The sequence below is a fragment of the Arthrobacter sp. CC3 genome, assembly GCF_039907775.1.
In the GTDB taxonomy this organism is placed as follows: Bacteria; Actinomycetota; Actinomycetes; order Actinomycetales; family Micrococcaceae; genus Arthrobacter.
Genome location: NZ_JARCCY010000015.1, coordinates 1 through 57,671, shown reverse-complemented (window position 1 = coordinate 57,671; position 57,671 = coordinate 1). Strand labels below are relative to the sequence as shown.

Here is a 57,671-nt window from a genome sequence, read left to right as displayed (position 1 = left end):
GTCAGCGGCTGGCTGATCGCCGTCGTGGTTGGAACGGTACTCGGACTGCTCATTGGTTCCGTCCGGGCGCTGGACCGCTCGACGTCGATCCTGATCGATTTCGGGCGTTCGTTCCCGGTACTGGCACTGATGCCTGTGGTCATCATGCTGCTGGGAGCTACCGCCCAGATGGAGACCGTCGTCGTCGCGCTTTCCTGCCTGTGGCCGGTGCTCGTGCAGACAATCTACGGTGCCCGACGGATGGAGTCGGCAGTGGTGGACACGGTGCGGATCTTCCAGATCCCGGCAGTCCTCCGGTTCCGCCGGGTCCTGCTCCCCAGCGCCACCCCCTTCATCGCCACCGGCGTCCGGATCTCGGCCTCGATCTCCATCCTCGTTGCCGTCGGCGTTGAGGTGCTCAGCCAGGCCCCGGGAATCGGCCGGCAGATCACCCTGGCCCAGCAGGCCCAACGGTGGGATTCGGCGTTCGCGTACCTCTTTTTCGCCGGGCTGGTGGGTTGGAGCATCGCCAGCCTGCTCAACTTCGCCGAGGGCAGGATTCTCAAATGGAACAGGCAGGCCAATGACTGATACAGCCCTTCGTCCGGCACCCAAGCCGGAAACTGCGTCCCGGGCCAGGCGGCCGGACGCGGCGCGCGGGCGCAGCCGTCCCGCGCAGGTGGCCCTCAGCGTACTTCAGCGGACGTGGTTGATCGTCGTCGTGTTCGCCGTTTGGTGGATCGCGACGGCGGACAGCACCAATGTTTTTATCCCTTCCCTTGAGTCGATCATGGCCAGCCTGGGCCGGGACCTCGCCAACGGCGTGATCGCCTCCGGAGCCGCCTATAGCCTGGGGAACCTGGCCGCGGGCCTCCTGATCGCGGTGGCAGTCGGCATTGTCGGGGGACTGATCCTTGGCGAGACCAGGCGGTTGCGGGAGATCGTGGATCCGGTCATTCATTTCTTCCGGTCCGTCCCCCAGGCGGCACTGGTTCCGCTGATCATCGGTGCCTTCGGAATCGGACAGGGCCCCAAGATCTACACCATCGCCTTTGCCTGCATGTGGCCGGTGTTGCTGAATACCATCGACGGTGTCCTGGGTGTGGAACCGACCATCCGGAAGTTCTCCAAGGTCTACCGGATCCCGCGCGGTCTGCACTTCCGCAAGGTGGTGCTTCCGGCCGCGCTTCCGCAGATCGTGGCCGGCGTGCGAGTGGCTCTTCCCATCGGAATCACGGTGATGGTGGTGAGCGAACTCTTCGCCGCCAACAAGGGATTGGGCTTTTACATCCTCAATTCCTCCGCAACTTTCATGGTGCCTGAGACGTGGGCGGGTGCGCTGCTCGTCGGCGTCATCGGGTACATCCTCTCGCTCCTGTTCATCGTTCTTGAACGCAGGATCCTGAGCTGGTACTTCAAGTCAGGCGCAAAATGACCACCCCGGTCCAACAGAAAATTGAAGGAGCATCCATGGCCATTCAGGCAGCATCCGAGCAGGTGCAGGTGGCCACGAAGCCGCTGCTCCAGGTCCAAGGGCTGACGATGAGCTACGGCGTCGGTGACGCGGAGAACAAGATCCTGAAGGATCTGAACCTGGAAGTAAACGACGGCGAATTCGTCTCCATCGTCGGTCCGTCCGGCGTCGGTAAAACCACTCTTCTGAGGTGCCTCTCAGGCCTCATCCAACCCCGGAGCGGCGCCGTGAGCGTTGGGGGAGAGGTCATCGACGGGCCGCACAGGGATCTTGCCGTGGTCTTCCAGGACTACAGCCGCTCGCTCATGCCCTGGATGACCACACTGGAGAACGTGGCCTTTCCCTTGCAAGGCCGCGGGGTGGGCAAGCAGGAGCGGACCGAGACCGCGGAGAAGAACCTCGCGGCCGTAGGCCTCGCCGGGCAGGGCCACAAGTATCCGTGGGAGATGTCCGGCGGCATGCAGCAAAGGGTGGCCATCGCCCGTGCCCTGGCCTACAACGCCAAGGTCCTGCTGATGGATGAACCGTTCGCTTCCGTGGACGCGCAGACCAGGTTCGACCTCGAGGACCTGGTGATCGATCTCCAGGCGAGCCTGGGCGTCACCATCATCCTGGTCACGCACGACATCGATGAAGCGCTCTATCTGGCGGACAAGGTGATCGTCCTGGCGGAGAAGCCCGCCACCGTGGTGGACGTGATCGAGACCGGCTTCGGCGACCACCGCGATCAGGTGGAGACCAAGGCGGACCCACGCTTTGCGGAGGCGCGGGCACGCATCCTGCACCGCCTGCGGGATCACTAGGCTCGACGCGCGCTGCTGAAAAGTCCAGACGAGAAAGCCCTCCGGGTTCCTTTGCAGGATCCCGGAGGGCTTTCTGTGCGCAAGATCCGCCGCGCCTCAACTGAGGCGCCGGGTGCCTACGCCTTGGCCTTCTCGCGGCCGCTCTGGGCTGCTTCCTTCTCGATCCCGGACTTCAGGATGGCGTTCAGGGTCGTCTCGTAGTGGGTCCGGAGCAGCCGGGAGGCGACCTCGGGGTTCCGGTCCAACGCGGCGGCCAGGATGTCCCGGTGTTCTTGGGCGATGTCACGGCCCAGATGGCGGGTAGCGCGGCCTGCCCAGCGTCCGTAGAGCTGGGAGAGGTCGGACAGGGTCGACGCGAGGTCGATCAGCACGGGGACCCCGCAGGCCTCGAGCAGCTTGGCATGGAATGCCTGGTGGGCTCGATCCCACGCCTCAGTCAGTTCGCCGTCATCGCTCGCCTCGCGGTAGGGGGTCCGCTCCAGCGTGTGGTGGGCGGCGATGAGCTCGGATTCCCAGGCCAGGTCCCCGCGCTGGATCGCCAGTCCCACACCAAACTCCTCGGAAACGCAGCGCAGCTCCGTAATGTCCTTGATCTCGGCCAGTGACAGCGTGGGTACGAAGAACCCGCGGTTCGGCTTGAGGATCACCAGGCGGTCGCCCACCAAGCGCGTCAGCGCCTCGCGGATCACCGTGCTGCTGGTCTTGTAGTGCTTGGTGAGCGCAACCAGCTGCAGCTTGTCTCCGGCGGCCCAGCGGCCGGCCAGGATGTCATCCCGGAGCGAGTCCCGGATCTGCGTGCTGAGGGTCTCAGACTCGATACTTTTCGACATGTGCATTATTGTACCGGCTAGCAGATAATGTTTTCTTTATTGACTTATGCAAATTCCATCCTAAACTTGTATCAGTCGTACGGAGAGACCTGAATCACAACAGATCCCGTCATTACCTAGGAGAACCGCCGTGACCAACTCCACCACCGAAGCAGTCCAGACCCGCGAGGAGCACGTCGTCGACGACCTCTACTGGCGGGACCGGTACGAGCCCATCACGGAAGACGACGAGTTCCTGCGCGGGATTGTGGACACCTCGGACCTTCCGGCGCTGATGGTGGCGCTGGCTGCAGTAACCGGAGACTTTTCAATCCTGCGCGAGGACCTGCGTCCGCCGCAGCCGCCCGCCGAAATCGTGGGCATGCCGCATGGCGGCATGACGCCGGACCAGCAGGGCAGGGCGCGCGCCCTTGCCTTCGAGGCACTCAAGCGGGTGCGCGAGGATCACCTAACCAGTGTCGGGACCCTGACCGAGGCACAGGCCGATGACATCCTCACCTGGATTACCAACGCAGCCAACCCCGAATACCACCCCATGCTGATGCACGACATGGCCCTGGTTGAGGGCAAGAGCGGCAAACCGGCATGGGACTTCAAGGACATCGCGCTGGGTCGGGAGTTCAGCGTGGCAGTCATCGGGTCCGGGGTTTCCGGCATGGCAGCGGCCTACCGACTGAAACAGGCCGGCATTCCCTACACGGTGTTCGAGAAGGGCCACACCGTCGGCGGCACCTGGTGGAAGAACACCTACCCCGGCGTGCGCCTCGACACCCCCAACTACGCCTACAGCTTCTCCTTCGCCCAGCGCGACGACTGGCCCCAGCAGTTCTCGCAGGGTTCGGAGATTTTCGAGTACACCCGGCAGGTGGCCGAGCGCGGCGGCATCCTCGGCGAGATCGAATTCAACACCGAGGTCACCTCCGCCAGCTACGACGAAGCTTCGGGGCTGTGGAACGTCGACATCATCGACGCCGACGGCCAGCCGATCAGCCGCCAGTTCAACGCGGTGCTCTCCGCCGTCGGCCAGCTGGACCGGCCCAAGTACCCGGACGTGCCGGGGCGCATGGACTTTGCGGGCATCCAGATGCACTCGGCCGAGTGGGACAACAGCGTTGATGTGACCGGCAAGCGGGTGGCTGTCATTGGCACGGGCGCCAGTGCCTACCAGATCGTCCCAGCGATCGTGGACCAGGTCTCCGCACTCACCGTCTTTCAGCGCAGCTCACCTTGGATGCTGCCCACCCAGGGCTACTATGCGGACATGCCGGACTCGGTCCAGTGGCTGGTCCGCAAACTCCCGCACTACGGGCAGTGGCTCCGGTTCTGGCAGCACTGGCTCGGCGTCGAGGGCCGGCAGCACACCATCGTCGCGGAACCGGGCTGGGACCAGCCCGGCAGCGTGTCCGCCGTCAACGCGCAGTGGCGCCAGGGGCTTACCGACATCCTGGCCAAGCAGTACCAGGACCGCCCGGACCTGCTCGCCAAGGTCACCCCGGACTACATCGTGGGCGGCAAGCGCATGCTCCGGGACAACGGCGTCTGGGCCGAGTCGCTGAAGAAGCCGCAGTCCACCCTGGTCACCGAGGGCATTGAGCGCATGGCCCCCGAGGGCATCGTCACGACGGACGGGGTACTGCATGAGGTGGACATCACTGTCTACGCCACCGGCTTCCAGGCCTCGGAGTTCCTCGAGCCGTTGAAGATCACCGGCCTGCACGGCACGGACCTGCACGAGTACTGGGGCGGCGATGCCAAGGCGTTCGCCGGCCTGACCGTTCCGAACTTCCCCAACCTGTTCATCATCACAGGGCCCAACACCGGCCACGTGGTCAACGGCAGCCTCTACTCGATGATCGAATACGGCGTGGAATACATCCTCGAGTCGCTGCGCCTCATCATCGAAAACGACCTCAAGGCGCTGGACCTGAAGCAGGAAGTCCTCGACGAGTTCGTTGAGGGCCTGGACGCCGCCAACGCTACCAAGGCGTGGGGCCACCCCAGCGTGCACACCTGGTACAAGAACAAGTTCGGCCGGGTGTCCCAGATCTGGCCCCACCCTGTGCTCGACTTCTGGAAGATCACCCGCACCGTAAACCTCGACGACTACAACCAGCTGGCATGAGCGCCGCCGCAACTCAACCGCTGGCGGGCATCCGTATCGGAGCGGCCGTGTACAAGGCGGAGACGCACGACGGCGTGGTCAGCGTCCGCGGTGTCCGTTACGGTGAGCGGCTGGATCCCTCAGACCGTTTCTCGGCGCTGGGTGCTCCGTCACCGCTGCGGCCGCAGGGGCCCGCGACCGTGTTCCCGCAAGCCCCCGGATCCCTGGACTGGCTGCTCGGCCCCGCGTTGTCCCGCATGCCGCAGAGCGAGGATTCCTTCCTGCTGGACATCTGGGCGCCCGAAGGCGCGAAGGATCTCCCGGTGCTGGTCTTCCTGCCCGGGGGCGCCTTCATCAGCGGCGCCGGGAATGTGCGCTGGTACGACGGCGCCCGGCTCGCCCGGGAGGGCGGCGCCGTGGTGGTCACCGTGAACTACCGGCTGGGTGCGTTCGGACTGCTCGACGGCGTTGGCGGGGCCGGCGGCGCCGGCACCTCTGCGCACCCGGGTCCGCGCAACCTGGCCGCGGGGGACATCCTGCGGGCATTGTCCTGGATTCACCGGAACATTTCTGCGTTCGGCGGCGATTCCGGTGCCACCACCCTGGCGGGTCATTCGGCCGGAGCGTGGTACGCGTACGTGCTGAGCTTTGCCGAGCAGGCGCGCGGACTGTTTAACCGGACGGCCCTGTTCAGCCTGCCCTGGCAGCCTCCCTTGAACGCGTCGGAGTTCGCCGAGCGCTCCGGGCTGTTCGCCGCCGCCCTGGGTGCCGGCGATGGAGCCGGCGACACTCCGGGCGACGGCCACAGTACCGGGGAGATCCTGGCCGCTCAGGCCGCGGTGTCCAAGGCTTATGCGGGCAGGGGACTCGGCCTGATGCCGGCAGCGGACGGGGAACTGGTTCCTTCCTGGGCGATGGACTTCGAGACCGCGGCCGCAGCCATGCATGTGGACGCGCTGCTGTTGAGCAGCACCGACGATGAAGCCGCCGCGTTCCTGCACGCCCTTCCCGTCGGTGCTGTCGGCCCGGAACAGCTCGCGGGCTTCATCGGCGCGCACTTCGATGCCCCGGCTGAGGCGGCGTCCTTCATCGAGCAACGGCATCCAGGGGCGACGGACCACGCGAAGCTGGTGGAAGCCATGAGCCTGCACCAGTTCCGGCTGGCCGCCACGGAACTGGCAGGCCGGGCGGACCAGGCCGGAATCCCGGCCACGCTGCTGCGGTTCTCCGTGCGCAGCACGCTGGACGGCGCCGGCAGTCCGCACTGCTTCGACCTGCCCTTCCTCTTCGGAAACGGCCCGGACTGGCAGGATGCCCCCATGTTCGGCGGGTTCCCCGACGAGGCCTTCGACGACGTGTCGGACCGGCTGCGGCCGCTGCTGCTCGGCTTTGTTGCCGACGGCGTGGCGCGGACGCCCGAAGGCCGGCCAGTGGCCCGCTTCGATCCGAAGAACCCGGCACTGTATGCGGTGGGCGAAACCGGATGCAGCACCGCCGTCGTCGAGCCTGAACTGCTGCCGCGACGCTAGCCAGCCGCAGACGCGGGGATACTATCCAACCGACACACCAGTGGAGCCGTCCGAAAGGGGGGCTCCACTGGCGTTCGGTGCTGAGTGGGCCTCAGAAGCTGGTGATCACCGAGCGGGCCACCGACCCGCCGCGCAGCAGGTCGTAGCCTTCATTGATCTGGTCCAGGGAGATGTGCCGGGAGACCAGTTCGTCCAGCTTGAAGCGGCCTTGCAGGTAGAGCTCCGCGTACATCGGGATGTCGATCTTGAGGTTGGTGGAGCCCATGGCCACGCCGCGGATGCCCTTCTGCTTGCCCATCAGGTCGCCGAACGGCGTCACTTCCAGGCGGGTTTCGGGTTTTTGGACACCGATCAGGAACGCGGTTCCGCCGATGTCCAGCATGGCGACGGCGTCCATCGCCGTCTGCTTCAGGCCGATCACTTCGAAGGCGCAGCTGACGCCACCGCCGGTGAGGTCCTTGACTGCCTGCACGGAATCCCCGTCCCCGGCATTGACGACGTCCGTGGCGCCAAACACTTTGGCGAGGTCCAGCTTGGCCTGCTGCAGATCGATGGCGATGATCCTGCGCGCTCCGGCCAGCGCGGCGCCCTGGATGACGTTGAGGCCCACCCCGCCGCAGCCGATGACGGCAATAGTGTCTCCGGGGCGAATGCGGGCAGAATTGATGGCCGCTCCGGCGCCGGTCACCACCCCGCAGCCCAGGAGTGCCGCACGGTCGAACGGGATGTCATTGCTGACGGAGACCACAGTGTTCTCGTGGACGATCACCTGCTCGGCGAATCCACCGACGCCGATGAACTGCGTGAGTGCCTCGCCATCGCGGCTCAGCCGAGAGCCCTGGCCCGGGGTCCGCTGGGTTTCCTGCGGATGGCGGCACTGGTAGGGCCGGCCGGTCAGGCAGCCGCGGCAGTGGCCGCAGCTGTGGATCGGTGATGACACCACGTGGTCCCCTACACGGAACTCCGTGACGTCCGGGCCCACGTCGGCCACCACGCCGGCGATTTCGTGACCCAGCACAGCGGGCATGGGGAAGCCCACGTTGGTCTCGGCCACGTGCATGTCGCTGTGGCACAAGCCGCTGGCGCGGACATCAATGAGAACCTCACGGCCCATCGGCTCGGCGATGTCGATGTCCTGGACCTGGAACGGCTGTCCCACGCCGTCGAGTACTGCTGCTTTCATTCCTGTTGGTTCCTCTCGCTGGGTGAGCCGGACTCACCGGCATGGACGTGACGCGGCCCACAAATATAAATATAGTGTGTAGTGAAGTGCAAAATATATAAATTATCGATTATTTGCCGAATGACCACTCACGCTCACCGCCAGACAAGGGAGTCCCAGGATGAAAGCTGCAGTCATCAACGAAATCAACGGCCGTTTCGATGTGGAAGAGATCGTCATCGGTGAACCGGTGGGCCGAGAGGTCCTGGTGGAAGTCAAGGCTGCGGGCCTGTGCCATTCGGATCTCCTGGTTGCCTCGATCGACCGCGGCCGCCCGCTGCCCATGGTTGTTGGACATGAAATGGCCGGCATCGTGGCCGCCGTCGGACCAGATGTCCGGGACCTTGCCGTCGGGGACCACGTGGTTGGCTCCGAAGTGAAGTTCTGCGGGCACTGCGAGGAATGCCTGGCCGGCCACAGCTACCGTTGCGTCAATCCTGGCGAATTGTCCCGGCCGCGCGCCGCCGGGTCCAAGCTGAGCCGAAACAGCGGGGATGTGCACGCCTTTGGCGTCGCAGCCTTTGCCGAGTACACCATCTGCCACGACAACTCTCTGGTGCGGATCCCGAGGGAGCTGCCCTTCCCGCAGGCGGCCGTACTCAGCTGCGCGGCCATCACCGGCGTGGGGGCGGCGCTCAACACGGCCAAAGTCCGGCCCGGCGACACGGTGGCCGTCATCGGCCTGGGTGGCATCGGCCTTAATATCCTGTCCGGCGCCCGGATCGCCGGAGCCACCACCATCATCGGCGTCGACGTGCATCCGGCCAAGCTCGAACTGGCGGTCCGCTTCGGCGCCACCCACGTGGTGAACTCCCGCGAGGAGGATGCCGTACCCAAGGTTCGGGAGATCAGCGGACGCGGAGTGCACCACTCCTTCGAGGCCATCGGGCTCGGGATAACCCAAACCCAGGCCATCGAGATGACCCGCGTGGGAGGCGGCGCCTACTTCATCGGCATACCCCAGGGCGCGCCCCTGGAAGTGGACGTGCTGCGCTATCTCATCGCCTCGCAGCGGCGCATCCAGGGCGTGTACATGGGCTCCAGCAACATCCGCCGTGACATCCCGATGTACGCCGAGCTCTACCTGCAGGGCCGGCTGAACCTCGATGACCTGGTGGCGCAGGAAATTCCGCTCGAGGGGATCAATGACGCCTACCGGCTCCAGGAGTCCGGAGCGATCGCCCGCAGCGTCATCACCTCGTTCTGACGGGGGGGGCGGGGGAGTGGCGGCAAAGCCATTGCCAAGCTCACCTTTTTTATATAAAATCATTCAAAGAATGCATTTTCATCTCACAATGTTGTGGAGGTTTCACGGGTGCCACCCCTGATGCCAGCCAAGAAGGAGTTCAAAGTGACTGCACGCACCGGAGCAGAGTACAAGCGGGGCCTCGATGACGGCCGCGAAGTCTGGCTGGGATCGGAGCGCATCTCCGTCCTCGAACACCCGGCCTTCAAGGGGTCCATCGAAGGCATGGCGGGCTACTTCGACTACCAGCACAAGTACGCGGCAGACTGCCTGACCACCCACCCGGAGACGGGCGAGTCCATGAACGTGAGCCTCTCGCTGCCGAAGAATGCCGAGGATATTGCCCTCAGGCACCGTGCCTTCGACCGCCTGGCCCGCTACTCCAACGGCATGCTGGGCCGCACGCCGGACTACGTCAACGTGGTCCTGGCCGGCCATGTCTCCCGCCGGGACATCTTCGACCGCTCCGGGGATCCCGTTTACCACCAGCGGCTGGCGGCCTACCACCGCGAAGTGATCGAAAAGGACCTGGCACTGACCCACACCATCGTGCACGCTGCCATCGACAAGAGCGTCGGTGAGCTGCAGGGCATGAACGAGGAACTCACCCTCCGCGTGGTGGAGCGGACCGAACAGGGACTCATCGTCAAGGGCGCCAAGATGCTCGCCACCCTCGGCCCCATCGCCGATGAACTCTACGTCTACCCCGCAGTCCCCATCCAGAAGGGCTTCGAGGAATACGCCATCTCCTTCGCCATCCCGGTGGCCACTCCGGGCGTCGTGGCCGTCTGCCGCGACCACTACGGCGTGGACGCCGACGTGGCGGACAAGCCGTTCTCGTCGCGCTTTGACGAGCAGGACGCCGTCATCATCTTCGACGACGTACTGGTTCCCTGGGACCGCGTGTTCATCGACGGCAACCTGGACGTGTACAACGCCATTAACGCCGGTACCGCTTCCGGCAACACCCAGCAGCAGACTGCTATCCGCGCCGCCGTGAAGCTGGAGTTCGCCTACGACCTCTGCACGCAGATCGCCAAGGTGACCGGCACCGAAAACAAGCCCGACGTCGGCGCGATGCTCGGTGAGATCTACACCTACCTGCGCCTCACCCGCGCGGCCATCCATTCCGCCGAGATGCGGGCATCGGACTGGGGCGACGGCGCGTTCTTCTGCCACGACGACATCAGTGCCCTGCGTGCCATCATGCCTGGCTGGATGATCCGCATCAACGAAATCATCAAGTCCATGGGCTCGCACAACCTGCTGGCCACCCCCACCGGCGGCGCCTTCAACGATCCCCGCCTGGGCCCGCTGCTGAGGAAGTACCTGCCCGGAGCCAACGGCATTAGCGCCCAGGAACGCGCGCGAATCATGCGCACCGCCTGGGACTTCGCCGGCTCGGCACTGGGCAGCCGGATCGAGCTCTACGAACGCTTCTACCTCGGCAGCATCGGCCGCGCCCGGGCCCTGGACCACCGCAAGGCCCAGGCCGCCGGAGAGACCGGCGCCTACCAGGCGATGTTCGAGGAAATCGACGGGCTGCCCCCCACTCCATACGGCGCTGCGGCCAACGGTTCAGCACAATCGGAGAGCGAAACTCCCGCCAGTGGCCGGGTCGCCGTCGGGGCGCGGGGCTAGGTTCCGCCATGACGGCGCAGACAGCGGAGGCCGCCGGCCTCGAGAGCAGCGTGGAAAACATGACGGGCACCGTGGCCCGGCATGTCGCTGACACCGGCTTCGAGGCCTTCGACGCCGGCACGGTGAACCGGGCCAAGATCCGGATCATCGACTCGCTGGGCAACATCGCCGCAGGCCACCGCGCCCAGGGCAACGGCGCCGTTCTGGACCTCGCCCGGCGCTGGGGCGGCGCCCCGGAAGCGAGCGTGCTGGTCCACGGCGTCCGCCTGCCGGCGCACAACGCGGCCATGGTCAACGCGGTGATGATGCGGTCTTACGACTTCGAGCCGATCGGTGCGGAATACGAAGACCACACGCAGTCCGCCGCCCACATCAGCGGAACCACGGTCCCGGTGGCCCTGGCCGTCGCCGAGCAGCAGCGCTCCTCGGGGCGGGACCTGCTCACCGCGTTGATCGTGGGGGACGACCTCACCTCGCGGCTCGCCGCGGCGTCGGGCTTTGACGTCTACAGCGGCCAGGACAACACCGGCACCGTCAACGGCCTCGGAGGCACCGCCGTCGCCGCCAAGCTCATGGGGCTGGATGCGGTCCGGGTCCGGAACGCGCTGGGGATCGCGGTGAACCAGCTGTCCGGCACCGTGGCCAACATCTTCGATCAAACCCTCGCGTTCAAGCTGCCCATCGCCTTCGCCGCCCGCAACTCCATTGTGTCCGCGGAGCTGGCGCAGGCCGGGTTCACGGGGCCGGCGGATGCCATCGCGGGCCGGCACGGGTTCCTGGACATGTACTGTTCCTCGCCGGCACCGGAGAAGGTGACCCGCCGGCTCGGAGAGGCCTTCTACGCAGACTGCGTGATCAAGCCGTGGGCCTCGTGCCGGGCCAGCCACCCCTCACTGGACGCCTGCGTGCGGCTGGCCACGGAGAACCGGCTGAACCTGGACGAGATCGAGGAGATCCTCATCCACGTGACCCCGCGGACCCTGAAGGGTTTCGTGGGCCAGCCGTTCGTGATCGGCGAGTGCCCGGAGGTTTCGGGAGCCTTCAGCATCCGGTTCACAGCCGCCACCGCCCTGATGTACCGGACGGTCCGGCCGGAACACCTCACGCTGGAGCACATGCAGGATCCGCGCCTGCAACGGCTGCTGGACAAGATCCGGCTGGTTGATTCGCTGCCGCCCGCGGAATCGCTCACCGCCGAAGTGGAGCTCCGGCTCCGGGACGGTTCGGCGCTCCGGACCCGTACGGACGTGCCCAAGGGGGACATCCACGCCAGCCCGCTGAGCGAGGCAGAGATCCTGGACAAGTACTACGCCAACGCCGAGTTCGGCGGCAGGACCTCACGCAGGAATGCCGAGGAAGCGGTCCGGCTCATCCAGCGCCTTGAGGAGCTGGACAGCCTGGCGCCTCTTATCAAACTCTTCACACCCGACCTTCAGCACTAAATCCCAGGAGGATGAAATGAATACAGAACAGGTTGTACCCACTGCGGAGATCACTGTCGATCCCGCTGCTTTCCGTCACGTCGTGGGCCATTTCGCCAGCGGCGTCACGGTGATCACCACGGTTGTGGACGGTGAACTGTACGGCACGACGGCGTCTGCAGTGTCCTCGCTGTCCATGGAACCGCCCATGATGCTCGCCTGCCTCAACCGCTCCAGCTCCACGCACGACGCCGTGCTGAAAGCCGGAGTGTTCGGCATCAACATCCTGGCCGAGGACCAGAGCGACCTCGCCATGAAATTCGGTCGCAAGGGCGGGGACAAGTTCGACGGCGTCTCGGTCACCCTGTCCGCGGAGGGTGTTCCCATGCTGGACGGCGCCCTTGCCACTATCGTCTGCCGGGTTGCGGAAACGCCCACCGGGGGCACGCACACTGTGTTCCTCGGCGAGGTCACGGACGCCAAGGCAACGGCAGGGGAGCCGCTGGCATACTTCCGCGGCGCCTTCGGCCGGCTGGAACGGGTCAAGGAGCTCGCGGCCTACGACGCCGTGCGTGACTGGGTGCTGGGCCGCCGCACCCCGCTGCACCAGGCCCTGGATCCGGTGGAGATCGCGGCCCAGGCCAAGTCCGATCCCCAAAACGTCCACAATGCCCTGGTGAAGTTGACGGCCGAATCCCTGGTGACCCGGGGGGACCGGGGCGAATTCCTGCCCGCGCCCATCACGCGCCAGCTCACGGACAGTGTCTACGACGGCCGCCTCACCATCGAGCTCGGCGTGCTCGCCAGCCACTTCGATAAGTTCACGGACGAGGACATCGCGGAGCTGAGCCGCCTCACCGACGAGCTGGCACTGCTGCGCCAGGGCGGCCAGGAAGCGCTGGACACGTTCCTGAAGACCAACGCGAAATACCACAACCGCCTGGTGAGCGTGGCCGGCTCCGCCCAGCTCAGCGACGCTTTTCGCCGGCTGGGAATCGGCACGGTGTGGCGGGAGGCCCTCAACAGCGAAGAGTGGGCCCGGAAGATGGACCACAGCCACATCGTGGACCTCACGGCGGCGCTGAAGGACCACGACTACGCGCGGGCCGCGGAGGCCCTCCGCCTGCACACCTCCTTCGGCAAGCAGCTGGCCAGCGACGTGATTGAGCGCCACGGCGGCGAGGTCTAAGCAGAAGCTTTTCAAAAGTACGACGGCGGGGCCGCACCCAGGGATTCCTCTCCCGGCGGGTGCGGTCCCGCCGTCGTACTTTGTCCCCCAACTAGGTAGCAGCAGGTGTCGTTTTGTGCGCTCAAAACGACACCTGCTGCTACTTAGTTGCCCTGGCAGGCAGCAAAGGAGCGGGGAGGCTGTGTGGCCTCCCCGCTCCTTCTCCGCTTGCCAGGCTTGCGGCCCCTTGTCAGCGGACCGCCGGCAACCCTGCTTCCGTCTCCTGCAGGCGGGCCAGTTCGGGCACGTAGGCAGCCAGCGCTTCAAACGCCGCCAGCTCGGTATCCGGGGTAGTGGCTGCTGCCACGTAGCGGTCCGGCCGCACCACCAGGGTCATGCCGCTGCCTGCGACAGCCGCGAAGGCGCCGCTGGTGTCGGTGACCAGGGTCCCCTCCGTGCCCAAGTGCCCGGTGTCCACACGCCGGACCTCAAGGGGTGCGCGGCGATCGTGCGGGAAGTACAGCAGCGCCCAGCCCGTCCCGAGGACGGCGTCCAGCGGGACGGCGTCGCCGGTGGGAAGGGTGACCTGCGGCTGGGACAGGGAGCGGCCCACCAAGGCGGCCGCCCGCTTGGGAATTGTGTTCCCCGGTTCCGCCACGCAGCCGACGGTGAAGTGCGGCTGCTTGAGGAACTTCATTCCGGCGAGCCATGCCTTGGCGGTGGGAACGATGCCGGAAGCGGTGATGGCGGCGTCGCGGATGGCGGTGAGTGCGGGGTGGACGTTCATCACCACGGTGCCGATCCGGTGGGAAAGGCGCACCATGTCCACCGCGTGGGGACGCCGCTCTGCCTGGTATGTGTTCACCAGGGCATCGGTGCCGGCACCACGGACGTTCGCCGCGATCTTCCAGGCGAGGTTGGCTACGTCGCGGATGCCGGCGTTCAGGGCCTGGCCGGCGAACGGCGGCATCATGTGGGCTGCATCCCCGGCCAGGAGCACGTGACCCACTCGGTAATTCAGGGCCACGCGCTGGTGGGCTACGTAGACGGCCGCGCGGCGGATGTCCTCCGGGGCAATCGCCTGGAACGGCGCGATGAGACCCATGATGGCATCCGGAGAGGTCATCGCCGCGGCTTCCTCTCCGGGGAGAAGCATGAACTCGTAGCGGCGGCGGCCGTTGACGCCGGGGACCACCACAACGGGACGAGTCCCGTTGCAGTGGAACTCGGAGAACCGCTCCGGGTCACCCGGGGTGTTGATGATGTCCACCACGATCCATTTCTGGACCTGGGTGGAGCCTTCCATCGGGATGCCGAGCTGGGAGCGGACCGGGCTTCGTCCGCCGTCGCACGCCAGCACCCATTTGGAGCGGACAGTGTGCTTGCCGTCGTCGTCGATCAGTACCGTGTCCACGTGCTCCGGGGCGTCCGTTATGCGGAACGCTTCGGTGGTGAAGCGGACGTCGATCAGCGGACGGGCCCGGGCGGCTTCGAGGAGCAGTGATTCCATCACGGGCTGGTCGAACTGCGACTTGCCGGGCTGGCCGAGCCTCGGGCTGGCCGGGTAGACCTCCGCCAGCAGTTGCTCCTTGCGGCCGAAGTATCGGGCGCCGGTGTCCATGAGCATTTCCGGGGCCAGCCGGTCCAGGATTCCGATCTGCTGCATGACGCGCAGCGTCTCGTCGGTGACGCTGATAGCCCGCGGTTCGTCGCTGGTCCCGGCATGGCGTTCAACGAGCATCACGTTGACACCCTGGTCCGCCAGCAGGTTCGCCGCGGCGAGGCCGATAGGGCCCGCCCCGATGACCAGTACGTCGGTTTCGATGATTTTGTCCATGCCGAATAAAGTTCCGTTCCTGTGAGAGTGCAGTCAGTGGCGTCGGGAGCCTGTGGATCAGGGGACGAGCTTTACGGTGTTCTTCAGGGTGCCCAGTCCGGTGATTTCCACCTCCACCACGTCCCCTTCGGAGAGCAGGCCGGACGGTTCCATGAACAGGCCAACGCCGCCGGGGGTGCCGGTGACGATCACATCGCCGGGGGAGAGCTTGGTGAAGCCCGTGACGTAGGCGATGAGCTGCGGAATGGTGAAGTAAAGGTCGGAGACGGAGGCCTTCTGCCGGATGTCACCGTTGACTCGGGTTTCCAAGGTCAGTGCGTTGACGTCGCCCAGGTCGGCGGCCGGGACAAGGTAGGGGCCGAAGCCGCCGGTGCCGGGGAAGTTCTTGCCGGGGATCCACTGGGTGGCCGCGAGCTGCCAGTCGCGGACACTGAGGTCGTTGTAGGCGGCGTAGCCGGCAACGTAGTCGAAGGCGTCCTCTTCAGCAACGTGGAAGCCTTCCTTGCCGATCACCAGGGCCACTTCGCCTTCGTAGTCGAACTTGGTGGTGGTGGCAGGCATCTGGGCCGGCTGCAGGTGGCCCATCTGGGAGTCCGCGAAGCGGGTGAAGACCGTGGGCGCCTTTTGCTCCGTCTTGCCGGATTCCTCCTGGTGGCTGCGGTAATTCACTCCGATGCAGATGACCTTGCCCGGATCCGTGACCGCGGGGAGGAACTCGATGTCCGCTTCCGCGCGGGATGGGGCGCTACGGAATTCTTCGCCCACGGTGCCAAAGATCCCCTGCTCGACGGCGGCGCGGAGCGTGGAGGCGAGGTTGGTGCCGGTGGGGCCAAGGTCGTAGGCACGTTCGTCGGCAATAATGCCCCAGGTCGGGGAGCCGTCTGCGGATACAAAGCTTGCGTAGTTCATGATGGTGGTTCCTTTCGCGGCGGCAGCGCGCCGAGGAGGTGACGCAGTCCGTTCCTTGACGGCGGCGTTGCCGGACAGGAGGAATGTGCATCTTTTGACAAAGAATACATTATCCTGCCTTTGCGCATTATGGCTAGAGCCTTGCGGGTGGCGGCGATCGGTGGCTAAGTCTGTCGAAACCGTGCACGTCCCGGCGCTAGTCCGTGGTCGTCTTCCCGCGGCGGACGTGTCGGTGGTGCAGCTCGTAGCTGTCGAACACATCGGCGGATGTGGTTCCGGAATGGCCGAATTTGCCGCGCAGGACTTCCGCGAGACCGTCAAGGGCCGCGTGGAGCATCCGTCCGGCGAACTGCAGTTCAGGGCTCTCGCTGCGCTGGGCGTCGAATGCCAGCTCCTGGGCGTAGGCAACTGTGGCCGGAAGGGAACCGCGCAGCTCCACTTCGCGGAAGTAATAGGTTTCGTGGAACGCCAGCAGGTCTATGCTCACCGAAGCCACATTTCCGGCCATCGACTCCAGCAGCCCGGCGGCATGCTTGGGATCCAGTGACGATACGCCCGCCGGGCCTGCAGCTTCCCTGAACAGGTTCAGTTCGTGGGCGAGGGCACGACGGCGGTTCAGGGCCGGGTACGTCTGCAGGATCCAGGTGACCGTTGCTGTCAGCAAGCCGAAACCGGTGACGGCCTGGAGGGCCACAACCAGCCTGAGCAACGGATGCACTGCCACAATGTCGCCGAACCCCACGGTGGAGAGGGTGACCAGGGAGATGTAGAGGGCTTCGGCGAAGTCGGCCCGCAGGGGAACGCCGGCGCCGTAGACAAAACCCTCCGTCAGGTGGGGCAGGTAGAGCAGGGCCCAGCCGATGGCGGCCAGGCTTGCCCAGGCGCCGATGACAGCGGCCATCGCCAAGGGGGCTGCGATGAAGGAGCCCCTGCCGCGCAGTTTTCTCGAGACCAGCCAGAATCCGCGGATGATCGTCCGGCCCAGAGGGCCGGAACCGTGCGGATAAAGCAGCGTGCGGAAGACGTCGACGATCATCAGTAGAACCAGGCCGGCCCCCGAAACCGTCCAGAGCGTGTCCTCGAAGTCCATGGCCTCATCTTAGGGGCGCATGCTTCCTGAGGGGCAGCAAGCGTGCGACCATCAAAAGTGCCGGCAGCCCGTGGGCGCGTCGGCGGCCAAGGTTCCCTCGAGGAGGGGCCGGAACGACGTCAAGGGGGAGCGTTGTGGGTGGAGTAGCTCGTTCGAAGGATAGGGCCCTGCCGCGCTGGGCCAGCACCGCCGTCGTCGTCTATTTGTCGGTGACGTTTGCCGTAGTGGCAGCGGTGCTGGTTGGCAGCGGCTTGTTGCTGGACCTGGACGCCGGGTTCAAGGAGGGCCTGCTGCTCGCCCTGGTGGTGCTGACGCTGCCCGTGTCGTTCGCATATTTCGTCATCGGCACCTTTGACGCCAGCGCCGTATTGGGCCTGACCACGGTTCTCTACTATTTCGGATACTTCGTCCTTGCGCTGGTCAACGCGGGCCTCTTCCGATGGATTGTCCTGAGCGCCCGGAAGCGCAAACTGGTTCCGGCCGCCGGCGCGGCCCACACCACGCCCGACGCCATGCCCCAGTATCCGAGTGAGAAATTGCGCGGGATAACCCCGGACGTCGGGAAGCTCTGGTGGGCCGTGCCGGTGGCGGTCCTGCTAAGTCTTCCGCAGTGGATGGTGGCGGGTATTGCCTGGTGCGGGATCAGCGGTTGCAGCGGCGGAGGCTTCGGGGTGGCCACCGGGTCCGAGTGGATCGCGGTGATCCTGAGCGCAGCCAACGGCGTCATCATGGCAGTAGCCGTGTTCGCGGTGCGCTGGCTGTATCCCACCGGCAAACGTGCCCTTGTTGCCCTGGCGGCAGGGACGCTGTTTGGCCTGCTGGGCGCTGCAGTCACCCACGGGTAGCGCCTCAGCAGCTAGATGGGGTTGCCGAACTCGCGGATCGTAATTCCGGTGAAGTTGGCCGGGCCGCCGTCGGCGTAGAACGAGATGCCGGTGTCGCCGTCGGCGAAGTGCACTTGCTGCGAAATCACCGTGTGCCCGGCGTTCACGAACACTTCGACGCTCTGCGTGTCAACGAAGATGCGCAGGTGCACCGACCGTGCGTTGGCGTCGATCGGCGCGGCAGCACGCGAGTAGGGCGCGAGCGCGAAGCCGCTCTGGTCCGAGGGCGCGCGGTCCACGTACAGCTCGCCGCCATACTTGCCAACGTTCGTGTGGCGCAGGCCGTCCGGGGAGCGGCCCACCGAGACTCCGACGTTAGCAGCCGCGTCCCAGGAGATGTCGAGCTCCAGCTCGTAGGCGCGCCCGCTCCACGGCAGCACGGAGCTGCCGTTGACCGTGCGGTCGGGCAGTGTGGTGGTGGCGGTGACGTAGCCCGACAACGCTTCGACGGGCGTACTGAGCAAGCTGTACCAGCCGCCGGATTGATGCTCCAGCCGCAGTTCCCGCACGATCGAGTTCTGCCCGTTGTACCCGTCGGACGCATCGGTGGGCACATCGCGGGCCGCGTACTTCCAGTTGTTCATCCAGGCGACGGCGAGGCGCTTTGTCTCCGGCGCCTCGACCGACGGCCACGTCACGGCGGCGTACCAGTCCCAGCCCCAGTCGAGCCACTGCGGTGTGAGGTTGCCGGTGATGAACGCCGTGCCGTTCCAGGTGCCCGTCCAATACGCGAAGGTCATCGGCAGGCCCGCGCTGTAGGCATCCATGCTCGCGCCGAGCACCCAATGCCGTGTGCCGTCGCCGGCGGTCATCTCGAACAGGTCCGGGCACTCGATCCCGCCGAGGGCGTGGTTCGGGTAGTCGAAGTTGGATTTCCACTGCCAGTCCCGCAGGTTCGGCGAGGTGTAAAAGGCCGCGTAGCGCGCCCGCCCGATCACGCACACCCATTCGCTGCGTACCGCGTCCCAGTGGATCTTGGGGTCGCGGAACCACTCTGCGTTGTCGATCTCTGCGGGTGTGGTGGCTGTGCGGCCGTCCGTGTTGACGATCACCGGGTCGGGGAGCGCCGTGAAGGTGTAGCCGCCGTCGGTGGACCAGTAGAGGTACTGCTCCTGGTACTTGCGGATCCCGCCGGTGGGCTGTGTTGCGAGCGCGATCACCGCCCCCGCGCCGAAGCCGGCGGTGTTGGCGGTGTCGACGACGGCGGATCCGGACCACACCGGGAAATCGGGTTGCAGGGGCATCACCGTGCCGTGGTGGGTGAACGACACGCCATCGCTGGTGGTCGCGTGGTCCCAGCCGCCTTGGCCGTTGTTCTGCCCGGAGTGCAGGTAGTAGAGCTGGTGGGCGCCGTTGGTATAGACGGGGCGCTGCGGGTCGCACAGCCAGCCCGACGGGGGAGTCATATGAAAGACGGCCCGCAGGGATGACCGGGCGTGCGCTGCAGCGGGGACGGCGCTGCTGGCGAAAAGCGTAAGGGCTCCGATGCCTGCGCCTTGCAGGGCAGTGCGTCGTGAGATGTCGTGCGTCATCAGGTGGTTCCTCTCATCGTTGAGGGGCGCGGACTCTTGCCGGCTACGCAGACGATAGTGCGAATCGCCGATGGTGGTCAAGCGTTTAATCAAGATGGATCCGCCGCTGTCCCGGCGCGGCACGGCTTGGCGGCTACACAAAAAAGAAAGTTTGCTAAAACGCTTGATCATCAAGCACGGTTGGCGCTAGGTTCATGGTGATCAAACGCTTTAGCAGAATGGACATCAGCGCAGATGAAACGCTCAGTCTTCTTCCAGCCCACCGATGGATGGGTTGGTGACCTCATCCCCTTCGAGAAGGACGGGGAGTTCTGGCTCTTCTACCTCCACGAAGTACGCTCGGACCCGAAACCCGGCACGTCATGGAACCTCGTCACCACCAAGGACCTCACGCAGTTCGAGGACCACGGCGTCGCCCTGCCGCACGGCACCGAGGACGACCTCGACTTCAACGCCTACACGGGCAGCATCGTGGTTGATGAAACCGGCATCCACCACCTGTTCTACACCGGGCAGAACCCGCGCAACCTGGGAGCGGACGGGGCGCCCCTCCAGCTGGTCATGCACGCCACAAGCACCGACGGAATGCAGACCTGGACCAAGCATCCCGAACTCACTTTCGGCGCCCCCGACGGCTTCGAGTCCGGGGACTGGCGGGATCCCTTCGTGTTCCGGGATGAGAGCACAGGCCGGTGGCGGATGCTGCTGGCGGCCCGGCACTCCGCCGGACCGGAACGGCGCCGCGGCGTCATCGCCCAGTGCGTCTCCACCGACCTGATGACCTGGGAGTACGCCGAACCGTTCTGGGATCCGCGCCGCTACATCACGCATGAATGCCCGGACGTCTTCTCATGGGACGGCTGGTGGTACATGGTCTACTCCGAGTTTTCCGAATCGTTTACCACCCGGTACCGCATGGCCAAAAGCCCCGACGGGCCGTGGACCGTCCCGGACCTGGACAGCATCGACGGCCGGGCGTTCTACGCCTCAAAGACGGCCGAACGCGACGGCCGCCGCTTCTTCTTCGGCTGGATCGCCAGCAAGGAAGGAAATTCCGACGACGGCGCCTGGCAGTGGGCGGGCACCATGTCCGTGCTGGAAGCCCGCCAGAACCCGGACGGGACGCTCGCGTTCGGCTTCGCCGACGAACTCGTGGAGAGCTTCTGGGACGACGTCCCCGTGTCACTGACGAGCGGGCTGCCCGCGCGACTGGACGCGCCGGACGGGTACACCGCCGTCGTATCCGACGAGGAACTGCCCGGCCAGTTCTATGCCAAGGCTGTGCTGGACATCGCCCCCGGCACCACCGAATGCGGGCTGCTGCTGCGCTCCAGCCAGGACGGGGACCACTCCTACATCCTGCGCCTGGAACCGAAACGCGGCCGGCTCGTCTTCGACCGCTGGCCGCGGGCCATCACCGGAGACGCCCAATGGCACGTGTCCGGGGACGTCCCGTTCGACGTCGAACTGGAGCGCCCCTGCAAGCTCGCCCCCGGCCCCCACACCCTGGAGGTGATCGTCGACGGCGACCTGTGCGTCGCCGTCGTCGACCGGCAGGTGGCGCTCAGCACCCGGATCTACGACCTGCCCGCGGGACGGATCGGCCTTTTCGCCGGCGAAGGATCCGTCACCGTCACGGACCTTGAGATACGTAAACGCACCGACAACTGAACATCCCCACCCCAATTACTGACCCAATCAAGGGAGATTGCCGCAATGAAGAAACTAATCCGTGCTGCCGCCGTCGCAGCCGCCGCAGCCCTGGCGTTGTCAGCCTGCGGCGGCGTAGGAGCCTCCAGCGACCCGGCCAACGTCAGCCCCACCGGGGAGATCAAACCCCGCGAAATTTCGTGGCTGCTGTCACGTCCGGCCGACGGGGCAGTCATCAACATCATGAAGAAGCTCGCTGACGACTATGCCAAGGACCACCCGGGCTTCGCACTGAACCTCATCACCACCCCGGACCGGCCCTCCTACATCCAGAAGCTGGAGACCCTGGCAGCAGCCAACAAGCTGCCGGAGCTCTTCGATACGGACGCCACGCCCTTCGCCCAGCAGCTGGCAAAGCAGGGCAAAATGGTCGACGCCGAGAAACTCCTGAAATCGCTGGACATCTACGATGACTACCGCCCCGGGGCACTGGACTACCAGCGCTTTGACGACGGCTCCCTGTACATGATCCCGTTCCAGTTCGAGCTGGAGTACTTCTGGTACAACAAGGCGCTGCTGCAAAAGGCCGGCGTCACGGTACCGAAGTCCCTCGACGACATCCCGGCAATGTGCACGGCGCTGCGCAATGCGGGGATCACGCCGATCGCCATTGACGGCCAGGACCAGTGGCCGCTGGAACGCTACGTGGCCTATCAGCCGTTCCGGGCAGCCGGCCCGGAGTTCGTCCAGAAACTGAAGAAGGGCGAGGCGACATTCACCGATCCTGCCGGGCAGAAGACCGTGGAATGGATGGCCGCACTCGGCAAGGCCAAGTGCTTCCAGGACGGCTTCTCCGCCCAGGGCTACTCGGACGCGCAGAACCAGTTCACGTCCGGCCAGGCGGCCATGTACAACATCGGCACGTGGGAACTGCCAAGCCTGGCCACCGACAAACTGAACTCCGCAGTCCGGGACGACGTCGACTTCTTCACCCTGCCCACCACAGCCGGTTCGGCGACGGCGGCCAACGAATTCGTCTCCCCGTCCGGCATCGGCATGGCGGTCAACGCCAAGACCTACGATCCGCTGGTGAGCGACTTCCTGAAGTTTGCCCTGGCGAAGTACCCCGCCGAGTACGCGGCCACGGGTGCCCTCTCGCCCACCACCAATGTGCAGACCACCGTCCCTGCCAACGCCACCCCGCTGTACAAGAAGGCGCTGGAAACGGCGGACACCCTCGGGGCAAAGCAGGCCATGCCGTGGGACACCCAGCTGGACCCCACCACCAACGGCAGGCTCCAGCAGGAACTCGTGCTCCTGGTGCAGGGCAACATCACGCCGGAGCAGTTCACCAGCACCATGGACAGCACCATCAAGCAGAACGCCCCCAAGTTCTTCAAGTAAACCGCAGCGGCGGGGGACCGGAAGGTCCCCCGCCCGAAAGGCCCAGCCATGCTTCCCAACCGGTCAAGGACCTCAGTCCTGGTTTTCCTGCTTCCACCCTTGCTGCTCTACTGCGCAGCCGTGCTCTTCCCAATTCTCCAATCGTTGTTCCTCAGCTTCTTCTCCTGGAACGGCATCAGCGACATGGAGTTCATCGGGCTGGACAACTACGTCCGGATGCTCACCGCCGATGACATCTTCTGGCGCTCGTTCTTCAACGCGCTCCTCTACCTGGCCATCTGCCTGGTCCTGCAGCTCGGCGGCGCCCTGGTTGTAGCCAGCCTGCTCACGTCCCTGCGCAGGGGACGGGAGCTCATCAAGACCCTCTACCTGCTGCCCGCCGTGATCTCCACGGTGGCCATCGCGTTCCTCTTCGTGCGCATCTACTCCATCGACCCGGTGGGGCTGCTCAACCAGCTGCTGCACTGGATCGGGCTCGGCACCTTCGAACGCGCCTGGCTGTCCGACGTCAACACGGTGCTTGCCGCGGTCTCCGCTCCCGAGGGCTGGCGGTTCACCGGGCTGTACATGCTCATCATCTACGCCGCGCTGATCGCCGTGCCCAAGGAGCTGGAAGAAGCTGCCGTTCTGGACGGTGCCTCAAAGTGGACGCTTTTCACGAAGATCCGCTTCCCGTACATCAGGCCGGTGTGGATCACCACCACCATCATGGCCACCACCTACGGCCTGCGCGGCTTCGACATCCCCTACCTCATGACCAACGGCGGCCCCGGCCAGTCCTCGGAACTGCTCACCACGTACATGTACAAAACAGCGTTCACCAGCACCGACTTCGGGTACGCCAGCACCATCTCCGTGTTCATCGTGATCGAGTGCCTGGTCGCCGTCGGCCTCATCCTGTTCATGCTCAAGCGGAAGGCAGACTCTTGATCACCCAAACAGCCCCGGCTACTCCACCCACCGCCGTCGTGCCCCCCGCACCCGCCATCCCAAGGCGACGCCGGAAGCCCAGCCTGTACCGGACCCTGTCGCGGGTGCTGATCATGCTGATCGTGATCGTCCAGGTCTACCCGCTCGCCTGGCTGTTCCTGACCAGCCTGCGCACCGAGCACGACTTCGCCACCGGTGACCCGTTCGCCCTGCCCAGCTCGCTGACATGGGAGAACTACGCGCGGGCATTCGAAACCGGCGATCTCGGCAGGAACATCCTGAACAGCTTCATCGTCACCATGGGCGCCAACGTCCTGATCGTCCTGTTCGGCATGATGGCCGCCTACGCCATCCAGGTCCTTGGCTTCCGGCTGAGCAAGTTTGTCCGCGGGCTGTTCCTGATCGGAATCATCGTTCCCGTCCAGATTGCCCTGGTACCGCTGTTCATCGACTACTCAACAGTGAACCTGCTGGACACCTACCAGTCGATGATCATCCCGCTGGCCGGCTTCGCGCTGCCCATGTCCATCTACCTGTTCTCATCGTTCTTCGAATACATTCCCCGGGAAACCTACGAAGCCGCCTCCCTCGACGGCGCCGGCCCGTACCGGATCTTCGGACTGATAACGCTGCCGCTGTCGCTGAACACGGTGGTCACCGTGGTGCTGGTCAACAGCATCTTCATCTGGAACGACTTCATCTTCGCCAACACGTTCGTCCTCTCCGAGGACCTGAAAACAATCCCCCTGGGCCTGCAGAACTACATCGGCGCCATGGGCAAGGTGGACTGGACTGCCACCTTCGCTGCCGTGTGCGTCACCATCACGCCCCTGCTCCTGGTCTTCCTCGTCCTGAACAAAGCCATGATCCAGGGCCTGGAAAGCGGGGCGACGAAGGGATGACCGCCATGGCAGATGGATATACTCCTGATGGAGGACAGATGATTTCGCAGGAGAAAGACTCAGGCAACGCGGCCAGTTCCGACGTTCCTGTGAGGAAAAGCCGTGCCCAGCCGGTGACCCTCCGCGAAGTAGCTGAAGCAGCCGGTGTGTCCACTGCCACGGTGTCGCTGGTGATCAACAAAAAGAAGAACGCCCGCATTGCCGAGCAGACCCGTCAGCGCGTCAAGGACGCGATCCGGCAGCTCGGGTACCGCCCCAACGCGATGGCCAAGACGCTGGTCAGCGGCACCTCACGGTTCATCGGCCTCGTCGCAGACGGTGTGGCGACCACCCCGTTCGCGGGTCAGATCATCCACGGGGCGCAGGACGAAGCCTGGAAGCACGGCTACGCGCTGCTGATCGCCAACACCGAGGGGAACCGCGACCTGGAAACGGATGCGATCGCCATGATGCTGGAGTACAAGGTGCGCGGCATCCTGTACTCCACATGGTTCCACCGTCCCACTGTCGTGCCGGAGACGCTTCGCGAGGCGGACTTCGTCCTGGTCAACTGCTTCTCGCCGGAGCCGGGCGCTGCCCGTGCCGTGGTGCCCGACGAAGAGCAAGGCGGGAAGTCCGCGACGGAAATCCTGCTCCGCGGCGGCCACCGGCGCATCGCCTTTATCAACGCCACCACCCCCGCGCCCGCCAGGGACGGACGGCTCCAGGGCTACAAGGATGCGCTTGAGGCTGCCGGAATTCCGTTCGACCCGGAGCTGGTGCTGGAAGCCTATCCGGATCAGGAAGGCGGATACGGTGCCACCGAAGAGTTGCTCAAGCGCAACGTCGCCGCTGTGTACTGCTACAACGACCGGATGGCCATGGGACTATACGACGGCCTGCGGGAAAACGGGCTCTCCATCCCGGACGACATGGCAGTTGTGGGCTTCGACAACCAGGAAGTTATCGCGGCCCACCTTCGGCCTCCGCTGTCCACAGTGTCCCTGCCCCACTACGAACTCGGGGCGGCAGGAGTGCGCATGCTGCTGGGCCTGGACGAGGCCTCCAGCGACGCCGCGGTGAAGATCATGTGCCCCGCCGTTGAACGGGCATCCGTGGCGGTGCACTCGCCGGCTTAGTTTGCTTGGCGCCTGGTACGGCCAGAAGACAAGCACGACGGCGGCACGCGGTTGGGTGCCGCCGTCGCCTCTGGCCGCCCGCCCTAAGCCTGCCGGGCGGCCAGGACTTCCTTGATCCGGGTCAGGTAGGGCCTCATTTGGGTTTCCCACCATTGGTCGGGGTCCTCTGCAAGCACTTCGTTTGCAGGGAGTTCAATGACGGTCCCAAGAGTGAGAGTGCATCCGGTGGAGGTCGGCTCAAGGCGATAGGTCGAGCGGCTGTTCATCTCGCCCGGCGAGATGGGCCTGGTTGTTGCCCACCAAGGGCCCTCTTCACCGATGACCTCGATGACGGAAACTGAACCGTCGCGGCCGATGAAGCACTGCTGTTCCCCGACGCCAGCAGGTGTCCCCGGCACGGTGAAAGCCCGCTGTGCGTTCGAGAGCAACACGGCGCTCTCGGCCGGCCGGATCAGCGACCAAACAGTGAGGGCATCATGTTCGTAGGATTCAGAGACGTTCGCGCTGTAGGTCCTGGTGTGTCCGGCGGCGGCAGAGGCCTCCGCACTCCGGACGGACTGCACCGCCCGCTTGTGTCGGCGATTGACCACGGCGGAATGGATGAGCCGAGTCACCAACATGGCGGTTGCGGTCAGGATGATGCCGAGCCCTAGCTCCGGCCTGCCGTAGTAGCTGATCACTGAGGCAACCACGGCGATGGCCAGGTAGCCGGCAGTGAAGAGGATGGTGTGGAGGACTTTGACAAGCGTGATCACTTGGTCATTATGAACTGCGTCCGCCTTCGGCTGTGCGAGGCCGCTACCGCGCGGCGGAGTCCCGCGCCGGACCCGCCGGAGCCCCCGAACCCGCCGGACCCCAGGAACTGAGGAGGGCGAGCCCCGCGGCCGCCGCGGCGCTGAGTGCCACTGCGCCCAGCCAGAGCGAGACGGGCCAGCGGATCGCGTCCGTCACCGCGAACGCCACGAGCTGTCCCGTCCACAGGAAGGCCGCGATTCCTCCGGTGACCGCCGGCAAGCGGCTGCGCAGCCAGGTTGCCGGAAGCCGGGCCAGCAGCAGGTCAGCCACGACGGCGGCAACGGTGGCGCCCGCTGCTCCAGCAATTGAATACGTGTGGAAGCCCAGCATCGCAACGGGAAGCCACGCCGCAGCGGCCACCAGCAGGGTGACAACCCCGCGGACCGGGCGCCTCGCCGCGGACAGCGTGAACAGGAAGGGGGCAATGATCAGCGCGGTGGTCAGCAGGTAACTGGCCAGGGTGACGACCACCGGCATCTCCGACTGGACCCGCCCGGGGCTGCCGAACGGCGTCGGGACAAAGAGGGCCGTTGGCCCCGGCCGGACGAAGGCGGAGACGTAGATGAGGAAGAACGCCCCCAGCCCGGTCATCAGTACGACGGCGAACAGCGCCGCCGGGGGCAGGGCCGGGTGATCGCCGGGGCTGGCTGAATGTCCGGCCCGGGCGCTCCGGACGGCGGTGCCGAGGATGAGGAAGAGGCTGAAGCCCAGCAGCAGGTGGGTGGGGCTGACCAGGGCATCCAGCGAGACCTCGATGCCCAGGAGCTCGTGCCACAGCAGGTCCAGGCCGCCGGCGGTGGCAAAGAGGATGAGCCCCACCACAGTTCCCCGGTAGCCGGGCGGGATGGCCCGCACCAGCGGCTGCCCCGGTGTCCGGTTCCGGAAGATTACGACGGCGGTCCACGCCGCCGTCGCCAGCATCCCGGAGTAGAGGGCGGCGTGCCACGGGGTGAAGAACGTCTCCAGGCTGGGCAAGTTCAGGTGCGCCCAGCCGTCCAGGAAGACGGCCAGCACCAGCCACAGGCCCAGGAGTTCGGTGACCAGGTCGCGGGGTCCGTCGGTCCTGGTGTTGCGTGCAGTTTCGAGCATCGTCGGCCAGTTCCACGGAGCTGGTCGGTGAGGGGACGGCGCCTAAACCTGGGCTGTTCTGTCGGCCGCAGGCCGCTTCCACAGCGCGACCGCGAGGACCGCTACCCAGAGCAGGAATGCCCCGATGCTGATTCGCTCGCCGATGCCCAGCACGAGGTTAGGTCCCGGGGCCGCCATGTATGCCACCATGCCCATCACCGCGGAACCAACGAGCGACGCGATGGAGTAGGCGCGCATCCGGCCGTGGAACCCCGCAGCCACGAAACACATTGCCGCGACCATGAGGGCGAGCTGGACGTTGGTGGCGAGGATATGCATGGGAATGGAAGTATCGTCCCCCAGCGTCAGCGGGTAGAGGGCACCCATGATGTTCCACAGCCCGTACCCGATGAGCAGGCCGCCGGCGATGCGCAGGGCGCGGTCGCCGCGCACGGAGATCCAGACGCCCACCCCGAACGCGGTGAACAGCACCGTGTAGAGCCAAGTGAAGGGGAGCAGAACGTCCCGGCCGGGGGAGCCGACGGCGAAGAGTTCGCTGACCATCTGCTCGGTGCGCCGGTACCCGTCCCATCTGGACGCCGCCACCACGTCTGTGGCAACCACGTACAGCAGCGATGACAGCGCTCCTGCGGCGAGGAGGGCTTTGCGGGTCACCTCATGGGGCTGGCTTCCGTGCGTCGCGGCCCGCCTGCGCAGCGGGGGCTGGCGCTTGTCGATTGACATGTCCGGATGTCCTCAGAGTCCGCGGTCCGGCAGAGGTGCAGGGGCCCGCGGGCGTTTGCCCCAGCGCCTATCTGTCTTAAGCTTTGGCCCGGCCGCCGCAGGTTGATAGGGCCGAACGGCCTTGCCCCGCGCCCGTACCTACCGCGGCATGTCCGCGGGACTGGGATAGGCTCCCTTGGGACCTGAACAGGCATTGCTTGGGACCGGATCAACCATCAACTGTAAGGGTGGGGAATACGTTGGATCTGTTGGGCGGCCTGAGCCGCGACGAGCTCCGCAACTTTTGTTGGATTGCCGCCGCTGTTTTCGCGCTTGTGGCCGGCCTTTGGCGTTGGCGCAGGCTCCATTGGACTGCGCTTGGAGCCGTACTGCTCTTCGCGGCCCTCAACGCGGGTGCAGGGATCTACGTCCTGAACACTTTCCGTGATTCGCGCTGGTCGGCGGGGGGAGAGCCGCCATTGAGCGCCCCGTCGTTTTCCGAGACGCCCATCGTGGGGCAGTACTTTGGCCCCCTGGACTCAGCCCTGCAGGGAATGGTCGGTGGGGTGAACGACTTCCTGGCGTTCAAGCAGGCACTTCCCGTAGCCCTGGACTTCCTTGCCACGTCCGGCTGGGCCCTGCTGCTCTCGTTCCCGCTCGCCGTTCTCGCCGCGGTCATCAGTTTCGCCATGGCCAGGCGCCGATCGGCGGATTTCGAAAAATACCGTACCAAAGTTGACCTGCTCGAAGATGAGCTTGAGCAGGTCAAGCGGCAGATCTCCGCATCGGCGGTTAGCGGCCACTCGGAACTTCCCGCACAAGACGAAGCCACTTTTGCGCAACCCCGCCTTTCGGGCCGAGGGTGATCACATGTGGAGGCAGCGGCCGCTGTAGGTGGATGGCACGCTGCTACGGGCGCTCGGCACGCAATTATTGATGCCCTTAGGTTCTAACCGTCTGTAAAGGGACGAACATCTACCCTCCAGAACAGCAGAATGGCGGGGTGGTCAGCCATATCAGCTTGGACACCCCGCCATCATTGCTTAGGTTCTTACTTACTCCAGGTACTGCCGGAGCAGCTTGCGTGCGCTCCCGCTCCCGAGCCTGTGTTCTTGCCCGCGCTCTTTCCGTCAATAAGGATGTCGCAACTAACAGATGCGCTCGGGTCGCTGAAATCGCCCGAAACGCTCAAGCTGGCGATATTGAATTCCTTGGATGTTACCGATTTTTTCCAGTCAGCCGTGATTTTTTCGGATGACGAACCACCGGGAGTCCAATAGCTGATACTTGCAGGACCCGAGGTTGTGACGACATATTCAACCGTGTGCTCTGCGTTTAGTTCAGCATCGACCGCTTGTACGCCGGCACCTATTGCTGCTGTCATGACTCCGGCGATGATGAGGCTAATAATGCCAAGGACGGCGCCCGCGATTGCCATTCCTTTCTTCCTGTTCTTCAGAAAGAATGCAATGACGCCCAGCAGGATCGCGACTGGTCCCAGAAAAAAAGCTGCCATGCCGATCAGAGGAATGACGCTCAGGACTGCGGCAACAATGCCGACGACCAAGGCTGCTACACCCAGCCCGTTGCCCTGTTTCGGTTGTGGAATTCGAGCGTAACCCGTTGGTTGATACGCCTGTTGTGTCCCTGACTGACCCGTAAAAGTCGGGTTTTGGTGCTGACCGGACATGGTGTCCCCCTTCTATGCCTCAGTGAATGAACGTGAATCTGCGTAGCCAGAAATTATTCCAATACTCGGATACAGGTGCGACCTCAAGACTTCAGTTTTCTCGGCTGGAAGCTCAACGTTGAGCTTTCTGATAGTAGAATGAAAAACTGAAAGATAACTCTCTTTCTTTCCTGGAATGAAATCCTGGTACAGCCGAAGCATAACCGGATGCGCGGACAATCTGCAGGCCTTGAGTAAAACCAAGGGAATTCTTGAGCTAAAAATGCCGACGTGGGTTATATGCTCCTACTCAAAAGGCTCGTCCGCGACGGAGCGGTGGCCGGCATTGGTTGATAGGGGACAAACATGCAGCGCTATAACCCTCCGAGTAACTGGCCCTCTCCGCCGAGCGGATGGCAGCCACCTCCCGACTGGCAGCCCGATCCTAGCTGGGGCCCGGCGCCGCCGAATCATCAATTTTGGGTCGATCAGCCACTGGAGGACCCGCACCCACAGCAACGGGGAAAGGCCGTCACTATTACAGCCCTCGTCCTCGCTGGAGTTGCTCTGCTTCTCTGCTGGGTCCCTATCGTGAATAACGCAGTATTCTTCCTAGGCTTCATCGCCGTCGTTCTGGCCATCATCGCTCTGGTAATCACAGTTCGTGGGCGCTCGACGATGCGGGGAATGGCTATAGCATCGCTGGTCGTCGGCGTTTTTTCGCTTGTCGGAGTGCTTTCCACCCAAGCGCTCTATTCCTCGATGCTGGATAGTGTTTCGGATGCTGTCACCGGATCCGACGAGAACGTCTCTAAGGCTGTGGAAACGTCAGCGGCGAAGTCATCCTCCGGCTCAGACCCTGCAACGGCACCGACTGCCAGCACAGTCGCAGGCTCGGTCAGCCAACCGCTCGCTGTCGGCACGGTTGCGACTGTTGGAAAGGAATACCAGGTCGCAGTTACTTCGGTGAAATTGGACGCCAATGCGGATGTTCTGGCTGCTAATCGGTTCAATGATGCGCCAAAGGGACAATACATTCTTGTCGGCTTGACTGTTACTTACGTCGGATCCCCAGAAGGCACTCCCTGGATCGATTTGTCCGAAACCTTCGTCGGCACTGACGCCAGACAATACGACGCATCAGATTGCGATGCTGTCGTTGACCAGGGGGTTATGGATGTCCCTACGTTGGAGAACGGTGGCAGCGCCTCCTACCAGCTCTGCATGGACGTGCCGGCTGCCGCCATTGAAGGCGGCAAAATCTTCGTTGAGCAGTCCATATCATTCAACGATAAGACCCGTGTTTACTGGGCGATTCGGTAGGTCCCTGACGCGATCGGTTTGCAGCGCCAGTCGAACTTCGACAACATCGCACAGATGGCCAAAGATCCGCCAGTGACCGGATGATTGCCGACTCGGCACCGAGCGCACGGGCGCTGCAGCTGAAGTACACCTCGGGGGATCAGCATAGGTTCTGGGTGCCGTACTGGTTTGGTTGGGCGTCGGTTAGCGACCACAGCACACCTGTATCCTGACAATGCAGGTTGAATGGCTACAGTGGCCATCAACCGAGCTCGGTTCGCGGCCGGATGACGGTCCGGAATCCTGGGCCGTAGCCATCCACGTCGTGGAATCACCGCCGCAATCGTCAGTCGCCGATCGGCTCCTCTGACGCTTGGAATGGATCCTTATCACTACCGAGACGCCAGCTCCCGCAGGAATCCCGACGCCGGCCCTCAAGCCCTCAAGCAACGCTGCGGTGGTTGATCCCGCCGTCGTGACCTGGGTTGAGGCCGGTGAGAGCATGACCGCGCAGTGGCGTTCGGCGAACGGCAGGCCGGCGCCGACGCGCGTCGAAGTGGTCTCCGACTCCCTGACGGCCGATGAGGCGAACCGGATGGCATCGCAGGGGATCGCGATGCTCTGGCATGGTGACTTCCACAACGCACGGCAGATCCTCAACGCCCTGGACCGCCGGATCGGCGCCGGAAAGAGGATCGAAGCAACTCCGGCCGAGAAGTTCTACCGGCACCGCCAGTCACGCTCGCACCGTGCACGTGTTCTCGGCCTGCTGCTGATTCCGATTGATCCGGGCCCGGTGGTGCCGCTGCGCCGCGCACCGGACATCCGGCAGGCCGCCGCTGAAGCGTACGGCGATATCGGCGAACCTTCCGTAGTGTCCCTGCATGAGCTTGTCGGGGCCATTGGCGCCCACGAGTGGCGGCGGAACGGCGTCCACGTCGATGCCCTGCAGGGCCGCATCCACCCGCACTACGGCACGTTCTTCCCCACCCGGAGCGAGTATGTGGATCTTGTCGCCGCCGCAGCGCTGCCCTCTGACACGCTGGCGTTCGACGTCGGAACCGGCACCGGGGTGCTCGCTGCCGTCCTCGCGCGCCGGGGCGTCCGCCGCGTGGTGGCGACCGACAATGAACCGCGTGCAATCGCCTGTGCCGCTGCGAATTTCCGAAACCTCGGTGTCCAGGACCGTGCCGAGGCCGTCCTGACGGACATGTTCCCGCCCGGACGGGCGCCGCTGATCGTGTGCAACCCGCCCTGGATTCCGGCCACGCCACATTCCAGCCTGGACAGCGCAGTCTACGACCCCGGAAGCAGAATGCTGTTCCGCTTCCTGAACGAAGTCTCCGACCATCTTGAGCCGGGCGGGGAGGGCTGGCTGGTCCTCTCCGACCTGGCCGAGCACCTTGGCCTGCGGTCGCGTGAGGATCTGCTGGCCGCCATCGAGGCGGCCGGCCTGAAGGTGATGGAACGGCTCGACACCAAGCCAACGCATCCGAAGGCATCGGACCGGGACGATCCCCTGTTCGAGGCGCGCACGGCCGAGGTCACGTCCCTGTGGCGGCTTGCTCCCCGATAGTCAGAACCTTCCGCCGTCGGGAATCACGACGGCGGCCCGGCCGCGGCGCCCGGTCCGTCGAACAGCGCGCTGGTGCTGCTCGGGGGCACCACCACGTGGACGGCGTTGCGTTGGACGGTGAAGTCGGCGGGCGTGGTGGTGGCGATCTCGCCGTCGAGGTTCACCGGCAGCGGCGGCTCGGTGACCAGCCGAACGTGCCGGCTTGTCAGGTGGTGCACCCGGTCGTGTTCGATGAAGCTGCCGTCCTTGAGAAGCCGTGCGATGCTCACGTGCTCCCGGAGGGGGCCGGCCAGGATGGCGTAGATGTCCAGGAGATGGTCATCGATCCCTGCGGTGGGCGAGACCGTGTTGCCGCCGCCGTAGTGCCGGCCGTTGCCGACCGCCACCTGAAGCAGGTTGTCCAGTTCCATCGGCTCGTGGTCGCCCTCGGGGAATTCGAGGCGGGCCCGGAACGGCTTGTGCCGGGCATAGGCCCGAAGTGTGGCGATGCTGTACGCCAGCGGCCCGATGTACCGCTTCAGGCGGGGGCTCAGAGCCTCCGTCACAGCCACGGACAGGCCCACGGACGCGACGTTGAGGAACGGCTCGCCGTTGGCCCGGCCGAGGTCGATGTCCACCACCTTCCCTTCGGCGACGGTGGCGCATGCCTCGGCAAGGTTGTTCGGTATCTCCAGCGTGCGGGCGAAGTCGTTGGCGGTGCCGAGCGGAAGAACGCCGAGCGCAACGTTGGTACCGGCAACCCGGCCGGCGGCGTAGGACACGGTCCCGTCACCGCCGCCGACAACCACCAGGTCGTGGCCGGCCGCAAGCACCCGGTCAAGCGTCCCGGCCAGCTCGCCGCCGGACAGCACGTGGTGCACGGCGGAGATGGGCACGCCTGCTTTCCGCATCGTGTCCACGGCAAGTTCGTGTGCAGCTCCTCTGCGTGATCCGGCGTTGATGACGACGGCGGCAGAGCGGGCGTCCCGGGCAGCATTCATGAGGGCCATGTTAGGGCGCGGACCTGTGGGTTTCCTAAGGCGCCGGCGGGAGATACATCCGAGGCGCTGAGCCGTGGTCGCTCGGCCCGCGACGCCGGGGACCTTGGACTCTACCCCCGACGCCGGTATGAGCGTCCGATGGAACCACGACAGCTGGAACCGAACCCCGCACGCTCACAGGGTAAGGCGCGGCCCGGTTCGGCGAGGCAGTGAAAGGAAAGGCAGATGACCAGTACCGGTTCGTTCTTGATAGTTGTCGGTGTTGACGGTTCCGAATATTCCCGGGCTGCACTGGACTGGGCCATGGATGAGGCCCGGCAACGCAATGGCCAACTCCGCCTGGTCACAGCCTGGAATAAGCCCCCGATGGCGTGGTATCCCGCTGTCCTGGAAACGGCGGCAGGTGAGATTGCGGCCGAAGAGTCCCCGGAGCAAGTCGCACGGGCACGCCAGGGTGAGGCACTGAAGACCGCCGCAGACGGAGGCGTGGCCGCGGCTGGGGAGCTGGTAGACACTCCTTCACCTGCTTCGGCAATTCTGGACGCTGCCAAGGACGCGGATCTTATTGTCGTCGGATCCCGGGGTCATGGGGGATTTCCGGGTTTGCACCTGGGCTCGGACTCCACCCAGGTTGTCACCCACGCTCAGTGTCCTGTCCTGGTGGTTCACCGCAAGGCGTGATTCTCCTGGAGCTTGCTGCTCCGGGATGGCTGGCGGGCACCGTTAGGAACGCCGGAATCCCCGGGAAGATTGGCTCTTGCGCCTTCGGAAAACTAGGCGTAACACTGTTAATACGTTCTTCGAAAGAAGGACGGGAACGAACAACAGGGAACCTTGGAACACACTGTGGATCTGATCCACGTGGTCTGCCGATGACGAGGCAGGAAGCGCCAGAATTCCCGCAAGTTCGGGAGATGATGTTCGTCATAACGGAATCAAAACAGTCGAAGCCCCTTCAGCATTGCTGGTGGGGCTTCCCCTTTTTGCGTTCGACGGCGGCGAGGTCGAGTCGCTGTGGCGGCTTCTTCCCCGCTAGCCCGCCACCGCCGCCTTCGCCTCCTGCTTGGCCTTCATCCATTCGCTCATCCACGGGGCCCGGACGCTGGCCGTGATGCGGCAGTCGGCCACGAAAGTTCCCTTGGCGCCGGCGTCGATCCAGTCCTGGAGCGCGGACAGGTCCGCCAGTGAGCGGATGATCGCGGACTCGGCGCCGAGAGCGCGGGCGACGCCGCTGAAGTCCACCTCGGGGATCAGCATGGGCTTTTCGGTCAGGCCCTGGGAGCCGTACTGGTGGATTTCGGCTCCGTAGGCGGCATCGTTGTAGATCACGACGACGGCGCTGCTCGCCGCCCCGATCAGCGATTCGAGGTCGGACAGGCCCATCAGGAAACCGCCGTCGCCGGAGGCCAGCACCAGGGTGCGGCCGTCTTCCAGCGCACGGGCTGCCCCGACGGCGCTGGCAAGGCCCAGCCCGATGGCCTGGAAGGCGGTGCCCACCATGACCAGGTCCTGGGGCCGCGGGATGTTCCAGTACATAGGGGCCCAGCCGACGAAGTGCCCTCCGTCCTGGACCACCGTGCGGCGCTTCGGCAGCACGGCATCCAGTGCCGTGGCCAGGGAGCGCGGGTCCAGCCGGCCGTCCGGAGTCTCCGCTGAGCCTGCCTGATGGCCCGGTCCCTCGGCCAGACGCTTGCGGGCTTCCGCCCGCCACGCTTCTGCTGAAGCCTCGCCGTCCAGCATCCCCAGGATGCGCCCGGCAGCAGACTTCACGTCCGCGCTGACGAACGTATCCACCCGGGGGTGCGTCGGCTGCAGGGCGGCGTCGATCTGGATGACGGTGCTGTCCGGGCCGATCAGGTGCCCGAACCTCATGGTGAAGGGGCTCAGGCTTGCCCCGGCCACCAGGACCACATCGGCCTCACCCATGAGCCCGGCAGCGGTGTCGGTGCCGAAACCGCCGGCGACGCCCAAGTACCCCTCGCCTTTGAGGAGGTTGAGCGCCAGGGCGGTTCCGGCGGTCAGTGCGCCGAGGCGGTCGGCGAGTTCCCGGAGCTCCGGGCCGGCTCCGGCGAGGTGCGCGCCGCGGCCGGCGAGGATCAGCGGCCGCTTCGCCCCGGCGAGCAGGCGGGCTACCTGCCCAAGCCCGCTGTCGACGTCGTCAATCACCGCTGCTGCCAGCGGCGCCGGAAGCTCTTCGTCCGCAGCTTCGAGTGCCGCGAGGTCGTAGGGGATGGCAATCACGACGGCGGTGCGTTTGGTGAGTGCGTAGTCCACGGCCTGCTGTGTGATGGAGCCGGCGGCGTCGCGGGTGACGGTGAAGGTTGCCGCGCCGAGTGCTGCGGCGATGGCTGCCTGGTCCACGTCCTGGGGCCGGGCGCCGCTGCTCGGCGCGTCGCCGGTGACCAGCACGACGGGGATCTGCGCCTGGACGGCCTCCGCGAGGGCGGTGAGCGCGTTGGTGTAGCCGGGGCCGTAGGTGGTGGTGCCCGCGGCGAGGCGTCCTGACGTCCGGTAGTAGGCGTCGGCCGCGGCGATGGCTGCGCCTTCATGGCGGACGGCGGAGAAGCGGAGGCCCAGCTTTTCCGCGGCGTCCAGGAAGTAGACGTTTCCGTTGCCCATGACGCCGAAGACGTCGCTGACATAGCTGCTGAGAACCTGTGCCACGCGGCCGGAGACGGTGAGAGTAGTCATGCAGGAATCATGTGGGCTGGTTCACAGATAGGCAAGAGAGTGGAGTCTGATTGGGATATTTGGCAGGCAGATGCAGGTATGAGTGAAAATTTGCCCAGTTGGTGTGCATCACCCGTGTTTAGTGGGAGGGGCGGGTTTCCTGCTCGGAGAGCCGGCTCAGGAGGCCGTCGTAGCGGGGCGGCATGAGTTCCAGGACGGAAATGGCCGTGCTGGTCCGTTGGATTCCCTCGATTTCCAGGATCTCGTTGGTGATGCGGTAGAGGTCGGCGGTACTGCGTGCCACCACCTTGGCCATGAGGTCCGCGTCCCCGGTGGTGGCGTGCACCTCAATGACCTCCGGGATCGCGGCGAGCCCGTCCTCAACCGCACCTGTCCGGGTCTGGCTGATGGACAGCGAGAGGAAGGCCATCAGGTCGTAGCCGAGCGCGGCGGGATCCAGCCTCCGGCTGAAGGAGCGGAGGGCGCCGCTGCGCTCGAGCCGTGCCAGCCGGGCGTGGACCGTGTTCCGTGCGACGCCGAGTGTCCGTGAGAGTGCCAAGGCGCTGGCTTCCGGATCCTTGTCCAGGGCCAGGATGATCCTGCCGTCCAAGGAATCCAGGGTGCGGGGGTTCGGGATGGTCATATTTTCACCACAGTTAATAGAAGTTGAGCAGAAGTCCCAATGGCTTGAGGGTATCTTGCATTGTGGGGCGGGTCACAATCATGATCAGTCCTCATGACCCGTGATCAGATCCTGACCGCACCGGACACCGCGCTTCCCGCCCTTCGCGGCGCGGTGGCCGGACTTCCGCCCTACGTCCCGGGCCGGCGCAGCGCCGGCGTGGACATTGCAGCCCTGGCCAGCAACGAAAGCCACTACGAGCCGCTGCCCGCTGCCGCCGCTGCGGTGGCCGCAGCGGCCGGTACGATGAACCGCTACCCTGACAGTGCCGCCGTCGAGCTCCGTGAACGGCTTGCCCGCCACCTTGGCGTCACGGCCGGAGAGGTTGCCGTGGGACCCGGCAGCGTCGGCGTCCTCCAGCAGATCATCACCGGACTGTGCGACGCCGGGGATGAAGTGATTTTCGCGTGGCGCTCCTTCGAGGCCTACCCCATCCTGGTTGAGCTGGCAGGCGCCCGGCCGGTCCGCATTCCGCTGGACAGCGCTGAGGGCCACGACCTTGATGCCATGGCCGCGGCCGTCACTGACCGTACGAAGGTGATCCTGCTCTGCACCCCCAACAATCCCACCGGCGTGCCGATCAGTCACGAACGCATCGAGGCATTCCTGCAATCCGTCCGCTCCGACATCCTCGTGGTGATCGACGAGGCCTATGTGGAGTACGCCGAAGCGGGCAGCGGCCCCGATTCCCTGGCGCTCTACCGCCGGTACCCGAACGTCTGCATCCTGCGCACTTTCTCGAAGGCCTACGGGCTCGCCGGACTGCGCGTGGGCTACGCCGTGGCGTCGCCGGACATTGCCGAGGGACTGCGCCGGACCGCCCTTCCCTTCTCGGTGAGCGCGCTGGCCCAGAGGGCGGCCATCGCGTCGCTGGACGCGGGGGAGGAGATGGAAACCCGGGTGGCGGCCGTCAAGAAGGAGCGTGCCCGGATGACCGCACTGCTGGAAGTCCAGGGCTGGAAACTGCAGGCGAGCCAGGGCAACTTCCTGTGGATCCGTGCCGACGAACATCTGCTCGCGAGGCTGGTGACCGCGTTCGACGCCGCCGGCATCATGGTCCGGGCGTACCAGGGCGACGGCGTGCGGATCACCGTTGCCGACGCCGACTCCAACGACCGTGTGCTCCGGCTTTTGGAAGCCCACGCAGCCTGACAACCGACTTTCCTGTTACCCCAATCCGTTCCACCGACAACCAGAGGACTCCCCATGGAACAACAGACAAAGACGTCTGGCCGCGCACTGGGCGCGGCACTCAAACCCCGCCAGCTCACCATGATGGGGCTCGGAAGCGCCATCGGCGCGGGCCTGTTCATCGGCTCCGGCGCGGGCATCCAGGCTGCCGGCCCGGCCGTGCTGATCTCCTACCTCGTGGCCGGCACCCTCATCATCCTGGTGATGTGGGCACTGGGCGAGATGGCCGCCGCCAACCCGGACAGCGGTGCCTTCTCCGTCTACACCGCCAAGGCCTATGGGCCGGTGGCCGGTGCCACGGTGGGCTGGCTCTGGTGGCTGCAGCTCGTGGTGGTCATCGCGGCCGAAGCGCTCGGTGCGGCAGGCCTGCTGGCCACCATCTTCCCGGCCCTGCCGGTGTGGCTGATGGCCTTCGTGTTCATCGTGGTGCTCACCGCCGTGAACCTCACCAGCGTGAAGAACTTCGGCGAGTTCGAGTTCTGGTTTGCGCTCCTGAAGGTGGCGGCAATCGTCGGGTTCCTCCTGGTGGGCGCTGCGCTGCTCTTCGGCTGGCTGCCGGGCGTCCCGTCGCCGGGCCTGTCCAACTTCACCGGAGCCGGCTTCGCGCCCAGCGGCTTCGCCGGGATTGCTACTGCACTCTTCGTGGTGGCCTTCGCGTTCGGCGGCACCGAGATTGTTTCCGTGGCGGCAGCTGAGACCGCCGAGCCTGCCCGCAGCGTGAAGAAGGCGGTCCGCACGGTGCTGTGGCGCATCCTGGTCTTCTACATCGGTGCCATCTTCGTGATCGCAGCGGTGGTTCCGGTCGGTTCGGCGGGGTTGAAGAGCCCGTTCGCCGCGGTGCTGGATGCGGCCGGAATGCCCGGCGCAGCCACCGCCATCACCCTGGTGGCCGTCGCGGCACTGCTCTCGGCCCTCAACGCCAACCTCTATGGTGCGTCACGGATGGCGTACTCCCTCGCGGAGCGGGGCGAAGCACCGCGCATGCTCGCCTCGGTGTCCACTGCCCGTGTCCCGGTGGTGGCAGTCCTGGCCAGCGTCGCCTTTGGCGTTGTCACGGTTGTGCTGGAGCTGGCCTTCCCCGAAATGGTCCTTCCCGTCCTGCTCAACATCGTGGGTTCGACCTGCCTGCTGGTGTGGACGTCCGCGCTCCTCGCCCAGCTCGCGCTGCGCCTCCGCGCCGACCGCGACGGGACGGAGCTTCCCCTGCGGATGCCCGGCTTCCCATGGCTCACGGTGTTTGGTCTGGTCATCCTCGCCGCGATCTTCACGGTGGGCTTCATCGGCGAGGATTCCCGTCCCCAGCTTCTGAGCACGTTCGCGCTCGTGGCGCTTCTGGCGGTGGCGAACTGGATGCACCACCGGAACGGGAAGGTTGCGCCGGTTGTTGAGGCTTCGGATGGTGCCAAGCAGCCAGTGCTTGTCGACTGAACAGATGGGCCACCCGAAGGGCGCGTCCGGCTTTGGCCGGGCGCGCCTCTTTGCAACTAGTGCCTGGTAGCCGGACTGATTGCCACGAATTCCGGCCTGCCGTACTTCGACATACCGCGCGCGCCTGTGTCTCGTTGCGCGAGAAGCGAGGGCCTCGCATGCGTGGCCACGGCTGGCACTGGGCTCGGCGTCATGGAGACGATCAAGCGCCACAAGGTGGACTACGGAAACGCCGCCCACTTCCCGGAATTCAGCACGACACCGCGCCGTTGCCTCGGTCGGGGCTGCTACCTGTGCGACGGACGAGGTGCGCTATACATGCATCTGGCGTTCCTGGCGAGAGATAAGCGCGCTAGCGCCGATCCGAATGCCGTGGCCGTGGTGTGGAACGACTTCCGCAATGTTGGATATCTCTCCGAATGGCAGGCGACAAGCTCACGCATATCTTGAACGAAGTCGAGTCCCTCCAGGTTGCTGGTCGGGTGGACGGTTCGCGACTATGGCGGACTTGCCAGCTCCGACGGTGCTCAGGAAGGCGCTTCACGGCGTGTTTCATTAAGCAATCGAAAATCAGCACTGAGAACCACGTGTTGCGTAACTTGACAGTTGCAAAGCAGGCGTGTCACAGTTACATCTAGATGCACAACCGCATCCTAGGCAACCAGCCCTCGGGGCCAGTTGCGACTAAACGGCCACCGGCCTTTTCTAAGGAACTAAATTGACTACTGCATCAGTAACGCCCGCTGAGGCGTTCAGCACTTTTGGAACTCCGCTTCGGGGGCGTGACATTGCGCTCCTCGGAGTCTTGGACCCCTACAACGAAGCATCAGCGGCCATGACGCCAGCGGCGATGAAGAGGCTGTTTTTCATTAGCAACTTCGAAGACACCGACCCGGAGTCCCCGGCTCTCGACCGCCATGGATACCAGCGCCAACCGATGAGTGAACGGATTCCCAAAATCCGGGACTACTACCTGAAGCGCGAACCCGCCACGCGGACAACCCCCATCATCCTGTCGGTCCGCCTTAAGGGTGAATCGGCAATCGATCGCTTTCTTGAGCTCTTCGCGGCTGGCGACATTGACCGGATTCTGAGTGAGTTTGATGAGCCCGTGCTATCCGTTGTGGACGGGCAGCACCGCTACCTTGGCTTGGTCCAGGCATGGGAAAAGGATTCGTCGTTCTGCCCGTTGGTGCCGGTGAGCCTGTACTTCGGTTTGGACTTCAACCAGGAAGCGACGTTCTTTGACGTCATCAATACAGAGCAGAAAAAGCTTCCGAAAGCGCTGATCGAAATCACCAAAGCGGACGCAGTGGAGTTGGGCTTCACCACCCACGCGCAGCGCATTCGCCTCATTGCCACCATGCTCGCGCGGCATGAAGACTCAGTGTGGCATGGGCAGGTCAATCTGACGGGGGCGCGTGACCCCAACAAGCCCGTGACATTCGAGGGTCTGCGCCGCTCCTCCGCATCGATGTTTCCTAGTGAGCTGCTGGGAAGGCTTGAGGCGGCTGACAGGGATGTTGATGAAGTGGCGCGTACGTACTGGGGCCTGGTAGCCGAGGCCTGCGCTGAGGCTTGGACCGGAGAGACTCGCGTTCGCCTTAACGAAGACGGGGAAGAAATTGAATATGCCCCTAAGTACCGCATCAAAGAGCTTGTCGGTGTTGCATCGCTGGCGAAGCTTGGCAAGGACATCATCAGCAGCGCGCTGGAAGCCCCCAATTTTGAGGAGCGCATGAGGAGTCTCGTTAGCTCTCTCGGGGCAGTGGACTGGGAAAAGGTCAACCTTGAGAACAATGAGCGGAACCCGTGGATGGCGTCACAGGCTGGATTCGCTGGCCAGGCTGATCTGTACAAAACGCTTTACAGCTGGGTGTACTCACACAAGAAGCCGCAAGTCCAATAACCGTAAGTAGATCTTTAAGAGGCCAGGAGCAATGTGCTCCTGGCCTCTTTGCGTGTAGCTGCCATTTTGTCCTGCATTTCAATTTATCTCGGGCTTCCGAGGATGTGCTCTCTCTGGGCGCCCCTATCGAGTCACTACCACACTGCTCCGAACGAAGGTGTTTCCGGTCGCCGTCGTTAATCCGGCCAGCCTGTAAGCGTCATGCGCTTTCTTTGCCCAGGACGGGGAGCGTCGGTGCCTTGGTTACTGGATCACCTGGGACAGCTAGGCGCCATCTGCCGCCGTCGATCTCCGCGCCGGCTCCGAATTCCCCGGCTTCCATGGGGGCTAAACGGTGACTCACGAAGGTCCCCACTCGCGGGGACGGCAGCCCGAGTGCGGCCGCGATCGCAGGCTGAGGATGATAGGGCCCCAGAATGACGATCCCCTCGTTCCTTAGCTGTTCTCGAGCCTCACGGACCCGCTTCGAGGAGTCGATCTGCTGTGCGACCGTTTCCACGGCCGAATGTTGCACAAGCTCACCTTGTAAATGACGGAACAACATGTTGACGGCTTTCTGGCCCGAGGATTGACTTACGGCCGCCATAGCCGTCTTGGGGTGTTTAGCAAGTACGTTGGCCGGTAGGGGACAACCGTTGAATACCCATAAAATCTGGTCAATCCCAACCTGCGACAATCGGGGGCGTCCGCGGTCCATCGATGCCACTCCTCGAGAGTCAGGGCCGGGGCGAAGGATCCCAAGGCTGAACCGTGAGGTTTCCTCGTTGGCCCATATCACTAAGTAGGGCACTTCTCGTTGCTCTGGAACGGGACGGTCCAGTGTCCAGCCGTCGAGCTTCTCACTCCAGGTACAGGCAACATCGGATCCTGCGATCTCGAGCGAGGTAGTGATGCCGTCGTCGAGATTGAGCACCCGTTGAAGCCAGATCTCGATAAGTGGTCCAACGTGGGCTGATTCTGCTTTCGTTAGCTGAGTCAAATCCCAGCGTCCTGTCCGCCGACCGTCATAGGCTTGGTCGAGGGCATTTCGTATGGCACGCCCGCACCGGCCCCCCGCCGGGTCGGCCGTTTGAATTGAGTCCTTTATTTGGTGGATTTCCGGGTCCTGTACTGAACTAGGTGGAACAGCAGCAGTCCGGCGGGGACGCGCCTTCAGCGCCGGTTCCGGACGTTTGCCCGGGTCCGGAGAAGAGGGCCGGGCCCTTTGTGGCCTCCGGGATCCAGCCGCTTCTTTCGTGCTCTCTTGTTCTTCTGTGGCCCATTGCGGGTCGCTGAAAAGAGTGAACGGATCATCAAAGGCGTTAGCAGTCATCGTCCGTTACCTTACATGGATCGGAAATGCTCGGTCTGAATAAGATATATGTCGTTCAGGCGCGTGGTGCCCCGTTGTGGGTGCCCTTTCCGGGCCCCTAATCAGCGTTGTCGGAGACACTAGCGTCCTATATGAGACCCTAAGCAGCTCAACCTCCGATGTTCGCCCGGGCATCCATCAGGACTGTGCGGAAAAAGCCGGGCACGGACTCATCACCCACCAGAAGCTTACGATCCAAATATATGTTGTTGCGCTCGCAGGAGGTTTCGGAGGTAAGGCTGCATGCGTGGCAGGCCGCCAGGTTCAGGCTGTTCATACCTTGTCCTCGGCTCTCGGCGCATACGGGGTTGTTGGAGCACCGGTCTGCGTCCTCTACCGCACCCAGGAGCAGTCGGGAGAAGTACCGGGCCTCGCCCAAACGGACAAGGCCACCGAGGGTGCCCTGGGCGTCCCCACTGCTGGTGTAGATCAACAAACCGCCCTGCGGGTCCGGGCCGTCGTTCGAAGCGTAAATACGTTCGGACAGGGACGACGCGGAGTACCCGCTTTGGAACTCCAATCGGCGCATCAACAGGTGTGCCAGGGTGTGCAAAAGCACGTAGCGTGGGTGGAGATCGGAGATGACAACTCTCCGGTTCGCAAGCTTCGCCCCTCGATCAATCCAATGCCGTGTCCGCCGCTGGACTGAGGGGTCGGCCTCCCAGGTGCGCAGGGCCTCTTCGTTGAAGCGTAGGAAAATTCCTTCGCCGAACTGTTCGATGGCCGGGTACCACTTGAGGCCGTCGATACTTCCGAGATCCACACGGGTGAAGTCCTCCTGCTCGTAGCGGCGGAAACCCCGCAGGGCTCGTACCTCCCGCAGTCGACGGACCAGCCCGACGTCCGAGACCAGCCCGGCCAGGGCCGGCAGTACGCCTGGTTCTCGGGGGTAGTCGGAAGGTTGCACGTCGAAGTCCGGATTCGTCACATCCGCGTCCCCGGCCAGGACCCTGTCGAACGCCGCCCATTCTCCTGAGTGGAGGTTGCTCTGCAGATGTGAGGTGTCTGAGGCGGGGTCGGTCGTCAATAGTCGGCGGACCATGTGCTCTGGGGCTCCCGTCTGGGTTGCTATGAGCGGAATCGCAAGATCGAATAGCGGGCCCTGCTGCTGACCGAAGACGCCCTTGAACATGTCGTTCTGGAGAACGCTGTTACGCAGGGCCTGTGTAGCCGATTCCACTTCCGGGATGTCGATCGCCGAGGCTGTTTCTGCCTGGTAGACGCTGGTGGACCCGCGTTGAACGACCCGCAGTTCACTGGTGCACTCCTTGGTGGTGTCCTGCGGCTCCCACGGCTGCAGGCCCCAGCACTTGTACCCTTCCTCGGCTAAAGACGTCTCCCGACCCAGCGACCCGAGGTTCCTCGACGAGTCACAGGAGCGACATATGACTCGCAGCGAGCGCAGTCCTTCGCCTGCTCCCGGGGTGGTCCGCAGTTCCAGGTGCCCGAAGTCCCTGCACTGGTGTTGTTCGTCGTTTGAGGACTGGAAATGGGACCACCGCCGCCAATCGACGTCCTGAACGTGGCCTCCGGCTTTGCAGACGGCGATGAAGCGCATCGGGACCATCGGTCCTGAGCACCGGGAGCAGTTGTTGGTACTGGCGCCGTTCTTGTGATGGACCCGGTCGGACATCAGGGTACAGTCCTGGCAGAAACGCCATTTCGGGAAGCGTCGGTAGGGCAGGGCGAAGCTCGGGTTGCGGCTAAATTCTCCTGCGGTCGGCGGGCGACGCAGCTGTAGGACCCCCAATGCCCGTTCCAGCGGCGGGCAGGACAAGGGCTCACAAGTCTTCTCGTTCCACGTGGCTGTGTCCATGCCGATGAACGATTCGCTCTTGATGTCGACGATGGCTCCAACCCCAAACGGGTATATGGTCTCCTGCAGTCTGAGCTGACGAATCTGCGGTGTGTGGTTCTGCCCTGTCGTGGCTTTGGGACTCATGCCTTCTCCCCGATGATCTTCATGTTGATGTTCAAATCGACGCTACGCATGGAGTTCATGACCGCCCATCCTTCTCGGTCCTCGTCGAAGGCGCGCATCAGAGCTGGCTCGTCGTGTTGCGCCCGTAGGGGCTGGTACCGCAGCGTCGATACTCCGGTATCGGGGTCCGGTGAGGTGCGAATGCGCCATTGGTCGATTAACCGGTCGAGATGCTCTTCTGTGGCTTGGTACTCGTCGGGGTCCGAACGTTGCACGACCTCCAGAATTGTCTCCCGGACGTTACGCACCACGTTGGAATCGGCTCGGAAGAGTACTGCCTGGGAGTCTTCGCGCCATGAGCTCAGGTGCCTAACCATGGTCACCAAGACCGCTGCCAAGGAGCGGTGCCTAGACGCGGTGGACCATGGGGTCACACTGGTCGGTTCCACACTGCGGTAGAGCGCCTGGTGATAGCCGAGGAACGATTCGTAGTGGGAGCGATCGCGGGGGCGGGTCGCGCGGTACAGCGTTACGATGACACCCGGCACGTCGCCGCGTCCGACGCGACTGGTGGCCTGAATGTACTCCGAGGTGGTCTTGGGTTGACCGTTCATGAGCATAAGGGCCAGCCGTGGGACGTCGATACCGACCGAGAGCATGTTCGTGCAGGCGACAACGTCCACAGCGTCACCTTCGTCGACGCCGCGTCCGAGTCGTTGTAGGGCCTTGGGAAGGTCCTCGGCATCCACACGGCTGGTCAGCTCCACCATCCCGTCACCACGGATCTGACGTGTGCAACCTTCGGGTCCACGCCGGGTGGCGAGCATACTGTTTACGTCGTCGCGGATGAGGGTGACGGTCCGCCCGAGTTCGCGCAGGCTGTTGTGGTAGGCCACGGTCGTCCAGTATGCGTCGGTGCCCCTGACATCTTGGGGTCCTTGTGCGGCTCGGGCGGGTGCTTCGAGCATGGCGACCATCGCACGCACCACGGAGGTGGATTGAGTGAAGGCCTGAGGCATGAGCCCGATGTAAATCCTGCCCGGGGCCTTGGGGTCCTCTGTGGGGCGGGCGAAGTAGCTGTCTTCCTCGTTGAGCCCTGAGGGCGGGAAAAGTTGGACCTCCCGGGCCATGAGGCCCTTGACCTGGTCATCGGCGGAACGGATTGTCGCGGTGGAAGCGACGATTTTCGGGCGCCCGCCGACTTCCCCGATGATGCCCAGGACGGCAGCGTCATAGATCGCGACCGTGGTGCCGAGGGGGCCGGAGAGTAGATGCATCTCGTCCTGGAGGATAAGCGACGGCGGTTCGTTCGCCCCGGCGCCAGCGCCGAGGAGGACCCCCGCCTCCTGCTTGAAGGGGAGTCGCGCGAACTTGTCGACGGTCGCCAACAGGATGGTGGGCGGGTACTTGTAGATCCTCTCGTCGACGACCTCGACGGGAAGCCGGTCGTGGAAGCGGCAGGTTCGGTTCGGGCAGCGGAGCCAGATGTCTCCGGCCGAGTGGGCGGCCCCATAGGCCTCGGCGTTCTCGGATCTGGTCGCAGGCATCATGCGGTGCCCACACCAGGGGCATTCGGTGAGCTGGAACGGGTTGTCGGGGATTTCCTTTCGCCGGGTGGCCTCCAAGCGGTTAATCGCCTCTTTCTGCGTGCCGGGGGTGGTGGTGTTACCGACCCAAAGGCCAATGGTGAACGGCGCCATACCCTGGGCAAGTGGATCGGTCACCCTGAGGCGTTCCATGGCGCACACGAGTGTCGCGGCGCGTTGGAATTGTTGTGTCGTGAGCAGGCGCAAAGAGTAGCGGGTGATGACGGCCGTACCGCCACCCCTGATACCGTGCTCGATACGGCGCCGGAAGATCTCAAAGGCCGCCAACCCGAGGTAGGCCTCGGTCTTGCCTCCACCGGTGGGGAACCAGATCAGGTCCACGATGTCGCGGTCCGGGTGGTCGGCAACCGCGGTGCTGGTGAGGGCGACGAGGATGAACCCCAACTGGAACGGCCGCCACGTCGGTTCGCCCCGCGGTGTGTGCTCCTCAGCCCCGGTGGCTTTAGGGCGATTCGATTGAAGCATCTGCTCGTGCATGGCGGCCATGGCCAGACGGAAGGCATCCCTGGCGCTTGAGGATTCCTCGAGCAGGGTGATGCCTTCGTGCATGCGCTCAACGGCGTCGCTCTGTCGGTCGGTGATCCGACCGGCCGCCGGACGGTGGTGGTCGGGGAGCCCTTGTGCTTGGTCCTGTTGTTCCTGGGTCCAGTGTCGGTAGTCGTCGACGAAGGCCCGAAGTTCGGTTAGGACGTTTGCGGTGTCGTCCTGGATCCAGGTAAGACGGCCCAGGCGTAAGATGTCGGCGGTACTCTTCTTGGCCTCGACGGTCGGGACGGTGTAGCGCGGTAATGGGTCCAGGGACACGGAGGCGCACCCGCCGGTGTCGTCGTGATCCCAGCGCACGGAGCTGCCGTGGCCGACTGCGAAGACCTGGCGGTGTCGGTAACGTACCGCCAGTTCTTCTTGTTCTGAATCCAGTCGGAGGTCTTCGACCGACCGGTAGGGCAGGATCCGGCCCCCGACGGAGCGCACGGTCATACCGACCTGGTATAGGGCGTCCTCGGTGTGGAGTTGTCCTACTCCTTCGTCGTTCTTCGGGGCTTCGCGTGTGTTCCTGATGGCCACAGTGACCAGGGAACTGTTCTGGCCGAAGGGTCGGCATCGTACGTCTAGGGCCACCCGCCCGTCCCCGGGGCCCCCCGAGACGGTTCCTTGCTCCCAGCGGATGCCGGCGAGGTGGTGGCCGTGGCGCCGCCAGGCGGTGTGGGTGTCGGTCCTCTCCTCGGTGTAGGTGGCGTATCCCAGGTCGATGTCCACGGCGTCTCCGTCGTGGATGAACGACAGAGCGCTGGAGGAGGGCTGGTAGGCGTTCGCCATGTCAATGGAGAGTTCCTCGGTGCCGTCGGTGCCGTCCTCGGCAGTGGTTGCCTCCCCAGCGAGTTGTACCTCCTCCTCGTCCTCGGTTCCGGTGCCGATGCCGACGGGATAGAGGACTCCGACGAGGTACGTGGCGTTCGGTTTGTTCCTGAGCAGTTCCTCCGGTCCGTCGATCGGGCCGAGATAGTGCTTTTCGAGGTGCTCGACGACGCGTTGTTGGCGTCCGAGGGTTTCATGCATTGTGGGCACCGGTCTTTCCTACTTGCTGCTGGAGGTACTGGAGCGCGTTCCGTCCCATAATCTGGTAGGCGCCGGGGGAGCTGATGACGTAGAGGGAGTACCTGGGGCGGGTCATCGCGACGTAGGAGCCAGCCCTACCCCTGGTTGTGTCTAGGTCCTCGACGTCCACGACGATGACGTGTTCGCGTTCGAGTCCTTTGATGTCGGCTGCGGTGACTACCTCGTAGGACTGGTTGCCAACGGTGTAGTTGGCTGGCATTCGGCCCTCAACGGTAAGGATCGACGTTGAGGGGTCGGTGGCGGCGCTGATGATGGTGATCTTCCTCCGGGCGACACCTTTGTCCCGGAGGGCGGTCAGGCGCCCGTCCAGGAGACGTTGGGCCTCGTCAGGGGTCCGGGCCTGCACGATCGACGCATCCGGTCCTTCTCCGATGCGTGGGCTTCCGAGGTCCACGCCGAGATGGGACTGTACCGAGGTTACGACGGTGCGGGCGTTCCTGACGTTCCTGGTCAGGTCGACGATGATCGCACCGGCCTGGATCTCCTGGTATACGCCTTCGTCGAACACCCCGCTGAGGTGGGTCTGGTTGTTGGGGTCCAGGAATATCCACCACCTGCCCTCCTGCAACCCGCCGCGCAGTGACTCGGAAAGCCGGCTCATGTCCTCCAGATTCAGTAGGTCCTGGGCTTCGTCGACGACGACGACGTCGAAGACAGGGGTGTCGGGGATTGCATCGAAGGCCACCACCTGGACAGGACTGTCGTCCAGCAGCTTCGAGGCGAACTTGATGATGCCGGGTGAGCCGCAGATGAAGGCCACCGAGCTGCCGCCTGCCACCGCTCGTCGTGCTGCTTCGATCGCGACGACGGTTTTGCCCGTCCCGGCCCCGCCCAGGACCAGGACCCGTCTGTTGCGTTCGAAGGCCCGCATGGCGTCGACTTGTTCGTCCGTCATGGTGACGATGTTCTGGTCGATGAGCATCTCGGTGTCCGGGACGGTGCGCATGGCGTCGACCTCGCGGCGCAGGTGGGTCATGACCCTTGAGAGGTTCCCCATTGGTCGCAGAGCCTGGCGTCTGGGGTGCTCCGGGTCATCCGGTGGTGTGCGGGCCAAGCGGGCCAGCGCGTCTAGGCTGCCTTCCAGACCTGCCGGGGTCATCCTGTCCAATCCGATATGTTGTTGTGGGATCCATTCCGTGTCCGGGGGCAGGTTTTGGTCGGGAGTCACCACGGCGTAGGCGAACGGCCACCCGCCCTCGTCGGTGTGCTTGGTGAGGATGTCCAGGAGGGCGAACGCGGCGTCCTTGGCCTGCACCCAGGGGCTGCGTCGTAGGGGATGGTGGGTGTCTTGGCGGTCTATGGAGTACCAGACGCCGTCCTCGGTCCGTCCAATCCGCCCTCCTTTCACCTCCAGGACGAGGATCGCCCCCTTCCACAGGACCACGAAGTCCGCCTCGCCCATCACCTGTTTGCGGTGCGTTGGGAGGTGGACCGAGTGGTACGCTACGCCGTCATCGGAGCGGATCGCCGTAAGGTGTTCGGCGACCCTGCGTTCGGCAAGGCTTTGGGCGTCGATGTACTCGGTCGGTGGGATCAACCTCATGAGACTTCAACTCCCCAGTACTGAGTGAATCCTCGGTATGCCAAGTCCACGTCGACGTTCTCGATGGTGTCCTCGAGGTTCACCACCAGACACCGTTCGGATCCACGGTTTTTTGGTCCGCGTAGTCCACGACCGACCATCTGCACGTACTGGCTCTCGCTCAACGTAGGTCGGGCGACGTAGAGGGCTCGGATCTGCGGCGCGTCAAAGCCTTGCGTCAACAGGTCACAGTTGACGAGGACCTGGAGGGACCCGCGCTTGAAATCGGAGATTACCTTCGAGCGTTCTCCACGAGAGCTCCGGCCGCTCACCGACGACGCTTGGACGCCCTCGCTCTTCAAGATCGTTGCCAGGACTTGGGCCGAGAGAACCGAGGGCATGAACACCAGGACCTGCCAGTCCTCGGGTAATGCCAGGATGTGCTTGACGATACCCTTGGTCCGCTCCCGGTCCGCACCCACCTTGTCCAACGTGTCCTGGGAAAGGTTATTGCGATTCCTCTCCGAATCATCAAGGGTCAGCCGGGCACCCGGAAGGACCTGATGATCGATTTGTGCTAAAACCTCGCGATCCTGGAGTTCTTTTATCGGATCGGGGCCCAACGTCTGCACGAGGTTGTTACCGAACCGTCTTGCCAGCAAAGCAGTCGCTTCGGCGTTCCTTCCTCGGTAAGGAGTGGCCGACAGGCCGATCAGAGGGCGCTCACGGTTCCCGAGATCCACCCCCAGACGTTGGAAGAGCCTCCTGTACGTCTTGTTGTCCGCCGCCCGATGTGCCTCGTCAACGATCACGGCGACCGGAGCATAGATCCAGTCGTAAGAATCATCGTCGATGTGCTCGTAAAGCATCGCGTCGGTCGCCACGACGACGCTCAACTCCAACTCGGGTGCCTGAGGCCGGTGCGTCCCGAAGAACCGGTTAATGCTCAACGACCTCTCGTCGGAGAGTTCCCGCCACACCTCGCTCCACGTCGTGATCGCCTGCTCACACAGCTCCTCGGACTGAGCGATCCACAACACAGGACCGACAGCCGCGAAATCGTTGTTCAAGAACGCCATGACCAACGACTCCACAGCCACCCGGGTCTTCCCCGCACCTGTCGGCAACTCTAACAAAGCCTTATCGGCGTGGCCGGGATTTGATCGCAGACAGAACCGCAGCTGCTGCAAAGCTTCTTTCTGATAATCGTGCAACGCACCTAGGCCCGGCTTACCCATTACGGTCTCCGTCGCCGGTCGGGATGGTTTGGACCTCCCCGCGAAATCCGGGGTGAACCCCAAGTCCGTGACGAATCGACGCGCTGGCCCCAACCCACCCCACTTCTCAGGAGGCGTCAACCCCAAGGCCCTCAACTCATCCGTGATATAGCTCAAACTGTCGGTACCGTACGAATCGAGGAACAGCCGCGCCATGTCCTGTGCTCGCACGTCGGTCCCCATCGCAACGAGGGTCCCCGTCAGACCATCCGGGAGCTTCGCATCCAGCTGCTGCGGCGACGCCAACACCTTCAACCGGTCCACGTTCGATACCGCGGCACGACACCGTTCTCGCACCTCATTCGCATCAGCAGCAGCGAGCTCTTGCACCACACCGTCGATATCCGAGGCACTGAGCCCCAGACCGACTTCCTGATTGATCCAGGTCAATAGGTCATGTACACCCCTCCGGTCGGAAGGATCGCCGGTCACGTAAATCGTCCCGTCATGAAACACTCGCCCCAGAAGCTGCTCCTGAGCACCGGTCGGCGTCATTTGACGCGCCACGATCCCAGCGCACTCCGTGATCGTGAGCCGTCGATCCTTCCGGTCCAACAAACCCTGCAACGTCGGCACACAGTCCGTGAGCAACACCGCCTCGGCCGGCTGCTGCGCGATTACCTCGAGCCGGATGGCGCTTGCGGCATCCTGAAAGTCCGCATGCTCGAAGAGGACGTCGCGGAGGGTCTCGTCTTCGACGAAGATGTAAGGGTTCTTCGATCGCCGCAGGACGTTGACCTGCTCTTGATCGGATGCAATGAAGATCTGCCGTGCCGGGACCAGATCGATCACTTGGTCCCGTACGGCCGGGACCTCACCTGTCCACTGCTGTTCTCCGCGGATCCTCGGTAGGACCGCGGACAGGAAGGCCAGAAGAGAAGTGGTCAGTGCACCAGTCGCCTGCATGCCCTGGCCTGCTCTCATACCCTCCACGAGGATGTCGATGTCGACGTCCTCAATGGATTCAGGCAACGGGAGGATCCCGAAGTGTGAGTTCTTGGGTAGAGGAACCCAGGGGAACAACGTTTGCAGGACAGGTGACACCACGCGTGCTGCGGGTACGACGGCCCCGAACAAGGTTTCCGCCAGTCCCCACCTTCGCACAGCCCACAGGTGCGGGGCTGTCACTGAGAAGGTCTCTGACCCATCAGGGCTGTGCAGGGTCCACTCTCGGGTCGCATTCACCCTGAGCAGGGCTTCGGTGAGCTTCACGAGGTCATCGGTCAGGCCGGAGCCAGAGTCGGACAGGTTATGAAGCAGACCTATGGGCCCTGCGCCTCGTTCCTCCGCGAAATACCACTCCTGGGGCGCGGAATCCCTGTCCTCGACCTGCGCTTTCCGAACCTCGTCCACCGCCCAGGCACGATACTGCTCGAACTCGGGTTCCTCGATCACCGGGTACCGGGCCGAGAAACCCGTCACAATCCCCAGGACCTTGACGACGTCCTCGGTGGCGAAATTAGTCGCCAGTACACGATCCGGCCAGGGAAGGTTTACGGCAGGGCTTTGAAGCGCGAAGACTTCCTCACTATCACGCCAGGTCGAAGCCTTCGTCCTGACCTTGACGATGTTGCCCTCACGCCGCCACTGCTCCAACTGCAGCACAAACCGGCGCGGCTCCAGATTCAGCGATAGGTCCCACAAGTCCTCCCACTGACCATCCGTCGACTCAAGCCCCATAGTCGAGAGCGTCGACGCGAAAACGAGCTCCGCATCCAACGTCTTGAACCCGAACTGCCCTAGGACCCTGCGGCAGACCGCACTCGCGACGATGTCATCCACCACCAGTTCATACCCTGACACCTCGGCGCCGCCCTCAGGAGGTAGATGAACCTGTCCATGCTCCTTGAGAGCAACCCGCCGACCTCTGTCCGTGGGCACGATTCGAGCGGAGGCCACGATTCCACGAATGGTGTCCGAGCCGATACCCGAAACGATCTCCAAGGCCGTCCGCGAGTATCTCACGTCGTCGACGTCGCCGAGCATGTTCAACCACTTTGACGCGTCGAGCTCATTGCTGGACGCGGGAAGATCTCTTTGCAGAAGGGCCCGGGCATCAGCGAACGCTCTACGATGAATGTCCCGCAGTCGAACACGGATAGCCCCGCTTCTCTCATCCTCATAACACGACACATGCGGCACATTCTCAGGAGTATGAGGAGCAGCAGCCCATTCGGCCATTGCCCTCGCTGGGAGAACGACAGCATAGTCCAAGGCGATGATTTCGGATCCGTGGCGTAGCTGGCCCATGGAGTCGGGGATAAGAGCCGCTCCCGAAGCCTTGCGGTGGATGTGTGAGATCAGGGCTTTATCCGCTGGGGAGTAGGATTCCTGCGGTCGGCTGGGGAGGTAGCGAAGATGCCCCGCGGGTTGTTCCTGTGTCCGGAGGTTCGGCAGGGAATCGACAAACAGTTGAGCCAGCGTTTCGAAAATCTCGGCGTTGTACTTCTTCTCGGTCAGAATGTGACTGCGATCCTCACTGAGCGCCCAAGGGGCGTTGAAGATCCCTACGGCGGAGGTCCGTTCGGAGAGTGGGAAGTTGGCCCAGAACTCGCCTTCTTTACCCTGCGCGTCCAGGGGCATAGCGCAGGTGACGCGGATTGATTTCCGGGCGATTGCATCGTCGACTTCTCGTCGTGCCGCCAATGACGGTTGGTGCTCTCTCTTGAAAATAGCCCATTTCTGGGTACCGAGTCGGGGCCCCGTCAGTTCATAAACTGATTGCCCTGATGATCGGCACAAGTGCTGGACATCCCGCTGGGCACCATCACGTCTTATGCTGATAGACAATTCCTCGACGTGGGGTGTGAAAATCAGAAACTGAGTTTGGAAGCCGAGGAGTTGTTCCTCCAAATCCACGTGCTGCTGTAGCGGAAGACGCACAACCGTGCTTGCCCATTCTGTCAGCTCCCGCAAAATGACGTCGTCGTCGATCGCCTCCACCGCATTCAGGGCCGTGGGCAGGCGGAGTATCGGCAGGTTCTTCTCGGGCGCGCCAACCCCAGCCAGGATCGCAAGAGCTTCCGGTGCCCCGAATTGAAAGCTGACCGAACGACTGAAGACCTGCGGGTTGTCCGTTACGGCGAGGACCGACTTGAAGCCAAGGCCGTAGCGACCGATTTCTTCGCCCCTTTTGTCGCTGAGGTACGCGTGTGTGATCGCATCGATGCCAGCCTGGTGGAACTCCTGACCGTCATTCGCGCAGTAGAGGTAGCGGTCGGTTAGGACGAGCTCGATTTTTCCCGTTCTTCCCGACCTAAGAATCGCATCGGCCGCGTTTTGGACCAGCTCAGTGACTTGGCGACGTGAATAGCCACTTGTGCGGAACGAGTTTTCTTGCCCCACATGCTCCTCGAGCATCTTCGGATCTTCCCTGTAGATCCGCGGTACCACCGAGCGCCACGTCTTCAGGAAATCAAGAAGCACTTGATCTGGTTCGTTCCAAAAAAAATCGTGCGACACTGCTGATTTCCCTCCCCAAATAGACTCCTCGATCCTAACCAGGAAGACAACGCTTCAGGCGCATGATCATCCAAATATGTGCCGTGTGGCGTATTTGTGTACAGCGCTTCGAAGAGCCACCAACGTCGGCCCTTGGTTGGGCTGCGCCGAGTGCGGCAAAACACTAGAAGTCGCCATCAACGAAAGACGCATATTTGCGTGATAACGAGCTCACCACGGCGGGGGCGCTGAACGTTGAGAAGATAGACCGACTAAAGAAGGGGAAACGCCCTCTCGGAATCGGGCAGCCCACTCGACCACACCGATAACCGTCTTGGCTCACACCATCAGTGCGTCGTCGGCATCCGCATTGATATGCGATCCATCTTTGGCTTCATCGTCGATGTCCGTCCATTTTGTTCTAGTCATCAAGTCGAGGAAACCTGCAGGGAGTTCTCGACCTAGCGCTGCCGCTAGAACGTGAGCGGCCAGCCGGGGTGGAATGGCGTTACCAATCTGTTGGGATACGTCTTTACCCGACCACGGGTAGTCGCCTGGAAATGTCTGAAGCCGGCCAGCCTCTGACAATTTAAGGCGATCAAGTTCACCTTCATGTGAAAACAGGCGATTTCGGGAGACTTTTCCAGTAACAGTAAAAGCGGGTTCTTTAGAAGTTCTCCGACCGCGGGCCTTGGGATCGCCGCCAGTCCCATAGTTGGAGACCAACTCGAAAGGCTGCGGTCGGCCCAGCGTTTCGCCCATGCTCCGGTACGGCAGCAACGCCGACTGATCCGTGGATTCCTTCAAAGCTTTCCTTCTGAATTTTTGGTGCGTTGGTGCAGGAAGAAAGGGCATGCCGCACCGGTTCGCGATCAGGATCGCGCGGCGGCGGGTCTGCGGAACCCCGTACTCTTCGGCGTGGAGTATGCCGGTCACCGTTTTATAACCCAGAGGTTCTAGGGCCCTCGCCATGGCCTCCCAGACGGGCAGAACGGCTGGCACCTGCTCCAATACGATCACCTCGTAGGCGTTCCCCGCCTCGTGCGCCTCCAATGCCCATCGCAGTGGCTGCAGCACAAGCCCGGTACGTTCATCATCCAACGTCGCAAGCTCGGTTGTGACGTCCTCCCCATCGGCCATCCGCGCAATGAAAGACAGAACCTGGTCCAGTGCCTTACGACCAGCACCTGCCCCGGCCACGGTGTACGTCTGACACGGAGGCCCCCCGGCGAGGATCGTCGCTTTGGGGAACTCGGCCGGACCGTGTTCCCGTACGTCACCTTGCACGGTTTCCAACCCAGCGGTCCGTCTAGTTGCGCAAGCATTCTCGTCCCACTCGATGCCGGCCACGGACAAACCCAACCAGCGCGCAGCGACGTCTAGGCCACCCGGACCGGCGAAGAGATCCACCATTTGAGCGTCAGAGGGAGTCGGGTGAGCGTCAGAGGGAGTCGGGTCCGATTGCACGAAGGTCATGGGACACGATCTTATCGGTCCGCAGCTCACTAAGAGATTAGTAGCCCCGCTTGCCATTAGATCATCAGCGGAACTTGCCAGGTCCTTGGTCTACTGGCCGCCGCGAGAAAAACAAAGACCGCCCGTTCGGGCGCTCCGCACGTCCTGACCTGACGAGACATGAAGAATCCAAGATTCACTAGCTAGTGAGTGCCGTTGTTTTGTCCAGGACCTCCGGAATCAATGGATGAACCTACGATGCCCTGGCGGACTCATCGGCGCAACTTGGTTCGGTAGTACGCTCAAGCCATGTCAGTGGATCCCGCTCTCTTTGAACTTGCCAAGACTCTTGAATCCGGTCAGCCGTGGCCTCGTCCAGTCTGCCCGAAGTGCCAGACCGGGCATGTCGGGTTTTCGGCGCCCACTGAGCACCCACATTTCATGTCGCCCGAAGAGCAAGAGCATATGGATCCGGAGTGGATTAGTGGCACCTTCACTATTCATGGTCAGTGCGAAAATCCTGAGTGCCAACAAGTAGTCCACGGGACTGGGGACTACTCGGTGGGCGTATCTCAGAAATCTTGGGTCGAAGACGACGAATACTACTCCGTGTACTACACCATCACGCATTTACACCCACCCATACTGATGATGGCGGCACCCAAAGCCGCTACCGATGAGGTCAAACACGCTATAGCGCGTGCATCGCGCGTCCTCTTCGTTGATCCCGGTCTAGCAGCTACTGCTCTGCGAGCTACGGTCGAAGTCTTTCTTACGAGCCAAGATATTGCATCTACTGGAGCGAACGGCGCTTTTAGAAGCGCTCACGACCGAATCAGAGAGTGGGGGGACGCTGATTCAGCCCGCCCTCAGCTTGCTGACCTGTTCTTCGCAGTTAAGTGGTTAGGGAATGCGGGAACGCACGAAGTTTCGGATCTAACCGCGATCCAAGTGTTGGATGGTGCCCGAGTTCTCGATGAAGCATTCCACCGTCTTTTCACGGCTCCCGACATTGATGCCCACGCGAAAGCTCTCAACACAGGTAAAGGGCCTACTGCCAACCCCTGAATCACTGACAAGCGCCCTACCCCACAGGAGACAAGTGGTAGTCCTTTGGTTGCGTATTTATGCGGCATAAGTCTAGGTGTGTCAACGCCTCGGGTGCGAAAACTGGATGGTCGCAGATCTGTGAATATTCCTCGGCAGTTTCCTGGTGGTCCCTCGTCCCGTCATGGTATGACGAACCGGCTCCCCTTCGGTTCGACGTCAGGATGTCGTTGGGCCGTTGTTAGGGTTGTGTCGTAATGTCGGATCGTGAAGACACCTATCCGCCGGCCGTTTGTAAGAGTACGGTCAACAACGATGCCAGAGAATGTAGAACTCCACCCGGAGCTGGTCCCTCACAGGCAAAATTCCCGAGGCTCTTTCCATCACGATCTTCTAGTCGGCCTGTTTTCAGGTTTTACTGTCGCGATCTTGTCTGTGCTCGTTCAGGTGCACTTCGACGACGTGCGGTCCGATAGAGAGGCCCGCCAGGAAAACTTAAGGTATGTGCGGGACCGATCATCAGACCAAATTGTGGATCGGCCATTTCAAGGGATTGATTTGAGGGGAGAGAATCTGAACGGATTGAAGCTCGAAAAGGCTGACCTTGGTGCCGCCGACCTCGCTAAAGTTTCAGCTAACCAAGCCAATTTGAAATCTGCAGGACTGTCGGCGGCAAAACTTCGTAATTCCTTGCTAGCCCCGTGGTTTCATCGGGCGGCCGTTGAAGGGCGTGTTTAAAGGGCGAAAAGGTGCTCTGACAAGGGAAAATA

At 63.8% G+C, this 57,671-nt stretch carries 44 protein-coding genes (1 of these 44 running past the window's edge); 25 read left to right on the top strand and 19 right to left on the bottom strand.

Annotation, left to right across the window (positions count from 1 at the left end; genetic code table 11):
- The 3 genes in view from PV761_RS11085 to PV761_RS11075 are tightly spaced (at most 35 nt apart) and all read left to right on the top strand, a layout consistent with a single transcriptional unit that may run on beyond the window.
- Positions 1 to 570: the 3' portion of an ABC transporter permease subunit gene (locus PV761_RS11085; protein WP_347896701.1), read on the top strand. 210 nt of this gene lie to the left of the window's left edge; the window shows 570 of its 780 coding nt (coding positions 211-780); its start codon lies off the left edge, out of view; it ends in the stop codon at positions 568 to 570.
- Positions 563 to 1,414, top strand: a complete 852-nt coding sequence (locus tag PV761_RS11080; protein ID WP_347896699.1) for an ABC transporter permease — start codon at positions 563 to 565, stop codon at positions 1,412 to 1,414. The genes PV761_RS11085 and PV761_RS11080 overlap by 8 nt, the downstream gene beginning before the upstream one ends.
- A gap of 35 nt (positions 1,415 to 1,449) precedes the next feature.
- Positions 1,450 to 2,256, top strand: coding sequence for an ABC transporter ATP-binding protein (locus PV761_RS11075; RefSeq protein WP_347896697.1), 807 nt, complete (start codon positions 1,450 to 1,452; stop codon positions 2,254 to 2,256).
- A 116-nt stretch (positions 2,257 to 2,372) separates the two neighbouring features.
- Here the strand turns inward: PV761_RS11075 and PV761_RS11070 are convergent, their stop codons facing one another.
- Positions 2,373 to 3,086, bottom strand: coding sequence for a GntR family transcriptional regulator (locus PV761_RS11070; RefSeq protein WP_347896695.1), 714 nt, complete (start codon positions 3,084 to 3,086; stop codon positions 2,373 to 2,375).
- Between the two features lie 130 nt (positions 3,087 to 3,216).
- On the opposite strand from PV761_RS11070, the gene PV761_RS11065 reads away from it, so the two are divergent.
- Together PV761_RS11065 and PV761_RS11060 are read left to right on the top strand one after the other, a co-directional pair.
- Positions 3,217 to 5,208, top strand: coding sequence for an NAD(P)/FAD-dependent oxidoreductase (locus PV761_RS11065; RefSeq protein ID WP_347896693.1), 1,992 nt, complete (start codon positions 3,217 to 3,219; stop codon positions 5,206 to 5,208).
- Positions 5,205 to 6,716: a carboxylesterase family protein gene (locus PV761_RS11060; RefSeq protein WP_347896691.1), complete on the top strand. Its 1,512-nt coding sequence runs from the start codon at positions 5,205 to 5,207 to the stop codon at positions 6,714 to 6,716. Before PV761_RS11065 ends, PV761_RS11060 begins: the two co-directional genes overlap by 4 nt.
- A 91-nt stretch (positions 6,717 to 6,807) precedes the next feature.
- Here PV761_RS11060 and PV761_RS11055 read toward each other — a convergent pair whose 3' ends face one another.
- Entirely contained in the window at positions 6,808 to 7,899 is a 1,092-nt protein-coding gene (locus PV761_RS11055; RefSeq protein ID WP_347896689.1) for a Zn-dependent alcohol dehydrogenase, read from the bottom strand.
- Between the two features lie 160 nt (positions 7,900 to 8,059).
- On the opposite strand from PV761_RS11055, the gene PV761_RS11050 reads away from it, so the two are divergent.
- The 4 genes from PV761_RS11050 (at position 8,060) to PV761_RS11035 (ending at position 13,435) form a co-directional block, all read left to right on the top strand.
- Positions 8,060 to 9,145 (top strand): Zn-dependent alcohol dehydrogenase, encoded by a 1,086-nt coding sequence (locus tag PV761_RS11050; RefSeq protein ID WP_347896687.1) that lies wholly within the window; start codon positions 8,060 to 8,062, stop codon positions 9,143 to 9,145.
- 144 nt (positions 9,146 to 9,289) lie between these two features.
- Entirely contained in the window at positions 9,290 to 10,825 is a 1,536-nt protein-coding gene (locus PV761_RS11045) for a 4-hydroxyphenylacetate 3-hydroxylase N-terminal domain-containing protein (RefSeq protein ID WP_347896685.1), read from the top strand.
- A gap of 8 nt (positions 10,826 to 10,833) precedes the next feature.
- Positions 10,834 to 12,267: an MmgE/PrpD family protein gene (locus PV761_RS11040; RefSeq protein ID WP_347896683.1), complete on the top strand. Its 1,434-nt coding sequence runs from the start codon at positions 10,834 to 10,836 to the stop codon at positions 12,265 to 12,267.
- A gap of 16 nt (positions 12,268 to 12,283) precedes the next feature.
- Entirely contained in the window at positions 12,284 to 13,435 is a 1,152-nt protein-coding gene (locus tag PV761_RS11035; protein WP_347896681.1) for a flavin reductase, read from the top strand.
- A gap of 229 nt (positions 13,436 to 13,664) precedes the next feature.
- On the opposite strand, the gene PV761_RS11030 is transcribed toward PV761_RS11035, so the two are convergent.
- The 3 genes from PV761_RS11030 to PV761_RS11020 all read right to left on the bottom strand — a co-directional run bounded on the left by PV761_RS11030 (position 13,665) and on the right by PV761_RS11020 (position 17,250).
- Entirely contained in the window at positions 13,665 to 15,251 is a 1,587-nt protein-coding gene (locus tag PV761_RS11030) for an FAD-dependent monooxygenase (protein WP_347896679.1), read from the bottom strand.
- Between the two features lie 57 nt (positions 15,252 to 15,308).
- Entirely contained in the window at positions 15,309 to 16,160 is an 852-nt protein-coding gene (locus PV761_RS11025) for a fumarylacetoacetate hydrolase family protein (protein WP_347896677.1), read from the bottom strand.
- A 196-nt stretch (positions 16,161 to 16,356) separates the two neighbouring features.
- Entirely contained in the window at positions 16,357 to 17,250 is an 894-nt protein-coding gene (locus PV761_RS11020) for an ion channel (RefSeq protein WP_347896675.1), read from the bottom strand.
- A gap of 134 nt (positions 17,251 to 17,384) precedes the next feature.
- On the opposite strand from PV761_RS11020, the gene PV761_RS11015 reads away from it, so the two are divergent.
- Positions 17,385 to 18,095 carry a hypothetical protein gene (locus PV761_RS11015; RefSeq protein ID WP_347896673.1) on the top strand — a complete coding sequence of 237 codons (711 nt, stop codon included), beginning with the start codon at positions 17,385 to 17,387 and terminating at the stop codon, positions 18,093 to 18,095.
- Positions 18,096 to 18,106: 11 nt separating this feature from the next.
- On the opposite strand, the gene PV761_RS11010 is transcribed toward PV761_RS11015, so the two are convergent.
- On the bottom strand, positions 18,107 to 19,666 hold the full coding sequence (locus PV761_RS11010; RefSeq protein ID WP_347896671.1) for a glycoside hydrolase family 32 protein: 1,560 nt from the start codon (positions 19,664 to 19,666) through the stop codon (positions 18,107 to 18,109).
- A 234-nt stretch (positions 19,667 to 19,900) separates the two neighbouring features.
- Between PV761_RS11010 and PV761_RS11005 the strand changes: the two genes are divergently transcribed.
- The 5 genes from PV761_RS11005 to PV761_RS10985 are packed head-to-tail and all read left to right on the top strand — an operon-like array spanning position 19,901 to position 25,670.
- Positions 19,901 to 21,337 carry a GH32 C-terminal domain-containing protein gene (locus PV761_RS11005; protein WP_347896669.1) on the top strand — a complete coding sequence of 479 codons (1,437 nt, stop codon included), beginning with the start codon at positions 19,901 to 19,903 and terminating at the stop codon, positions 21,335 to 21,337.
- A 45-nt stretch (positions 21,338 to 21,382) separates the two neighbouring features.
- A complete protein-coding gene (locus tag PV761_RS11000; RefSeq protein ID WP_347896667.1) occupies positions 21,383 to 22,720 on the top strand; it encodes an extracellular solute-binding protein in 1,338 nt (445 codons plus the stop codon).
- A gap of 48 nt (positions 22,721 to 22,768) precedes the next feature.
- A complete protein-coding gene (locus PV761_RS10995) occupies positions 22,769 to 23,650 on the top strand; it encodes a sugar ABC transporter permease (RefSeq protein WP_028272030.1) in 882 nt (293 codons plus the stop codon).
- Entirely contained in the window at positions 23,647 to 24,552 is a 906-nt protein-coding gene (locus PV761_RS10990) for a carbohydrate ABC transporter permease (RefSeq protein WP_347896665.1), read from the top strand. Before PV761_RS10995 ends, PV761_RS10990 begins: the two co-directional genes overlap by 4 nt.
- Positions 24,553 to 24,590: 38 nt before the next feature.
- Positions 24,591 to 25,670, top strand: coding sequence for a LacI family DNA-binding transcriptional regulator (locus PV761_RS10985; protein WP_347896663.1), 1,080 nt, complete (start codon positions 24,591 to 24,593; stop codon positions 25,668 to 25,670).
- 83 nt (positions 25,671 to 25,753) lie between these two features.
- Here the strand turns inward: PV761_RS10985 and PV761_RS10980 are convergent, their stop codons facing one another.
- Genes PV761_RS10980 through PV761_RS10970 form a run of 3 tightly spaced genes read right to left on the bottom strand, consistent with a single transcriptional unit; the run spans position 25,754 to position 28,277 of the window.
- Positions 25,754 to 26,425, bottom strand: a complete 672-nt coding sequence (locus PV761_RS10980; protein ID WP_347896661.1) for a hypothetical protein — start codon at positions 26,423 to 26,425, stop codon at positions 25,754 to 25,756.
- 43 nt (positions 26,426 to 26,468) lie between these two features.
- Complete coding sequence (locus PV761_RS10975) at positions 26,469 to 27,554, bottom strand: hypothetical protein (RefSeq protein ID WP_347896659.1); 1,086 nt, start codon at positions 27,552 to 27,554, stop codon at positions 26,469 to 26,471.
- Between the two features lie 42 nt (positions 27,555 to 27,596).
- Positions 27,597 to 28,277: a DUF998 domain-containing protein gene (locus tag PV761_RS10970; RefSeq protein ID WP_347896657.1), complete on the bottom strand. Its 681-nt coding sequence runs from the start codon at positions 28,275 to 28,277 to the stop codon at positions 27,597 to 27,599.
- Positions 28,278 to 28,504: 227 nt separating this feature from the next.
- Here PV761_RS10970 and PV761_RS10965 point away from each other — a divergent pair, with 227 nt between their 5' ends.
- Positions 28,505 to 29,122 carry a hypothetical protein gene (locus tag PV761_RS10965; RefSeq protein WP_347896655.1) on the top strand — a complete coding sequence of 206 codons (618 nt, stop codon included), beginning with the start codon at positions 28,505 to 28,507 and terminating at the stop codon, positions 29,120 to 29,122.
- 185 nt (positions 29,123 to 29,307) lie between these two features.
- Here the strand turns inward: PV761_RS10965 and PV761_RS10960 are convergent, their stop codons facing one another.
- Positions 29,308 to 29,946 (bottom strand): DUF4190 domain-containing protein, encoded by a 639-nt coding sequence (locus PV761_RS10960; RefSeq protein WP_347896653.1) that lies wholly within the window; start codon positions 29,944 to 29,946, stop codon positions 29,308 to 29,310.
- A gap of 570 nt (positions 29,947 to 30,516) precedes the next feature.
- On the opposite strand from PV761_RS10960, the gene PV761_RS10955 reads away from it, so the two are divergent.
- Both PV761_RS10955 and PV761_RS10950 read left to right on the top strand, forming a co-directional pair.
- Positions 30,517 to 31,248: a DUF4190 domain-containing protein gene (locus tag PV761_RS10955; RefSeq protein ID WP_347896651.1), complete on the top strand. Its 732-nt coding sequence runs from the start codon at positions 30,517 to 30,519 to the stop codon at positions 31,246 to 31,248.
- Positions 31,249 to 31,600: 352 nt separating this feature from the next.
- Positions 31,601 to 32,803 (top strand): class I SAM-dependent methyltransferase, encoded by a 1,203-nt coding sequence (locus PV761_RS10950; RefSeq protein ID WP_347896649.1) that lies wholly within the window; start codon positions 31,601 to 31,603, stop codon positions 32,801 to 32,803.
- 23 nt (positions 32,804 to 32,826) lie between these two features.
- On the opposite strand, the gene PV761_RS10945 is transcribed toward PV761_RS10950, so the two are convergent.
- Positions 32,827 to 33,783, bottom strand: a complete 957-nt coding sequence (locus PV761_RS10945) for a lipid kinase (protein ID WP_347896647.1) — start codon at positions 33,781 to 33,783, stop codon at positions 32,827 to 32,829.
- Between the two features lie 225 nt (positions 33,784 to 34,008).
- Between PV761_RS10945 and PV761_RS10940 the strand changes: the two genes are divergently transcribed.
- Positions 34,009 to 34,464 carry a universal stress protein gene (locus PV761_RS10940; RefSeq protein ID WP_347896645.1) on the top strand — a complete coding sequence of 152 codons (456 nt, stop codon included), beginning with the start codon at positions 34,009 to 34,011 and terminating at the stop codon, positions 34,462 to 34,464.
- A 351-nt stretch (positions 34,465 to 34,815) separates the two neighbouring features.
- Here the strand turns inward: PV761_RS10940 and PV761_RS10935 are convergent, their stop codons facing one another.
- The gene (locus PV761_RS10935; RefSeq protein WP_347896643.1) at positions 34,816 to 36,474 is read right to left on the bottom strand and encodes a thiamine pyrophosphate-binding protein; all 1,659 of its coding nucleotides are present in this window, start codon (positions 36,472 to 36,474) and stop codon (positions 34,816 to 34,818) included.
- A 118-nt stretch (positions 36,475 to 36,592) separates the two neighbouring features.
- Positions 36,593 to 37,096, bottom strand: a complete 504-nt coding sequence (locus PV761_RS10930) for an Lrp/AsnC family transcriptional regulator (RefSeq protein WP_347896641.1) — start codon at positions 37,094 to 37,096, stop codon at positions 36,593 to 36,595.
- Between the two features lie 93 nt (positions 37,097 to 37,189).
- On the opposite strand from PV761_RS10930, the gene hisC reads away from it, so the two are divergent.
- From hisC to PV761_RS10910, 4 genes are all read left to right on the top strand, one after another.
- Positions 37,190 to 38,287, top strand: coding sequence for a histidinol-phosphate transaminase (gene hisC, locus PV761_RS10925; protein WP_347896639.1), 1,098 nt, complete (start codon positions 37,190 to 37,192; stop codon positions 38,285 to 38,287).
- Between the two features lie 54 nt (positions 38,288 to 38,341).
- On the top strand, positions 38,342 to 39,754 hold the full coding sequence (locus PV761_RS10920) for an amino acid permease (RefSeq protein WP_347896637.1): 1,413 nt from the start codon (positions 38,342 to 38,344) through the stop codon (positions 39,752 to 39,754).
- A 192-nt stretch (positions 39,755 to 39,946) separates the two neighbouring features.
- Positions 39,947 to 40,204 carry a hypothetical protein gene (locus PV761_RS10915; RefSeq protein WP_347896635.1) on the top strand — a complete coding sequence of 86 codons (258 nt, stop codon included), beginning with the start codon at positions 39,947 to 39,949 and terminating at the stop codon, positions 40,202 to 40,204.
- A gap of 268 nt (positions 40,205 to 40,472) precedes the next feature.
- A complete protein-coding gene (locus PV761_RS10910) occupies positions 40,473 to 41,663 on the top strand; it encodes a DGQHR domain-containing protein (RefSeq protein WP_347896633.1) in 1,191 nt (396 codons plus the stop codon).
- A gap of 199 nt (positions 41,664 to 41,862) precedes the next feature.
- Here PV761_RS10910 and PV761_RS10905 read toward each other — a convergent pair whose 3' ends face one another.
- The 6 genes from PV761_RS10905 to PV761_RS10880 all read right to left on the bottom strand — a co-directional run bounded on the left by PV761_RS10905 (position 41,863) and on the right by PV761_RS10880 (position 55,812).
- Complete coding sequence (locus PV761_RS10905) at positions 41,863 to 42,975, bottom strand: NaeI family type II restriction endonuclease (RefSeq protein WP_347896631.1); 1,113 nt, start codon at positions 42,973 to 42,975, stop codon at positions 41,863 to 41,865.
- Positions 42,976 to 43,123: 148 nt separating this feature from the next.
- Complete coding sequence (locus PV761_RS10900) at positions 43,124 to 44,956, bottom strand: DUF1998 domain-containing protein (protein WP_347896629.1); 1,833 nt, start codon at positions 44,954 to 44,956, stop codon at positions 43,124 to 43,126.
- Positions 44,953 to 48,099, bottom strand: a complete 3,147-nt coding sequence (locus tag PV761_RS10895; protein ID WP_347896627.1) for a helicase-related protein — start codon at positions 48,097 to 48,099, stop codon at positions 44,953 to 44,955. The genes PV761_RS10900 and PV761_RS10895 overlap by 4 nt, the downstream gene beginning before the upstream one ends.
- A complete protein-coding gene (locus PV761_RS10890; RefSeq protein WP_347896625.1) occupies positions 48,092 to 49,702 on the bottom strand; it encodes an NERD domain-containing protein in 1,611 nt (536 codons plus the stop codon). Before PV761_RS10890 ends, PV761_RS10895 begins: the two co-directional genes overlap by 8 nt.
- Positions 49,699 to 54,384: a DEAD/DEAH box helicase family protein gene (locus tag PV761_RS10885; RefSeq protein ID WP_347896623.1), complete on the bottom strand. Its 4,686-nt coding sequence runs from the start codon at positions 54,382 to 54,384 to the stop codon at positions 49,699 to 49,701. Before PV761_RS10885 ends, PV761_RS10890 begins: the two co-directional genes overlap by 4 nt.
- Positions 54,385 to 54,738: 354 nt before the next feature.
- Positions 54,739 to 55,812 (bottom strand): DNA cytosine methyltransferase, encoded by a 1,074-nt coding sequence (locus tag PV761_RS10880; protein ID WP_347896621.1) that lies wholly within the window; start codon positions 55,810 to 55,812, stop codon positions 54,739 to 54,741.
- A gap of 483 nt (positions 55,813 to 56,295) precedes the next feature.
- On the opposite strand from PV761_RS10880, the gene PV761_RS10875 reads away from it, so the two are divergent.
- Both PV761_RS10875 and PV761_RS10870 read left to right on the top strand, forming a co-directional pair.
- Positions 56,296 to 56,922, top strand: coding sequence for a DUF4145 domain-containing protein (locus PV761_RS10875; RefSeq protein ID WP_347896619.1), 627 nt, complete (start codon positions 56,296 to 56,298; stop codon positions 56,920 to 56,922).
- A 246-nt stretch (positions 56,923 to 57,168) separates the two neighbouring features.
- Positions 57,169 to 57,639: a pentapeptide repeat-containing protein gene (locus PV761_RS10870; RefSeq protein ID WP_347896617.1), complete on the top strand. Its 471-nt coding sequence runs from the start codon at positions 57,169 to 57,171 to the stop codon at positions 57,637 to 57,639.
- Positions 57,640 to 57,671 lie beyond the last annotated feature (32 nt).

Bases quoted from the DNA above. Each gene is read 5' to 3' on its own strand.
- PV761_RS11080 (WP_347896699.1), top strand. From the start codon at position 563: ATGACTGATACAGCCCTTCGTCCGGCACCCAAGCCGGAAACTGCGTCC.
- PV761_RS11075 (WP_347896697.1), top strand. From the start codon at position 1,450: ATGGCCATTCAGGCAGCATCCGAGCAGGTGCAGGTGGCCACGAAGCCG.
- PV761_RS11070 (WP_347896695.1), bottom strand. From the start codon at position 3,086: ATGTCGAAAAGTATCGAGTCTGAGACCCTCAGCACGCAGATCCGGGAC.
- PV761_RS11060 (WP_347896691.1), top strand. From the start codon at position 5,205: ATGAGCGCCGCCGCAACTCAACCGCTGGCGGGCATCCGTATCGGAGCG.
- PV761_RS11055 (WP_347896689.1), bottom strand. From the start codon at position 7,899: ATGAAAGCAGCAGTACTCGACGGCGTGGGACAGCCGTTCCAGGTCCAG.
- PV761_RS11050 (WP_347896687.1), top strand. From the start codon at position 8,060: ATGAAAGCTGCAGTCATCAACGAAATCAACGGCCGTTTCGATGTGGAA.
- PV761_RS11040 (WP_347896683.1), top strand. From the start codon at position 10,834: ATGACGGCGCAGACAGCGGAGGCCGCCGGCCTCGAGAGCAGCGTGGAA.
- PV761_RS11035 (WP_347896681.1), top strand. From the start codon at position 12,284: ATGAATACAGAACAGGTTGTACCCACTGCGGAGATCACTGTCGATCCC.
- PV761_RS11030 (WP_347896679.1), bottom strand. From the start codon at position 15,251: ATGGACAAAATCATCGAAACCGACGTACTGGTCATCGGGGCGGGCCCT.
- PV761_RS11025 (WP_347896677.1), bottom strand. From the start codon at position 16,160: ATGAACTACGCAAGCTTTGTATCCGCAGACGGCTCCCCGACCTGGGGC.
- PV761_RS11020 (WP_347896675.1), bottom strand. From the start codon at position 17,250: ATGGACTTCGAGGACACGCTCTGGACGGTTTCGGGGGCCGGCCTGGTT.
- PV761_RS11010 (WP_347896671.1), bottom strand. From the start codon at position 19,666: ATGACGCACGACATCTCACGACGCACTGCCCTGCAAGGCGCAGGCATC.
- PV761_RS11005 (WP_347896669.1), top strand. From the start codon at position 19,901: ATGAAACGCTCAGTCTTCTTCCAGCCCACCGATGGATGGGTTGGTGAC.
- PV761_RS11000 (WP_347896667.1), top strand. From the start codon at position 21,383: ATGAAGAAACTAATCCGTGCTGCCGCCGTCGCAGCCGCCGCAGCCCTG.
- PV761_RS10995 (WP_028272030.1), top strand. From the start codon at position 22,769: ATGCTTCCCAACCGGTCAAGGACCTCAGTCCTGGTTTTCCTGCTTCCA.
- PV761_RS10985 (WP_347896663.1), top strand. From the start codon at position 24,591: ATGATTTCGCAGGAGAAAGACTCAGGCAACGCGGCCAGTTCCGACGTT.
- PV761_RS10975 (WP_347896659.1), bottom strand. From the start codon at position 27,554: ATGCTCGAAACTGCACGCAACACCAGGACCGACGGACCCCGCGACCTG.
- PV761_RS10970 (WP_347896657.1), bottom strand. From the start codon at position 28,277: ATGTCAATCGACAAGCGCCAGCCCCCGCTGCGCAGGCGGGCCGCGACG.
- PV761_RS10960 (WP_347896653.1), bottom strand. From the start codon at position 29,946: ATGTCCGGTCAGCACCAAAACCCGACTTTTACGGGTCAGTCAGGGACA.
- PV761_RS10945 (WP_347896647.1), bottom strand. From the start codon at position 33,783: ATGAATGCTGCCCGGGACGCCCGCTCTGCCGCCGTCGTCATCAACGCC.
- PV761_RS10940 (WP_347896645.1), top strand. From the start codon at position 34,009: ATGACCAGTACCGGTTCGTTCTTGATAGTTGTCGGTGTTGACGGTTCC.
- PV761_RS10935 (WP_347896643.1), bottom strand. From the start codon at position 36,474: ATGACTACTCTCACCGTCTCCGGCCGCGTGGCACAGGTTCTCAGCAGC.
- PV761_RS10930 (WP_347896641.1), bottom strand. From the start codon at position 37,096: ATGACCATCCCGAACCCCCGCACCCTGGATTCCTTGGACGGCAGGATC.
- hisC (WP_347896639.1), top strand. From the start codon at position 37,190: ATGACCCGTGATCAGATCCTGACCGCACCGGACACCGCGCTTCCCGCC.
- PV761_RS10920 (WP_347896637.1), top strand. From the start codon at position 38,342: ATGGAACAACAGACAAAGACGTCTGGCCGCGCACTGGGCGCGGCACTC.
- PV761_RS10915 (WP_347896635.1), top strand. From the start codon at position 39,947: ATGGAGACGATCAAGCGCCACAAGGTGGACTACGGAAACGCCGCCCAC.
- PV761_RS10905 (WP_347896631.1), bottom strand. From the start codon at position 42,975: ATGACTGCTAACGCCTTTGATGATCCGTTCACTCTTTTCAGCGACCCG.
- PV761_RS10900 (WP_347896629.1), bottom strand. From the start codon at position 44,956: ATGAGTCCCAAAGCCACGACAGGGCAGAACCACACACCGCAGATTCGT.
- PV761_RS10895 (WP_347896627.1), bottom strand. From the start codon at position 48,099: ATGCATGAAACCCTCGGACGCCAACAACGCGTCGTCGAGCACCTCGAA.
- PV761_RS10890 (WP_347896625.1), bottom strand. From the start codon at position 49,702: ATGAGGTTGATCCCACCGACCGAGTACATCGACGCCCAAAGCCTTGCC.
- PV761_RS10880 (WP_347896621.1), bottom strand. From the start codon at position 55,812: ATGGTGGATCTCTTCGCCGGTCCGGGTGGCCTAGACGTCGCTGCGCGC.
- PV761_RS10875 (WP_347896619.1), top strand. From the start codon at position 56,296: ATGTCGCCCGAAGAGCAAGAGCATATGGATCCGGAGTGGATTAGTGGC.